The sequence below is a fragment of the Pseudonocardia sp. N23 genome (assembly GCF_002583555.1).
In the GTDB taxonomy this organism is placed as follows: Bacteria; Actinomycetota; Actinomycetes; order Mycobacteriales; family Pseudonocardiaceae; genus Pseudonocardia.
This window is the reverse complement of record NZ_BEGX01000114.1, coordinates 454668-510482: the sequence shown is the minus strand read 5'-3', so window position 1 is coordinate 510482 and position 55815 is coordinate 454668. Positions and strand designations below refer to the sequence as shown.

At 73.8% G+C, this 55815-nt stretch carries 57 protein-coding genes (2 of these 57 running past the window's edge); 33 read left to right on the top strand and 24 right to left on the bottom strand.

Annotated elements, in window-relative coordinates:
* The 3 genes from macS to TOK_RS26750 form a co-directional block, all read left to right on the top strand.
* A protein-coding gene (macS, locus tag TOK_RS26760) for a MacS family sensor histidine kinase (protein ID WP_098960717.1) crosses the window boundary here: on the top strand, positions 1-1071 show its 3' portion. It extends 69 nt beyond the left edge of the window; the window shows 1071 of its 1140 coding nt (coding positions 70-1140); its start codon lies beyond the left edge, outside the window; its stop codon occupies positions 1069-1071.
* Complete coding sequence (locus TOK_RS26755; protein ID WP_253258653.1) at positions 1068-1721, top strand: response regulator transcription factor; 654 nt, start codon at positions 1068-1070, stop codon at positions 1719-1721. The genes macS and TOK_RS26755 overlap by 4 nt, the downstream gene beginning before the upstream one ends.
* Before the next feature lie 144 nt (positions 1722-1865).
* Positions 1866-2495: a response regulator transcription factor gene (locus TOK_RS26750; protein WP_098960715.1), complete on the top strand. Its 630-nt coding sequence runs from the start codon at positions 1866-1868 to the stop codon at positions 2493-2495.
* A 9-nt stretch (positions 2496-2504) separates the two neighbouring features.
* Here TOK_RS26750 and TOK_RS26745 read toward each other — a convergent pair whose 3' ends face one another.
* Entirely contained in the window at positions 2505-2708 is a 204-nt protein-coding gene (locus TOK_RS26745) for a hypothetical protein (protein ID WP_098960714.1), read from the bottom strand.
* Positions 2709-2758: 50 nt separating this feature from the next.
* Here TOK_RS26745 and TOK_RS26740 point away from each other — a divergent pair, with 50 nt between their 5' ends.
* Together TOK_RS26740 and TOK_RS32970 are read left to right on the top strand one after the other, a co-directional pair.
* Entirely contained in the window at positions 2759-3526 is a 768-nt protein-coding gene (locus tag TOK_RS26740; protein WP_098960713.1) for a DapH/DapD/GlmU-related protein, read from the top strand.
* A 79-nt stretch (positions 3527-3605) separates the two neighbouring features.
* Positions 3606-3758 (top strand): hypothetical protein, encoded by a 153-nt coding sequence (locus TOK_RS32970; RefSeq protein ID WP_172457798.1) that lies wholly within the window; start codon positions 3606-3608, stop codon positions 3756-3758.
* Here TOK_RS32970 and TOK_RS26735 read toward each other — a convergent pair.
* Together TOK_RS26735 and TOK_RS26730 are read right to left on the bottom strand one after the other, a co-directional pair.
* On the bottom strand, positions 3745-5019 hold the full coding sequence (locus tag TOK_RS26735) for a glycosyltransferase family 4 protein (protein ID WP_098960712.1): 1275 nt from the start codon (positions 5017-5019) through the stop codon (positions 3745-3747). The two genes, TOK_RS32970 and TOK_RS26735, sit on opposite strands and share 14 nt — an antisense overlap.
* Before the next feature lie 21 nt (positions 5020-5040).
* Positions 5041-5898, bottom strand: a complete 858-nt coding sequence (locus TOK_RS26730) for a LysR family transcriptional regulator (protein WP_098960711.1) — start codon at positions 5896-5898, stop codon at positions 5041-5043.
* A gap of 355 nt (positions 5899-6253) precedes the next feature.
* Here TOK_RS26730 and TOK_RS26725 point away from each other — a divergent pair, with 355 nt between their 5' ends.
* The 9 genes from TOK_RS26725 (at position 6254) to TOK_RS26685 (ending at position 14824) form a co-directional block, all read left to right on the top strand.
* The gene (locus TOK_RS26725) at positions 6254-7603 is read left to right on the top strand and encodes an LLM class flavin-dependent oxidoreductase (protein WP_098960710.1); all 1350 of its coding nucleotides are present in this window, start codon (positions 6254-6256) and stop codon (positions 7601-7603) included.
* Between the two features lie 47 nt (positions 7604-7650).
* Complete coding sequence (locus TOK_RS26720; RefSeq protein ID WP_098960709.1) at positions 7651-9183, top strand: ABC transporter substrate-binding protein; 1533 nt, start codon at positions 7651-7653, stop codon at positions 9181-9183.
* Positions 9180-10217 (top strand): ABC transporter permease, encoded by a 1038-nt coding sequence (locus TOK_RS26715; protein WP_098960865.1) that lies wholly within the window; start codon positions 9180-9182, stop codon positions 10215-10217. Before TOK_RS26720 ends, TOK_RS26715 begins: the two co-directional genes overlap by 4 nt.
* On the top strand, positions 10217-11059 hold the full coding sequence (locus TOK_RS26710) for an ABC transporter permease (protein ID WP_098960708.1): 843 nt from the start codon (positions 10217-10219) through the stop codon (positions 11057-11059). Before TOK_RS26715 ends, TOK_RS26710 begins: the two co-directional genes overlap by 1 nt.
* Entirely contained in the window at positions 11049-11870 is an 822-nt protein-coding gene (locus tag TOK_RS34480; RefSeq protein ID WP_098960707.1) for an ABC transporter ATP-binding protein, read from the top strand. Before TOK_RS26710 ends, TOK_RS34480 begins: the two co-directional genes overlap by 11 nt.
* Positions 11863-12708 (top strand): ABC transporter ATP-binding protein, encoded by an 846-nt coding sequence (locus TOK_RS34475; RefSeq protein WP_098960706.1) that lies wholly within the window; start codon positions 11863-11865, stop codon positions 12706-12708. Before TOK_RS34480 ends, TOK_RS34475 begins: the two co-directional genes overlap by 8 nt.
* Positions 12705-13451 (top strand): alpha/beta hydrolase, encoded by a 747-nt coding sequence (locus TOK_RS26695; protein ID WP_098960705.1) that lies wholly within the window; start codon positions 12705-12707, stop codon positions 13449-13451. The genes TOK_RS34475 and TOK_RS26695 overlap by 4 nt, the downstream gene beginning before the upstream one ends.
* On the top strand, positions 13448-13906 hold the full coding sequence (locus TOK_RS26690; RefSeq protein ID WP_098960704.1) for a cupin domain-containing protein: 459 nt from the start codon (positions 13448-13450) through the stop codon (positions 13904-13906). The genes TOK_RS26695 and TOK_RS26690 overlap by 4 nt, the downstream gene beginning before the upstream one ends.
* A gap of 90 nt (positions 13907-13996) precedes the next feature.
* Positions 13997-14824 (top strand): serine protease, encoded by an 828-nt coding sequence (locus TOK_RS26685; protein WP_141566566.1) that lies wholly within the window; start codon positions 13997-13999, stop codon positions 14822-14824.
* Here TOK_RS26685 and TOK_RS26680 read toward each other — a convergent pair.
* From TOK_RS26680 to TOK_RS26640, 9 genes are all read right to left on the bottom strand, one after another.
* Positions 14811-16325, bottom strand: a complete 1515-nt coding sequence (locus TOK_RS26680) for a 1,4-alpha-glucan branching protein domain-containing protein (RefSeq protein ID WP_098960702.1) — start codon at positions 16323-16325, stop codon at positions 14811-14813. The two genes, TOK_RS26685 and TOK_RS26680, sit on opposite strands and share 14 nt — an antisense overlap.
* Positions 16322-17053 carry a class I SAM-dependent methyltransferase gene (locus tag TOK_RS26675; protein WP_216362110.1) on the bottom strand — a complete coding sequence of 244 codons (732 nt, stop codon included), beginning with the start codon at positions 17051-17053 and terminating at the stop codon, positions 16322-16324. Before TOK_RS26675 ends, TOK_RS26680 begins: the two co-directional genes overlap by 4 nt.
* A gap of 264 nt (positions 17054-17317) precedes the next feature.
* Positions 17318-18250 (bottom strand): allantoicase, encoded by a 933-nt coding sequence (gene alc / locus TOK_RS26670; RefSeq protein ID WP_098960700.1) that lies wholly within the window; start codon positions 18248-18250, stop codon positions 17318-17320.
* Positions 18243-19556, bottom strand: a complete 1314-nt coding sequence (gene allB, locus TOK_RS26665) for an allantoinase AllB (protein ID WP_098960699.1) — start codon at positions 19554-19556, stop codon at positions 18243-18245. The genes alc and allB overlap by 8 nt, the downstream gene beginning before the upstream one ends.
* Positions 19553-19924 carry a gamma-glutamylcyclotransferase gene (locus tag TOK_RS26660; protein WP_253258667.1) on the bottom strand — a complete coding sequence of 124 codons (372 nt, stop codon included), beginning with the start codon at positions 19922-19924 and terminating at the stop codon, positions 19553-19555. The genes allB and TOK_RS26660 overlap by 4 nt, the downstream gene beginning before the upstream one ends.
* Before the next feature lie 35 nt (positions 19925-19959).
* Positions 19960-22230, bottom strand: a complete 2271-nt coding sequence (gene pucD / locus TOK_RS26655) for a xanthine dehydrogenase subunit D (RefSeq protein WP_098960697.1) — start codon at positions 22228-22230, stop codon at positions 19960-19962.
* A complete protein-coding gene (locus TOK_RS26650; RefSeq protein ID WP_098960696.1) occupies positions 22227-23564 on the bottom strand; it encodes an 8-oxoguanine deaminase in 1338 nt (445 codons plus the stop codon). The genes pucD and TOK_RS26650 overlap by 4 nt, the downstream gene beginning before the upstream one ends.
* Positions 23561-24019 carry a (2Fe-2S)-binding protein gene (locus TOK_RS26645; RefSeq protein ID WP_098960695.1) on the bottom strand — a complete coding sequence of 153 codons (459 nt, stop codon included), beginning with the start codon at positions 24017-24019 and terminating at the stop codon, positions 23561-23563. The genes TOK_RS26650 and TOK_RS26645 overlap by 4 nt, the downstream gene beginning before the upstream one ends.
* Positions 24019-24891, bottom strand: coding sequence for a xanthine dehydrogenase family protein subunit M (locus TOK_RS26640; protein WP_098960694.1), 873 nt, complete (start codon positions 24889-24891; stop codon positions 24019-24021). The genes TOK_RS26645 and TOK_RS26640 overlap by 1 nt, the downstream gene beginning before the upstream one ends.
* Before the next feature lie 94 nt (positions 24892-24985).
* On the opposite strand from TOK_RS26640, the gene TOK_RS26635 reads away from it, so the two are divergent.
* The gene (locus TOK_RS26635; protein WP_098960693.1) at positions 24986-26482 is read left to right on the top strand and encodes a PucR family transcriptional regulator ligand-binding domain-containing protein; all 1497 of its coding nucleotides are present in this window, start codon (positions 24986-24988) and stop codon (positions 26480-26482) included.
* Between the two features lie 82 nt (positions 26483-26564).
* On the opposite strand, the gene TOK_RS34980 is transcribed toward TOK_RS26635, so the two are convergent.
* The 8 genes from TOK_RS34980 to TOK_RS26590 form a co-directional block, all read right to left on the bottom strand.
* Positions 26565-27095, bottom strand: a complete 531-nt coding sequence (locus TOK_RS34980; RefSeq protein ID WP_305775570.1) for a UGSC family (seleno)protein — start codon at positions 27093-27095, stop codon at positions 26565-26567.
* Positions 27086-28510 carry a thioredoxin family protein gene (locus TOK_RS26620; RefSeq protein ID WP_216362108.1) on the bottom strand — a complete coding sequence of 475 codons (1425 nt, stop codon included), beginning with the start codon at positions 28508-28510 and terminating at the stop codon, positions 27086-27088. The genes TOK_RS34980 and TOK_RS26620 overlap by 10 nt, the downstream gene beginning before the upstream one ends.
* A 64-nt stretch (positions 28511-28574) precedes the next feature.
* The gene (locus TOK_RS26615) at positions 28575-29453 is read right to left on the bottom strand and encodes an endonuclease domain-containing protein (RefSeq protein WP_098960689.1); all 879 of its coding nucleotides are present in this window, start codon (positions 29451-29453) and stop codon (positions 28575-28577) included.
* A gap of 159 nt (positions 29454-29612) precedes the next feature.
* Positions 29613-30470 carry a factor-independent urate hydroxylase gene (gene pucL / locus TOK_RS26610; protein ID WP_098960688.1) on the bottom strand — a complete coding sequence of 286 codons (858 nt, stop codon included), beginning with the start codon at positions 30468-30470 and terminating at the stop codon, positions 29613-29615.
* 7 nt (positions 30471-30477) lie between these two features.
* Positions 30478-30774 (bottom strand): hydroxyisourate hydrolase, encoded by a 297-nt coding sequence (gene uraH, locus TOK_RS26605; RefSeq protein ID WP_098960687.1) that lies wholly within the window; start codon positions 30772-30774, stop codon positions 30478-30480.
* On the bottom strand, positions 30771-31307 hold the full coding sequence (gene uraD, locus TOK_RS26600) for a 2-oxo-4-hydroxy-4-carboxy-5-ureidoimidazoline decarboxylase (RefSeq protein ID WP_098960864.1): 537 nt from the start codon (positions 31305-31307) through the stop codon (positions 30771-30773). The genes uraH and uraD (TOK_RS26600) overlap by 4 nt, the downstream gene beginning before the upstream one ends.
* A complete protein-coding gene (gene uraD, locus TOK_RS26595) occupies positions 31304-33229 on the bottom strand; it encodes a 2-oxo-4-hydroxy-4-carboxy-5-ureidoimidazoline decarboxylase (RefSeq protein WP_098960863.1) in 1926 nt (641 codons plus the stop codon). The genes uraD (TOK_RS26600) and uraD (TOK_RS26595) overlap by 4 nt, the downstream gene beginning before the upstream one ends.
* Positions 33230-33367: 138 nt before the next feature.
* Positions 33368-33652 (bottom strand): hypothetical protein, encoded by a 285-nt coding sequence (locus TOK_RS26590; protein WP_253258652.1) that lies wholly within the window; start codon positions 33650-33652, stop codon positions 33368-33370.
* A 423-nt stretch (positions 33653-34075) separates the two neighbouring features.
* On the opposite strand from TOK_RS26590, the gene TOK_RS26585 reads away from it, so the two are divergent.
* The 7 genes from TOK_RS26585 (at position 34076) to TOK_RS26555 (ending at position 41152) form a co-directional block, all read left to right on the top strand.
* A complete protein-coding gene (locus TOK_RS26585; protein WP_098960685.1) occupies positions 34076-34864 on the top strand; it encodes an electron transfer flavoprotein subunit beta/FixA family protein in 789 nt (262 codons plus the stop codon).
* 28 nt (positions 34865-34892) lie between these two features.
* Positions 34893-35840, top strand: a complete 948-nt coding sequence (locus TOK_RS26580; RefSeq protein ID WP_098960684.1) for an electron transfer flavoprotein subunit alpha/FixB family protein — start codon at positions 34893-34895, stop codon at positions 35838-35840.
* Positions 35841-36020: 180 nt separating this feature from the next.
* A complete protein-coding gene (locus TOK_RS26575) occupies positions 36021-36794 on the top strand; it encodes a GNAT family N-acetyltransferase (protein ID WP_253258651.1) in 774 nt (257 codons plus the stop codon).
* Positions 36791-37750 carry a 1-acyl-sn-glycerol-3-phosphate acyltransferase gene (locus TOK_RS26570; RefSeq protein ID WP_098960682.1) on the top strand — a complete coding sequence of 320 codons (960 nt, stop codon included), beginning with the start codon at positions 36791-36793 and terminating at the stop codon, positions 37748-37750. The genes TOK_RS26575 and TOK_RS26570 overlap by 4 nt, the downstream gene beginning before the upstream one ends.
* A 163-nt stretch (positions 37751-37913) precedes the next feature.
* Positions 37914-39134, top strand: coding sequence for an aminotransferase class V-fold PLP-dependent enzyme (locus TOK_RS26565; RefSeq protein WP_253258666.1), 1221 nt, complete (start codon positions 37914-37916; stop codon positions 39132-39134).
* On the top strand, positions 39131-40210 hold the full coding sequence (gene mnmA, locus TOK_RS26560) for a tRNA 2-thiouridine(34) synthase MnmA (protein WP_098960680.1): 1080 nt from the start codon (positions 39131-39133) through the stop codon (positions 40208-40210). The genes TOK_RS26565 and mnmA overlap by 4 nt, the downstream gene beginning before the upstream one ends.
* 123 nt (positions 40211-40333) lie before the next feature.
* Entirely contained in the window at positions 40334-41152 is an 819-nt protein-coding gene (locus TOK_RS26555) for a DUF1206 domain-containing protein (RefSeq protein ID WP_098960679.1), read from the top strand.
* 4 nt (positions 41153-41156) lie between these two features.
* Here TOK_RS26555 and TOK_RS26550 read toward each other — a convergent pair whose 3' ends face one another.
* A complete protein-coding gene (locus TOK_RS26550) occupies positions 41157-41486 on the bottom strand; it encodes a DUF1330 domain-containing protein (protein WP_374754930.1) in 330 nt (109 codons plus the stop codon).
* Between the two features lie 108 nt (positions 41487-41594).
* On the opposite strand from TOK_RS26550, the gene TOK_RS26545 reads away from it, so the two are divergent.
* From TOK_RS26545 to TOK_RS26525, 5 genes are read left to right on the top strand one after another with little or no spacing between them, the layout of a single operon-like run.
* Complete coding sequence (locus TOK_RS26545; protein ID WP_098960677.1) at positions 41595-43142, top strand: class I adenylate-forming enzyme family protein; 1548 nt, start codon at positions 41595-41597, stop codon at positions 43140-43142.
* Positions 43139-44278 (top strand): thiolase family protein, encoded by a 1140-nt coding sequence (locus TOK_RS26540; RefSeq protein WP_098960676.1) that lies wholly within the window; start codon positions 43139-43141, stop codon positions 44276-44278. The genes TOK_RS26545 and TOK_RS26540 overlap by 4 nt, the downstream gene beginning before the upstream one ends.
* Complete coding sequence (locus tag TOK_RS26535; protein WP_098960675.1) at positions 44275-45471, top strand: acyl-CoA dehydrogenase family protein; 1197 nt, start codon at positions 44275-44277, stop codon at positions 45469-45471. Before TOK_RS26540 ends, TOK_RS26535 begins: the two co-directional genes overlap by 4 nt.
* Positions 45472-45527: 56 nt before the next feature.
* Positions 45528-46091, top strand: a complete 564-nt coding sequence (locus TOK_RS26530) for a TetR/AcrR family transcriptional regulator (RefSeq protein WP_098960674.1) — start codon at positions 45528-45530, stop codon at positions 46089-46091.
* Between the two features lie 41 nt (positions 46092-46132).
* Complete coding sequence (locus TOK_RS26525; protein WP_253258650.1) at positions 46133-47398, top strand: methionine synthase; 1266 nt, start codon at positions 46133-46135, stop codon at positions 47396-47398.
* Positions 47399-47480: 82 nt separating this feature from the next.
* Here TOK_RS26525 and TOK_RS26520 read toward each other — a convergent pair whose 3' ends face one another.
* Positions 47481-47786, bottom strand: a complete 306-nt coding sequence (locus tag TOK_RS26520; RefSeq protein ID WP_098960673.1) for a hypothetical protein — start codon at positions 47784-47786, stop codon at positions 47481-47483.
* 81 nt (positions 47787-47867) lie between these two features.
* Between TOK_RS26520 and TOK_RS26515 the strand changes: the two genes are divergently transcribed.
* The gene (locus tag TOK_RS26515) at positions 47868-48965 is read left to right on the top strand and encodes an alanine--glyoxylate aminotransferase family protein (protein ID WP_098960672.1); all 1098 of its coding nucleotides are present in this window, start codon (positions 47868-47870) and stop codon (positions 48963-48965) included.
* Positions 48966-48973: 8 nt separating this feature from the next.
* On the opposite strand, the gene TOK_RS26510 is transcribed toward TOK_RS26515, so the two are convergent.
* Complete coding sequence (locus TOK_RS26510; protein ID WP_098960671.1) at positions 48974-49717, bottom strand: Clp protease N-terminal domain-containing protein; 744 nt, start codon at positions 49715-49717, stop codon at positions 48974-48976.
* Positions 49718-49720: 3 nt separating this feature from the next.
* Entirely contained in the window at positions 49721-50221 is a 501-nt protein-coding gene (locus TOK_RS26505) for an SRPBCC family protein (RefSeq protein WP_172457796.1), read from the bottom strand.
* A gap of 195 nt (positions 50222-50416) precedes the next feature.
* Here TOK_RS26505 and TOK_RS26500 point away from each other — a divergent pair, with 195 nt between their 5' ends.
* From TOK_RS26500 to TOK_RS26480, 5 genes are all read left to right on the top strand, one after another.
* Positions 50417-50908, top strand: a complete 492-nt coding sequence (locus TOK_RS26500; protein WP_098960669.1) for a MarR family winged helix-turn-helix transcriptional regulator — start codon at positions 50417-50419, stop codon at positions 50906-50908.
* Positions 50909-51236: 328 nt separating this feature from the next.
* A complete protein-coding gene (locus TOK_RS32965) occupies positions 51237-51575 on the top strand; it encodes a hypothetical protein (RefSeq protein WP_098960668.1) in 339 nt (112 codons plus the stop codon).
* Positions 51572-53980, top strand: a complete 2409-nt coding sequence (gene ligA / locus TOK_RS26490) for an NAD-dependent DNA ligase LigA (protein WP_253258649.1) — start codon at positions 51572-51574, stop codon at positions 53978-53980. The genes TOK_RS32965 and ligA overlap by 4 nt, the downstream gene beginning before the upstream one ends.
* A gap of 521 nt (positions 53981-54501) precedes the next feature.
* Positions 54502-55221, top strand: coding sequence for a 3-keto-5-aminohexanoate cleavage protein (locus TOK_RS26485; RefSeq protein WP_098960666.1), 720 nt, complete (start codon positions 54502-54504; stop codon positions 55219-55221).
* Between the two features lie 164 nt (positions 55222-55385).
* Positions 55386-55815, top strand: partial view of a ferredoxin reductase gene (locus TOK_RS26480; protein ID WP_098960665.1) — the 5' portion only. It continues 635 nt past the right edge of the window; 430 of the gene's 1065 nt are visible here — the first part of the coding sequence; the start codon lies at positions 55386-55388; its stop codon lies beyond the right edge, outside the window.

Here is a 55815-nt window from a genome sequence, read left to right as displayed (position 1 = left end):
TCGATCTTCGTAATGGTGTCGGTGCGCGAGTACGCCCATCCGCTCGGCGCGGGCCTCGTCGTCGCCGTCATGGGGGTGTGGACGGTCGTCACCGGCTTGGCCTACTTCCCGCGTCGCGACGGCCCCGACCGGCGGGGCACGGTCGCGGCGGTCGACCTCGTGGTCACCGCCGCGGTGATGCTGACGACCCCGCTCGTGCAGAGTCAGGCCCAGCTCACCGGCGACACCCCGCTGATGGGCTCGATCTGGACGCCCGGCGCCGCGCTGGCGTTGGCGATCGCGTTCGGGCTGCGCGGCGGGCTGGCCGGTGCGGCCGTCATCGCGGGGGCGCTGGTCGCGGTCACGCTGACGTCCGGTCCGATGACGCTCGTCGACCTCGCCGACGTCCAGCTGCTGATCCTGGCCGGCGCGACCGTCGGGTTCTGCTCCGGCGTGCTGCGCCGCTCCGCGGAACGGGTGCGCGCGGCGGTGGCCGAGCAGGCCGCGGCGGCCGAACGCGAACGGCTCGCCCGCAGCATCCACGACGGTGTCCTGCAGGTCCTTGCGCACGTCCGCCGCCGCGGTGCCGAGCTCGGCGGCGGTGCGGGCGAGCTGGGGACGCTCGCCGGGGAGCAGGAGATCGTGCTGCGCACGCTGCTCACCAGCGGGACCGCGGGGGTCGACGGCGGTGGCCGTCGCGACCTGGCCGCCGCGGTGCGCACGCTGGCGTCGTCCCGGATCAGCGTGTCCGCGCCCGCACACGCCCTGGACCTGCCCGCGCGCGTCGTCGACGCCCTGCTCGGCGCCGTCGGGGCGGCGCTCGCGAACACGGCTCTGCACGTCGGCGCCGACGCGCCTGCCTGGGTGTTCGTGGAAGACCTCGGCGGCGAGGTGGAGATCAGCGTCCGCGACGACGGGCCGGGAATCCCCGACGGCCGCCTCGCCGCCGCGGAGGCCGAGGGCCGGCTCGGGGTGGCCGCGTCGATGCGGGGGCGGGTGCGCGAGCTCGGCGGCACGATCACCTGCGACACCGGCCCGGGCCGCGGGACGGAGTGGACCATCAGGGTGCCGCGGGAGATGGTGCAGACGTGAGCGTGACAGTCATGGTCGTCGACGACCACCCGATCTGGCGTGAGGGCGTGGCCCGTGACCTGGGCGAACGGGGTCTCGACGTCGTCGCCACCGCCCCGGACGCCGACGCCGCCGTGCGCATCGCCCGCGCCGTCCGCCCCCAGGTCGTGCTGATGGACCTCAACCTCGGCGCGACGTCGGGTGCCGACGCCATCCGCGGCATCGTCGAGGCCCTGCCCGACACCCGCATCCTCGTGCTGTCGGCCTCCGGTGAGCACTCCGACGTGCTGGAGGCCGTGAAGGCGGGCGCGACCGGCTACCTCGTGAAGTCGGCGAGCGCGGAGGAGCTGCTCGACGCCGTGCACCGCACCGCGGACGGCTACCCGGTGTTCACGCCGGGCCTCGCGGGGCTGGTGCTGGGGGAGTACCGGCGGCTCGCCGACGACCCGTGCCCGGCCGCGGGCGACGGGCGCGTGCCCGCGCTGACCGAGCGGGAGACCGACGTGCTGCGGCTCGTCGCGAAGGGGCTCACGGCCCGGGTGATCGGCGACCGGCTGGGGGTGTCGCACCGCACGGTGGAGAGCCACGTCCAGAACACCCTGCGGAAGCTGCAGCTGCACAACCGGGCGCAGCTCGTCCGTTACGCCATCGAACAAGGCCTCGACGACTGACGGTGATCGCACTCGCGCCGGGGGTGTGGTCGTTCGTGTCCGGACGGGTGGTGCGGTCGCGAACGCGCAGGACCGTCCCGGCGGGGATGCGACGATGCGCCGGGTGTGCCCGGCCGTGGGCCGGTGGCGCGCGGGAGGAGCGGGATGTCGGCGCGGGTCGTGGTCGTCGCTGAGGCCGGGGTAGGCGAGCGGATCGCGACAGGGCTGCGGGCCGCGGGCTGTGACGTCCGGGGGCGAGCGGGGGACGCGGCCGCGGCGGTGCAGCTCCTGACGTCCGACGACGTCGTGGTGGTCCTCGACCTCGCGGCGGCCGACCCGCTCGACGGGACCGAGGGCCTGCACCTCGTCGGCGTGCTGCTCGACGCCGCCCCGACGGCCCATGTGCTCGCCGTCGGGGAGACCGTCGAGTACCAGCCGGTGCTGGCGGCGTTGCGTGCCGGGGCGTCGGGGTTCCTGCGCCGCGACACCGGCTGGACCGAGCTCGCCGACGCCGTCACCCGCGTCGCCGCCGGTGAGGTCGTGTTCGGGCCCGGTGTCGCCGACCTGGTGCTCGACTCCTACGGCACCGCCGCCGCGGATCCCGTGCCGCTCACCGAACGGGAGCTCGACATCGTGCGGCTCGTCGTCGACGGGCTCACCGCCCGCCAGATCGGGGTGCGCCTCGTACTGTCCCCGCGGACGGTGGAGAACCACGTGCAGCGGATCCTGCGCAAGCTCGACGTCGTGGGCCGCGCGGCGCTGGTGCGGTACGCGATCGAGAACGGTCTGGCGTGAGGGCCGGGGTCATTCGGACCGCGTCGGCTCGCTCTCGTCCTCGCCGGCGACCTCCCGGGCCGCGGTCCGGGAGGTTCCCTCGTCGCCCTCGCCCCCGCTGACGACCGTGGTCACGGAGTCGTCGCCGCCGCTGTGCGAGCCGGGGTCGGCGACCGAGCCGCCGCCCCCCTCGTCGCCGGGGGCGTCGCCGGTGCGGGATCTGTTGTCTGCCATCGCCGGGCCTACCCCCGCCGCCAGGGCCGCACACGTCCTATCGTCGGCGCATGACGAGCATGTGGGGGGCGCCGGTGTGGCGCCGCTGGTCCCGCCGCCGCGACGACGAGCAGGCCCGGTTCGTCACCCTCGCCTCCCTGCGCTGGATCGTCCGGCACCGGGCGTGGACGCCCTGGTACCTGGTCCGCTACGCGCGGCTGCTGCGGTTCCGGGCCGCCAACCCGCATGTCGTGCTGCGCGGCATGGTGTTCCTGGGGCGCCGCGTCGAGCTGCACGCCCGCCCCGGCTACGGGCGGCTGGAGATCGGCCGCTGGGTGCACATCGGCGACGGCAACTCGATCCGTTGCCACGAGGGCTCGCTGCGCATCGGTGACAAGGTCGTCCTCGGCAAGGACAACACCGTCAACTGCTACCTCGACGTCGAGATCGGGGCCGCGACGATCGTCGCCGACTGGGTGTACGTCACCGACTTCGACCATCGTGTCGACGACGTCACCGTCCCGATCAAGGACCAGGGGATCGTCAAGGCCCCGGTGCGGATCGGGCCGGACTGCTGGCTCGGGGTGAAATCGACGGTGTTGCGCGGCACCAGGATCGGCCGCGGCACCGTCCTCGGGGCGCACGCCGTGGCCAAGGGCGACATCCCGGGGTTCTCGATCGCCGTGGGAGCGCCCGCGCGGGTGGTGCGCGACCGCGTCGCCGACTACGAGGCCGCCGCCGCGCACCGCGCCGCGATCGCCGACATCGCCCGCAAGACCGACGCCGCGGTGCAGCGCAGCCTCACCGAAGGGCCAGGTGTCCGCGAGAACCCGGTGTGACCTGCGACGTCATCGCTAACGACGCTCAAGATCACCTCGTTCATGCAGATGACGGACGAACCACCGAGAGGAGCGCACCATGACGCACGAGATGTCCGAGCGACTTCAGGCGCTCGCCGACGACTACACCGCGGCCGTGAACCAGGCCGTCGCCGAGGACCGGTTCGACACGGTTGCCCGGCTGGCCGACGAGTATCCGGACGCGGCGCTCGAGGTTCTCACCGCAGGGTGAGCCCGTCCAGCACGTTCCCGGTCGGGATCTTCGGCCGTCCGGCCTCGATCGCGCCGCCCGCTGGGGCGGCGGCGTAGATCGCCGCGGTTCGCACCGCGATGACCGGCCAGCCGAAGTCGGGGGCGAGCCGGGCCCGCGCCGTGCGGGCCCGCTCGCCCGCCGCGACCGGGTCGTCGAGCACCCGGTGCACGGCGTCCGCGATGCCGCCGACGTCGCCCGGAGCGAACGACAGCCCGCTCACCCCGTCGACGACGACCTCCCCGAGGCCGCCTGCGGTCGACGCCACCAGCGGCGCGCCCGCGGCCGCGGCCTCCAGGGCGACGATGCCGAACGGCTCGTAGCGGCTGGGCAGCACGACCGCCGACGCTGCGGTGAGCAGGGCGGCGAGATCATCGTCGGGAAGGTGACCGGCGAAACGCACCGAGCGGCGTACCCGGTGCCGGCGGGCCTGGTCGACGAGCATGTCGCGCTGGGTACCCGTCCCGGCGACGACGAGCCGCGTCCCCGGGTGCGCGCGCCGGACCCGGGGCAGCGCCGCGACGAGGTCCTGGACACCCTTCTCGTACTCCAGCCGTCCGAAGTAGACGAGCAGCGGCACGTCCCCGGGGGCCCAGCGGTGGCGGGCGGCGTCGCGCGCGGCGGGGGGCACGCTCCACCGGCGTGGTGCGATCCCGTTGTGCACCACCGAGATCGTGTCCGGGTCGAGGTCGAAGAGGGTGGCGACCTCGGTACGCATCGCCCGCGAGCAGGTGACGACGGCGTCGGCCCGGCGGGCCAGCCACCACTCGATCGAGTGCACCTGCCGGCTCAGCGGGGTCGTCAGCCAGCCGGCGTGCCGCCCCGCCTCGGTGGCGTGGATCGTCGCGACCAGCGGAACGCCGAGCGTGTCGGCGAGCGCGATCGCGGGGTGGGCAACGAGCCAGTCGTGGGCGTGCACGACGTCGGGGCGCCAGCCTCCCAGCCGGGTCAGCGCGGCCCGCAGCAGAGCGTGCCCCATGGCGAGCACCCAGGCGACCATGTCGTCGGAGAATCGCAGGTGAGCGGGGTCCTCGGCGACGTGCAGCACGCGGACGCGTGGGTCGTCGGGATCGGGTCCGTCGGTGGTGGGGTGGGTGGCGGCGTCGGTGCCGGTCTCGCGCCGCGCGACGACGACGACCTCGTGCCCCGCCGCGGCCAGCTCCCGCACCAGCGCGTGCACGTGCCGCCCGAGCCCGCCCACGACGACCGGCGGGTACTCCCAGCTCAGCACCAGTACGCGCATCCGGCACATGCTCGCAGGCGGTCAGCCCGCGACGTCGAGGACCTGCCGGATCGACCGGGCGGCCTCGGCGGCGAGATCGCGGCGCAGGCCGCGCCGTGAGCGCACGGCCAGCGGGATCGGGTCGACGAGGGGCAGGTCGTCACGGGCGACGAGGCCCTCGGGGGTGCGCCCGACGGTCGCGAGCAGGGCCACGCCGAGCCCGGCCCGCGCAGCCGCCAGCACCCCGCCGAGGTAGGCGGCGTCGCAGACCACGGCGGCCGGGAGCCGGTGCGCGGCAAGTGTGTCGAGCGCGCGGGAGCGGATCGCGCAGGGCTCGTCGAAGGCGACGAGCGGGATGTCGGTGCCGTCGGTGGGCGGGGCCCAGCCGGGCGCGGAGTACCAGCGCAGCGTCAGCCGCCCCGATCCGGTGGAGCGGTCGTCGTCGGGGGTGCCGAACAGCAGCGCGAGGTCCACGTCGCCCTTGTCGAGGGCGGACCGCAGGACGGCTCCGCGGTCGAGCCGGAACCGGACGCGGCTGACCCCGAGAGAGTCCTGCAGGGCGGAGGCGAGCTCGGGGAGCAGCTGATCGGCGGCGTGCTCGGTGGACCCGACGACGACCTCGTCGACGTCGTGCGCGGCGCCGAGACGGCGCAGGGTCTCGTCGTTGAGCGCGAGCATGCGACGGGCCTCGGCGAGCAGCAGCTCACCCGCCGGGGTGAGCCGCGACGTGCGGCCCTCGCGGACCATGAGCGGCTGTCCGACGACGGTCTCGAGCCTGCGGACGTGATGGCTCACCGTGGGCTGGCTGACGTGCAGGGCGTTGGCGGCGCGATGGAAGCCGCCGCAGTCGGCGACGGCGACGAAGCTGCGCAGCTGCGTCAGGTCCAGGGTTCCGCCCATGCGCAGAGAGAAGCACACACCGATCAATGTTCTCTATCGAATGTGATCGGAACTCCGAGTTGGACCGCGCCGAACCCCGCGTGACACGATCGGGTCATGGCAGACCGCCCGGCTCGTGTGCGCACCTCGTGCGCTGCCGGTGCCGTGCTGCTCACCCGACGCCGTGCCGTGGATCTCGGCCGGACGTCCACCGCGACGTGTCGTCGCCACACCGCCTGACCGGTCCCGCGCGCTGAACGCCCGGGCACTCCTGTGCCCGCCCGACCGGTCTCCGTCCCGCTCGTCACCCTCACACCGCTCCCGTGCGCCTCCGCGTCCCGGGGCGGTGACCCCTGCGCGAGAAAGGTCGCACCGCATGGTCCGGCAGTTGAAGCTCGGCGCCGTCCTGATGGGCGTCGGCGGTCCCGGCCAGCACGACACCTGGACCCACCCCGAGATCCCGGGCGACGCCAGCATCGACATCCGCTGGTACATCGAACGGGCCCGGCAGGCCGAGGCCGCCCTGTTCGACCTGGTGTTCATCGTCGACAGCCAGTTCATCACCCCGGACTCGCCACCCCATTACCTGAACCGGCTCGAACCGCTGACGCTCCTGTCGGCCCTGGCCGTCTCGACCACCCACATCGGGCTGGTCGGCACGTTGACGACGTCGTACAACACGCCGTTCAACCTGGCTCGCCGGCTCGGGTCACTGGACCTGATCTCGGGAGGTCGCGCCGGGTGGAACGTCGTCGCCACCGGTGACGGCGGCACCGCCGCCAACTACAGCCGCGACGAGCACTTCGACTACGCCTCCCGCTACGGCCGGGCGTTTGAGTCGGTGCGCGTCTGCCAGGGACTCTGGGACTCCTACGAGGACGACGCGTTCCCGCGCGACACCACGTCCGGGGTGTTCGTGGACCCGACCCGGCAGCACCGCCTCGACCACGTGGGCGAGCACTTCTCCGTCCGCGGCCCGCTCAACATCTCCCGCTCGCCGCAGGGACAGCCGGTGATCTTCCAGGCCGGCGATTCCGACGAGGGCCGCGACCTGGGCGCGAGCGTCGGCGAGGGCATCTTCACGCACTCACCGACACTGGAGAAGGCGCAGGCCTTCTACCGCGACATCAAGGCGCGCGTCGCGGCGAAGGGGCGCAACCCCGACCACGTCCTCATCATGCCGGGGGTCACCCCGGTGATCGCCGACACCGACGACGAGGCCCGCGAGATCGAGCGGGCCAACCGGCTCGGCAAGGACTTCGCCAAGAACCTCGCCCAGTTCGGCCGGCCCTTCGGCTGGCACGACTTCTCCTCCTACGACCTCGACGCGCCCTTCCCCGACCTCGGCGACCTCGGTGCCGACTCGTTCCGCACCCAGGCCGAACAGATCAAGAAGGTCGCCCGCGAGGAGCGCCTCACACTGCGCCAGACCGTCGAGCGGTTCATGTCGTCGACGCCGCAGCCGTTCGTCGGGTCGGCCACGACCGTGGCCGCCGAGATCGAGCGCTGGTTCACCGGCCGCGGCCTCGACGGCCTCAACGTGCACGTCACTGTGCCCAGCGAGCTCGCCCGCTTCACCGGCGAGGTGCTGCCGATCCTGCGCGAGCGCGGCGTCGTCCGCTCCGAGTACGAGGCCACCACCCTGCGCGGCAACCTCGGGCTGCCGATCCCGCGCAACGTCCACACCGTCGCGCGCGAGGCCGCGCGCGTGCCCGTCCACAGCTGATCCCGACCCCCAGTCCCCGAATCCGAGTCCCCGGAGGACCACCCCCCATGGCCCGCCCCCGCACCCTCCTCAGAGTCGCCGCGCTCGTCGCGGCCGCCGCCGTCACCCTCGCGGCGTGCGGCACCGGTGCCGGCTCGGCGTCCGGCGCCACCCTCAGGTGGGGCTTCGCGCTGCCCACCTCGTGGGACCCCGTCACGTCCAGCACCGGCAACGACATCAACACGATCAGCCTGGTCTACGCCTCGCTCACCCAGCTCGACGAGAAGGCGACGGCCGTCCCCGGTCTCGCGGAGTCCTGGACGTACAACGGCGACGGGACCGCGGTGACGTTCACGCTGCGGCCGAACCTGACCTTCACCGACGGCACCCCGCTCGATGCCGACGCCGTGAAGCAGAGCCTCCTGCGCGGCAAGACGCAGCAGAACTCCCTGCTCAAGGACCAGCTCGCGACGATCAAGGACATCACTGTCGCCGGTGACCGCGACGTGACCCTGCAGCTCGCGGCCCCCGACTACCAGGTGCCGAACCTGTTGGCGGGCAAGACCGGCGCGATCGTCAGCCCGGCCGCGTTCACCAAAGACGCCGCGGCGATCCCGACCGCGCCCGTCGGTGCCGGCCCGTTCAGGTTCGAGAGCTTCGTGCCGGAGTCGAAGGCCGTGCTGGTCAAGAACCCCGGCTACTGGGACGCGGCCGACGTGAAGATCGACCGGCTCGAGCTGACCCCGACCACCGACGCGGCGACCGTCGTCGCCGCCGTCCAGTCCGGCGCGCTCGACGTCTCCTACATCCCGGGCAACCAGATCCCGCAGGCCAAGGCGGCCGGGCTCGAGGTCGACGTCATCGACTCGCTGCAGGTCAACCAGGTCGACGTGCACAGCGGCCTCGCCCCGCTCACCGACCGCCGCGTCGTCGACGCCCTCAAGTACGCGGTCGACCGCAGGCAGATCGTCGACGTCGTCAACGCCGGTGTCGGCGACGTGGCCTACCAGCCGTTCCCGAAGGGCTACGTCGCCTACGACCCCACCCTCGACGGGTTGTTCGCCTACGACCCGGCCAAGGCGCGGCAGCTGCTCACCGACGCCGGCTACGCGCCGGGGCAGCTGGCGCTGACGATCACGGTCAACTCGGTCTCGCAGTCCACCGCGGAGCTCGTCCAGCAGCAGCTGCAGGGCGTGGGCGTCAACGCCACGATCAAGGTCGTGCCGCCGGGGTCGTCGACCTGGCAGCAGGAGGTCTACCTGGGGCGCAAGGCGCAGTTCGCGCTCGACGGCACGGTCGGGCGCGAGTCGCCGGTGCAGAACCTCACCGTCGTCTACGGCGAGCAGGGCCTGATGAACACCAGCAAGGTCTCGACGCCGGAGTTCCTCGCCGCCCTCGACGCCGTGCGCCGCACCCCGCTCGACTCCCCGGACTACCCGACGGTGCTGCAGACCGCGGTGCGCACGGGCGTCCAGATGTCGCCGAGCTTCTCCCTCGGCACCCTGCCGCGGGTCGCGGTGCGCAACAAGAAGGTCTCGCCGCTGCCGCACTTCCTGTCGCAGTACCGGTGGGAGGGCGTGACGGTCGGGAGCACGTCGTGACGGTCTCCGTCGCCGGGACCGGGTGGGGCACGGCCGCCGCAGTCGCCGACCCCGCCCGGCCGCGGCGCAGCGGCCCGCTCGGCGGTGCCGTCCGCTGGCTGCTGCGCACCGTCGCGCTCACCGTGCCCGTCTTCCTGTTCGCGACGTTCCTGACCTTCCTGCTCGGCGCGGTCAGCGGGCTCAGCCCCGCCGGGCTGCTGCTCGGGGACTCCGCCACCCCTGCCGACGTCGCCCGCGTGCGCGCCGACCTCGGCCTCGACCGGCCCGTCCTGGTCCAGTACGTGGACTGGCTCTCCCACGTGCTGCGCGGCGACCTGGGCAGCTCGTGGCTCAACGGCGTGAGCGTGTCGTCGCAGATCGGGGACCGGCTCGCGATCAGCCTGTCCGTCGCCGGGTTCGCGCTGGTCATCGCCTTCGTGGCAGGCACGCTGCTCGGGATCGGCGCCGCGGTGTGGCGGGGCCGGCTGTTCGACCGGGCCGTCACTGCCTTCTGCTCGGTCGTCTCCGCGCTGCCGCCGTTCGTCGTCGCCGTCGCGTTGATCGTGGTGTTCAGCGTGCTGGTCCCGCTCGTGCCGTCGGCGGGCTACGTGCCCTTCTCACAGGACCCCGGCATGTGGCTCGCGCTGATCACGTTGCCCGCCATCGCGCTCAGCCTCGACGCCGTCGCCGACATCGCCCGCCAGCTACGGACCGGCCTGGTCAGCGCCTACCAGGAGAACTACGTCCTCGGGGCGGTCGTCCGCGGGTTCTCCCCGCGGCGGGTCCTGCTGGTCCACGTGCTGCGCAACGGCGCCGGACCCGCCCTGAGCGTGCTCGGCCTGCGCATCCCGATCCTCGTCGGCGGGGCCGTCGTCACCGAGTCGATCTTCGGGATGTCCGGGTTCGGCCGCTTCGCCGCCGACGGCGCGCTGCGCGGGGACGTGCCGGTGGTGCAGGGCGCGCTCGTCGTCGCGATCGTGCTGGTGCTGGTCGCGAACCTCGTCGTCGACACACTGCTGCTGCGGCTGCGCCCCGCCGCCCGCCGGAGGACCTGATGCTGCGCCCGTTGTTCGCGAGCCGGTCGGGGACGATCTCGGCCGTCGTGCTCGTCGTCGTCGCGGTGCTGGCCGCCGTCGGCCCGTGGCTCGCCCCGCACGACCCGCTGCTGCAGGACCCGCGGGCGATCCTCGCCGGGCCGTCCGCCGGGCACTGGCTCGGCACCGACAACGTCGGCCGCGACGTGCTCAGCAGGCTGCTCGCCGGGTCGACGCTGTCGCTGGTCGCCGCGCTGGAGGCCGTGGCCGTCGGGCTGGTGCTCGGCGTCGTCCCGGCCCTGCTGTCGGTGCGCTTGGGCCGGGTGTTCGAGTGGTTCTCGCTGCGCCTCATGGAGGCGTTCGTGACGTTGCCGTTCCTGGTGTTCGCCGTGGCCATGACCGCGTTGCTGGGCAACGGGTTGCAGCAGGCGATGCTCGCCGTCGGGATCCTGATCTCGCCCGGCTTCTACCGGGTCACCCGGGCCGCCGCGCTGCCCGTCGCCACCGCGCAGTACGTGGAGGCCGCGGTGCTGGCGGGGGCGTCGCCGTGGACGGTGCTGCACCGCCACGTGTGGCCCAAGGTCGTGCCCGCCGTCGCCGTCGCCACAGCGAGCCTGCTCGGCGCGAGCCTGGTCATCGTGTCGTCGCTGACGTTCCTCGGCATCGGCATCACCCCACCCACGCCGACGTGGGGCGGGATGCTCGCCACCGACCTGCAGTACCTGTTCCAGCGACCGTTCGGCCCGTTCGTTCCCGCGGCGCTGATCGTCGCCACCGTGTGGGCGTGCAACGGGATCGCCGACGCGCTGCGCGACGCCCCCGGCCGTCCCGCCCCCCGGAAGGTGACCGCCCATGTCGGCTGAGGTCCTGCTCACCGTCCGCGACCTGTCCGTCCACACCGGGGACACGCCGCTCGTCACCGGCGTCGACCTGACCGTCGCCCGCGGCGCGACGCTCGGCGTCGTCGGCGAGTCCGGCAGCGGCAAGTCGCTCACCTGCCGGTCGCTGCTGGGGATCCTGCCGCCCGGGCTGCGTAACGGCGACGACACCACGATCACCTTCGACGGCACCGACCTGCGCGCCCTCGACGCCCGCGGCTGGCTCGGCATCCGCGGCACCCGGATCGGCGCGGTCTTCCAGGACCCCGCCTCCTACCTCAACCCGTCGATCACCGTCGGGCGTCAGCTCGCCGAGGTGCTGCGGGTGCGGGTCGGGCTGGGCCGGCGCGCCGCCCGCGACCGCGCCGTCGAGCTGCTGGCCGACATGGGCCTGCACGAACCGGCCCGGGTGTACCGGCAGTACCCGTTCGAGCTGTCCGGCGGGATGCTGCAGCGCGTCCTGATCGCCGTCGCCATCTGCGCCGAGCCGGACCTGCTGATCGCCGACGAGGCGACCACCGCGCTCGACGTCACCGTGCAGGCCGAGGTCCTGGACCTGCTCTCCGACCTGCAGGAGCGCACCGGGCTCGCGCTGATCCTCGTCTCCCACGACCTCGCCGTCGTCGCGCAGGTGTGCGAGGAGGTCGTCGTCATGCGCGACGGCGTCGTCGTCGAACGCGGCACCGCCGGCGACGTCCTCACCGCGCCGGCGCACGCGTACACACGCTCGCTCGTCGACGCCCACGCCCGCTACGGGATCGAGCGGTTCCGGCCGGCGGTGACCGTCCATGGCTGACCCGCTCCTCGCGGTCTCCGGCCTCGTCGTCCGCCTCGGCCGCGGGGGCGAACGGCGCACGATCCTGCACGGCGTCGACCTCACCGTCGCCCCTGGCGAGAGCGTCGGCCTGATCGGCGAGACCGGCTCCGGCAAGACGACGCTCGCCCGCACCGTCCTCGGCCTGCACCGCGTCGAGCAGGGCGGGATCGACGTCGCGGGCACCGACGTCACCGCCCTGCGCGGCGCCCGGCTGCGCGCGTTCCGCCGCTCCGGGGCCGTGCAGTACGTCTTCCAGGACCCGCTGCGCAGCCTCGACCCAGACCTCACCCTGGGCGAGTCGGTCGGGGAGGCGCTGCACGTGCGCGGCACCCCGGACCTCGACGACCGCGTCGCCGGGGCGTTCGCGCTGGTCGGGCTCGACCCGGCGCTCGCGACCCGGCTGCCCGCCGAGGTGTCCGGCGGACAGCGCCAGCGCGCCGCGATCGCCCGCGCCATGATCGCCCGCCCACGGCTGCTGATCTGCGACGAACCCGTCAGCGCCCTCGACGCCGCCACCCGCGTGCAGGTCCTCGACCTCCTCGCGTCCCTGTGCGCCGACCGCGGCATCGGGCTGCTCTACATCTCCCACGACCTCGGCTCCGTCGCAGGCATCACCGACCGGCTCGCCGTCCTCCACCACGGCGACGTCGTCGAGACCGGGACGACCGAGCAGGTCGTCACCGCGCCGAGCCACCCCTACACACGGTTGCTCATCGGCTCCGCGCCGACGATCGGCGGCGGCGGGATGGGCCGCGCCGAGCGCGCCGAGCTGCGCGCACAGCTCGCACACTCCCCGAACGGAAAGGTGCTCACGTGAGCCTGACCAGCGCTGTCCCTGTCGTCGCCTGCTGGCGTGAACCCGCAGCGGTCGCCGTGCGCGGCACCGTCGTCGTCGTCCCGGGACGCGGCGAGCACGCCGGTGTCTACGAGCGCTTCGGCCGCCGCATCAGCGCCGACGGGTACCGGGTGTGGGCCGTGGCCGACCCCGCCGTCGACACCGACCGCGCCGAGGGCCAGATCCGCTCACTGCTGCCCGCCGAGCCGGGGCCGGTCGTCCTCGTGGGGTCCGACACCGGGGCCCTGTTCGCCGCCGGGCTCGTCGCGGGCGGGCTCGGAGGTGTCGACGCACTCGTCCTCGCCGGGCTGCCCGTCGACACCGGCCGGGGGCCTGCCGGCTGGGACGACGAGCTCGTCGCCCGCACCGCGTGCCCCACCCACCGGGCCCGGCTGGACGACGACTCCGGGGTGCGCCGCGGTGCCCTCGCCGACCGCGTCCCCACCGGTTGGCTCGCCTCCGCCGACCCCGCCCGCATCGCGGTCCCCGTACTGGGCCTGCACGGCGCGGCCGACACCGTCAGCCCGCTCACCGGCGCCCGCGCCTGGTACACCGGGCTGGCACGCGGCGAGCTCGTCACCGTCGTCGACGGCCACCACGACGCGCTCAACGACGCCACCCACCGCACCGCCGCCGCGTCGGTCGTGCAGTTCCTGGAACGGCTCCGGCTCGGGGCCGACGTCCCGGTGATCGCCCACGTCGAGACGCTCGGGCCGCACCGATGACCTTCCACCCCGACCTCGCGGCCACCGCGGCGCCGTCGCGCGCGCACATCCACCACGTCCGGGCCGGCGAGCTCGTCGGCGACACCGCCCAGACCTCCGGCATGACCCGGCTCGAGGCCGTCAGCGGCAGGACCGTCGGCTCCGAGCGGATCTGGACGGGCGAGACCCACGTCGCGCCCGCCACGAACTCCGGCAACCACCACCACGGCGAGGCCGAGACGTCGATCTACGTCGTCAGCGGGCGACCCGAGTTCGTGTTCCACGACGGCCACGGCGAGGTCCGCATCCGCACCGGCCCGGGCGACTACATCTTCGTGCCGCCGTACGTCCCGCACCGCGAGGAGAACCCCGACCCCGCGCAACCCGCCGTCGTCGTGATCTCGCGCAGCACGCAGGAGGGCATCGTGGTGAACGTTCCGGCGTTGACCCCGCTGACGGAGCCGCCACCGGGCTGACCACACGTGTGGGCGTGCTGTGAATCGCCGCCCCGCTGATGTGCGCCGGGCCTGCTCGCGGGATCCTGTGCGCGGATGCGGGGAGGTGCGGTGCAGGGACGGGTGGCGCGACCGGTCACGGTCGTCGCGGGTGTGGTGGCGGTGATCGCCGTGGTGGCGGCCGTCGTCGCGTGGCCGCGCGCGAGTGCGGCGACCGGATCACCTGCCGCGCCCGGCGCGCCGACCGCCGCGGCGGGCACCGCGCCGACGACCACAGCGGCCGCGGCCGGGCCGCAGGTGGCCTGGCCCGCGATCGGTGCGATCTTCGACGCCGCCGACGTCGGACCCGACGGCCCGACGGGCGACCACTTCTGCAGCGGCGCGGTCGTCGACACCCCGACGGGCGACACCGTCGTGACCGCGGCGCACTGCGTGGCCGAGGGCGACGGCAGTGCTCCCGACACCGACCTCGTGTTCGTCCCGGGTTACCACGACGGCGTCGCGCCCTTCGGGACGTGGACGGTCAGCGACGCGGCCGTCGACCAGCGCTGGATCGACGACGCCGATCCCGACCTCGACATCGCGTTCCTCGTCGTCGGCCGCGGCGGCGCCGGCCCGCTGCAGGACATCACCGGGGCCTACCGGCTCACCGTCGACCCCGGCGACGGTGGACCCGTCCAGGTCGTCGGCTACCCCGAGGGCGCGGACGCCCCCGTCGCACCGTCGGGCGTCGCGACGCGCTTCAGCCCCACCCAGCTGCGTCTCGCCGACGCCGACCTGCCCGGTGGCACCAGCGGCGGGCCCTGGCTGCGCGACGGCACCGAGGTCATCGGCGTGACCGGCGGCTACCAGCAGGGCGGGGAGAGCGAGGACGTCTCCTACGCCAGCTACCTCGACGCCGACGCCGCCGCGCTGCTGCGGTCGATCACCGGGGCCTGAGCCCGGCCGTGGGCCGGGGCCTCCCGAGCCGGCGGGCGTCGACATGGCCGAACGGACCCGGTTCCCAGCTCGCGACGGCCGTCGCCGCGGCGGCGCGGTCACCCGCGGCGAGCAGCCGGGACAGCTGCGCGACCCGGTCGGCGTGGCTGCGCGCCCGGCCGCGGGCGTAGTCGGCGGCGGAGTCGTGGCTGACCATGAACGCCCAGTCGCTCGACAACGCCAGCAGCGCCTGCTCGGCCAGGGCGTCGCGCAGCGGGTCGCGTGCTCGGGAGGACGTGCCGGCAGCGCTCGTGACCAGGTCGCGCTGCACGGTCCCCCCGAGTGCGACGAGGTCGGCGACGGCGTCACCCGCCCAAACGTTCCAGTCCTTGCCCAGCCCCCACGACGACTCCGGCAGCGTGACCGGCCCGCCCACCAGCCCGGCGTCCATGGCGCCGCGCAGCGTCGTGACCCGCACGCCCGCGGCGGGCAGCGCGCGCAGGACCGCCTCCAGCCAGGCGGGCCCCTCGTGCCACCAGTGCCCGAACAGCTCGGTGTCGAACGCGGCGACGACGAGCCCCGGACGGCCCAGGCGTCCGCGGATGCAGGCGAGCCGCTCCCGCACGACCCGGACGAAGTCCGCCGCGTCCCGCGCCACCGCCGCGGCGGCCCGGACGGGGTCGTAGGGCTGCTTGTCGTGCGGAGCGACATGGCGACCGGTGACCCGTGAGGGCTTGAGCCCCGACGGATGGTCGAAGGTGTGGAAGTCGCGGTAGTCGGGACCGCCGGGGTAGCCGGCGCGGGGTGACCACACCCGGTAGGTGACGTCGAGGTCGCGGCCGGCGGCCAGCACGCCCGAGTCGCCGACGGGTCGCAGGAGCGCGGTGTCGCCGTGCAGGGCCGGGCCGTCGACGAGGAACCGTTCGACGCCCGCCGCGGCGTACCCCGTCTCCATGCCGGGCGCGTAGCCGCACTCGGGCGCCCAGATCCCGGCTGGCCGGTGCCCGAACCGGCGGGTGTGGTCGGTGAGCCCGGCGTCGAGGGCGAAGGCGCGCACGGTGTCGTCGAGCAGCGGTGCGAACGGGTGCGTCGCGGGACCGCCGAGCAGCTCGACCGCGTGTGAGCCGGCGAGGTCGCGCAGGACGGGGGAGCCACCATGGCGCCACCGCTCCTCGAACACCGCCAGCGCGGCGGTGGCGGCACGGTGCTCGCGGACGGCGAGCCCGGGCAGCCGCGGCGCGGCGCCGTGGGCGCGCAGGAGCCAGCCGCCGAGCCAGTCGTGCATGCCGCGCAGGCAGTGCGGGTCGTCGAGCTGCGCCGCGAGCACCGGGGTGACGCCGAGCGTCAGCAGGTCGCGACGGCCCTCGGCGGCGAGGCGTCCCAGCACGTCCACGACGGGCAGGTAGGCGTGCGCCCACGACTGGTACAACCACTCCTCGCCGACGGGCCAGCGCCCGTGACGGGCCAGCCACGGCAGGTGGGAGTGCAGGACGAGGCAGAACGTCCCGACCGGGTCGGTCATCCGGCGAGCGCCACGATGTCGAGACACCCGTCGAGATCTCCGGGACCCAGTACGAAGTCCTCGACCGTCACCGAGGCGACGTCCGCGGCGAGCGCGGGGGACATCGGCGTGCCTGCGACCGCGGCCCTGACCTGCGCGTCGACGAGCGAGCCGCCGTGGGCGGCGTCGAGGCCGCGCAACCGGGGCCCGTGGTGCAGACCGAGGAGCTCGACCTCGCGGAATCCGTTGCCGCGCAGGAGGCCCGACAGCTCGGCGGGGGCGAACTCGCGGCTGTGGAACGGGTTGAGCGGGGTGTCGCGGCCGGGGGAGAAGGTGAGCCGGTTGGGCGTCGACACCAGGAACGCGCCGCCCGGGCGCAGCACGCGTGCGCACTCCGCGACGAAGACCTCCTGCTCCCACAGGTGCTCGATCACCTGCAGCGAGACCACGACGTCGGCAACGCCCGTGGCGACGGGCAGCGCGACGAGGTTGACGCGGGCCGGGGCGACCCGGGGGTACCGGGCGGCGACGTGGCGCAGCGCAGGCTCGTCGTAGTCGAGGGCGAGCACCCGGTCGGCGGTGGCCGCGACCAGGTCGGCGCCGTAGCCCTCGCCGCAGCCCGCGTCGACGACGACGCCCCGGCACCGCGATGCCAGCGCCAGGTAGACGGCCTCGTGCCGGCGGAACCAGTAGTTCTCGTCGGGGACGTCCGGCACGGTGCGCTCGCCGGTGAGCGGCAGGCCGGTCACCGGCCGACCGTATCCCGACGCTCCCGGCCCACCGCGCGGGTGGGCCGGGAGCACGGCTCGGGAGCCGGGGTCAGGAGGTGGACCTCCACACGGCGGCGAACCACAGCTCGCTCGACAGGTAGCGCTCCACGCCTTTGACGCCCGCCCGCGCGATCGCCCGGGCGCCGGCGCCGGCAACGGATGCTGCTGCGCGGCCTGGAACGCATCGCGGAGGGGGCGACGGTCGCGGCGGCGTCGGAGGTCGCGGGCGCACACGGGACGCCCTCATGAGTTCGAGGCGAACGTGCCGTGCAGGCGCAGCCGCGCCATCCCACCGTCGGGGAACACGTCCATCCGGACGGCGCGGACCGGGCCGGTCGTCGCGGGCAGGACGAACCGGTGCCGGGTGTCGGGCTCCAGCGGCGTCCGCGGCAACAGCTCCCGCCACTCCTCGTCGTCGGTCAGCCGCCCGCGCAGCGACGCCGAGCCGGGGGCGTTGTGCAGGAACCAGCTCGTGTCCAGCTCCGCCACGCGCACCACGGCAGGAGCGGCCAGCGCCAGCTCGACCCAGTCGTTGCCCTCGTCGCGGCGCCGCGCGGTCTCCCAACCCTCGCCCATGCTCCGCGCCGGGCCGGGGAGCAGCAGGTTCTGCGGCGAGCTGTAGAAGAGGTTGGAGCATGCGGTGACGTGGCCGCCGTTCTCGATCGCGGCGAGGTCGACCGTGCCCAGCGCGTCCAGCAGCGTGGGGTCCGGGACCGCGTGACCGTGCACCCGCAGCCGCGCCACCCCGCCGTCGGGGAAGATCCGCAGCCGCACGTGGGTGATGCGCTCGCCGGAGCCGACGTCGAAGACGTTCTCGGTGTCGCCCTTGAGCGGCGAGCGCGGTACGAGCGGTACCCACGTCTCGCCGGCGAGGCCGTCGACGGACGCCTCGGGCGGATAGTTGCCGGTGAACCACGCGGTGTCGACGACGATCCCGCGCACCACGCCGGGCGCCCCGAGCCGGACGATCGCCTCGTCGTGGCCGGGCTCGCGGCGCCGCCTGGTCTCCCAGCCGTCGTAGACCTTGCCCTTGGGTCCGAACGTCGACGGGTCGAACACGGCGGGGCCGGGGTTGATGAGGTTCTCGCGCGTCGCGAAGGCCTCGTCGTTGGCCGAGACGACGGCGCCGCCGACATCGCGCCGGGCCAGGTCGGGCAGGAGCCGGAAGTCAGACACGGGCGTCCTCTCTGCTGAGCAGCCGGCCGCGCGGGGCGTCACCGTCGGTGATCACGTTGCCGCGCAGCCAGGTCGCGCGGACGACGCCGTGCAGCGTCCTTTCCGCGTAGGGGGTGATCGGGTTGCGGTGGTGCAGGGGTCCGACGTCGAAGGTGGCGTCGGGGGCGAAGACGGTGAGGTCGGCGTCGGCGCCGGGTTCGATGCGGCCCTTGTTCGTCAGACCGACGAGATCGGCAGGGCGGCGCGACATCCAGGTCACGACATCGGCAAGATCGATCCCGCGCGCCCGCGCCTCGGTCCACACGACGGGCAGGCCGATCTGCAACGAGGCGATGCCGCCCCACGCGGCGCCGAAGTCGCCGGTCTCCAGCTGCTTGAGGTCCGGTGTGCAGGGGGAGTGGTCGGACACGACCATGTCGATCGTGCCGTCGAGGAGCCCCTGCCACAGAGCGTCACGGTTGCCGGCCTCGCGCACCGGCGGGCAGCACTTGAAGCGGGTGTCGCCGTCGGGCACCTCCTCGGCGGTGAGCGCGAGGTAGTGCGGGCAGGTCTCGACGGTGACGCGCACCCCGTCGGCCCGTGCCTGCGCCAGCAGCGGCAGGGCGTCGGCCGACGAGAGATGGACGATGTGCACCCGCGCCCCGGTCTCCCGCGCCGCGGCCAGCAGGCCGGCGATCGCGGAGTCCTCCGAGGCGCGGGGCCGGGAGGCGACGAAGTCGGCGTAGCGCCGGCCCGTCGTGGGTGTGATGAGCGCGCCGTCCTCGGCGTGGGCGATGAGGAGCCCGTCGAACTCGGCGAGGGTGCGCAGGGCGGGCCGCGGGTCGAGCAGCGGCGGGAACTCGGGCACCCCGGAGTCGACGAGGAAGGCCTTCACCCCGACGACCCCTGCGTCGTGCAGCGGGCGCAGGTCGTCGTGGTTGCCGGGCACCGCCCCGCCCCAGAACGCGACGTCGACCGCACACTGCCCATACGCGGCGGCCCGCTTGACCTCCAGAGCGGCCACGGACACCGTGGGCGGCAACGAGTTCAGCGGCATGTCGACGATCGTCGTCACCCCACCGGCCGCGGCCGCCCGGGTCGCCGACGCGAAGCCCTCCCACTCGGTGCGGCCGGGCTCGTTGACGTGCACGTGGCTGTCGACGAGCCCGGGCAGCAGAACCTCGTCGTCGGCCAGGACGACCTCCCGTGCGCCCGGGACGACGACGTCGCGCGGTCCGACGGCCGCGATCCGGGGACCGTCGACGAGCACGGCGGCGGGCCGCAGCACCCCGTCGAGCAGCGCACGCCGCGCCCGCAGGACGATCACGACCGCTCCCGGTACGCGCGCCAGCTCGCGAGGTCGGAGATGTCGGTCAGCTCCGGCCGGTCGGGATGCGGCCGGCGCAGGATCATCGCGAGCGACCCGGTCCCGTCGGCCAGTTCGATCACGCCCAGCTCCAGTCCGGCAGGCTCGCCGGGCAGGAGTACATCGCGCAGCTGCTCGTAGGACAGCTCGTACACCTCGCCCTGCACGGCAGCGCCCTGGTCCGCGCCGACGTCCTCCAGCGCCGGGTAGGCCCCGCCGACGGCGTGGAACCGGTAGCGCTTCGCCGTGGTCGTCGACGCGAGGCAAGGGGCGCCGCCGGCCAGGTGGTGGTCGGCGCCGCCTGCCATCGCGGTGCCGTTCAGGAACATGCGGGGCACACGAGCCTCCAACGAGAAGGGGTCACTCACAGGGTGATGTGTTCGGGGCGGACGGGGACGCGGCGCAGGGCCTTGCCCGTTGCCGCGCGGATCGCGGCTGCCACCGCCGGGCCGGACGAGATCGTGGGGGGCTCGCCGACGCCCCGGACGCCGTAGGGCGCGTGCGGGTCGGCGTACTCCAGGACCTTCACCTGCATCGGCGGCATGTCGAGGATCGTCGGGATCAGGTAGTCGGTGAAGGACGGGTTGCGGACCTTCCCGTCGGTCACGACGATCTCCTCCATCAGCGCGAGTCCCATGCCCTGGGCGCTGCCCCCGTGGATCTGGCCGACGACGGCGTCGGGGTTGATCGCCCTGCCCACGTCCTGCGCGGTGTCGAGCGCGACCACCTTGACCAGCCCCAGCTCGACGTCCACGTCGACGACTGCCCGGTGCGCGGAGAAGGCGTACTGCACATGGGCGTTGCCCTGGCCGGTCTCCGGGTCGATCTCCTCGGTGGGCCGGTGGTGCCACTCGACGGTCTCGTCGACGGCGTCGTCGCCCAGGACGTCGGCCAGCGAGGCGAGGACCTCACCGTTCTCCGCGATGATCTTGTCGCCGTCCAGACGCAGGTTGCGCGCCCCCAGCTGAGCCGCCGCGCGAGCGAGGACCGACGCCCGGACCGCCTCGCACGCCGCCTTCACCGCGCCGCCGGTCACGTAGGTCTGCCGGGACGCGGATGTCGAACCGCCGGAGCCGACGCTGGTGTCCTTGGGGGACACCACGACCCGGTCGACCCCGAGCTCGGTGCGGCAGATCTGCTGCTCGACGGTGATCAGGCCCTGCCCGACCTCGGCGGCCGCGGTCTGCACGGTCGCGACGGGCTCGCCGGCAGTCATCTCCAGCCGGACCCGGGCCGTCGAGTAGTCGTCGAAGCCCTCGGAGAAGCCGACGTTCTTGTAGGTGACGGCGTAGCCGATCCCACGGACGACGCCCTCGCCGTGCGTGGAGTTCGCCGCGCCGCCGGGCAGGTCGCGGATGTCGCGCTCGCCCACGGGATCGGCGGGCAGGGGCAGGTCGCGCACGATCTCGATCAGCTCCGCGACGGGTGCGGCGGAGTCGATCAGCTGGCCGGTGATGTTGCGGTCGCCCTCGCGCATGCCGTTGCGCGCCCGGATCTCCACCCGGTCCACACCGACCCGGTCGGCGAGTTCGTCCATCAGCGCCTCGTGGGCGAACGCGGCCTGTACGCAGCCGAAGCCACGCATGGCCCCGCAGGGCGGGTTGTTCGTGTAGACGCCGCGCGCGTCCACGGAGACGGACGGGATGTTGTACGGCCCCAGGCCCAGCGTGCCGCCGTTGCCGACGACCGCCGTCGTCGACGAGGCGTAGGCGCCGCCGTCGAAGAGGATGTCGGCCTTGGCGTAGATCAGCTCGCCGGTGTCCGAGGCGCCGAACTCGTACCGCAGCCACGCCGGGTGCCGGTGCACGTGCCCGAAGAACGACTCGTCGCGCGAGTAGCTCATCTTCACGGGCTTGCCGGTGTGCATGGCGAGCAGGCAGGCGTGGACGTGGATCGACAGGTCCTCGCGGCCGCCGAACGCGCCTCCCACGCCGGCCAGGTGCAGCCGCGCCCGGTCGGGCGTCAGGTCGAGCACCCGGCACACCTGCTGCTGGTCGACGTGGAGCCACTGCGTCGCGACGTAGAGATCGAGCCCGCCCTCGCCGTCCGGGACGGCGAGGCCGGACTCCGGCCCGAGGAAGGCCTGGTCCTGCATGCCCACCTCGAAGTCGAGCGCGACGACCACGGGTGCGGTCGGCTCGGGGTCGCCGCGGCGGATCTTCATGGCGCGCACCAGGTTGCCGTCGGGGTGGACGTGGGGTGCGTCGTCGTCGAGGGCGTGGCGGGGGTCGGTGAGCGCGGGCAGCACCTCGTAGTCGACGACGATGCGCTTCGCGGCGCGCCGCGCCGTCTCGGGGTGGTCGGCGGCGACGAGCGCGACCGCTTCGCCCTGGTAGCGCACGACGTCCTCGGCGAGCGCGGGCTGGTCGAGGTGCTCGAGCCCGACCCGGTTCAGTCCAGGTACATCCTCGTGCGTGAGGACGGCGTAGACCCCGGGGAGGGCGAGCGCGGCGGAGATGTCGATGCCGTGGATGCGGGCATGCGGGTGCGGGCTGCGCAGCGTGACACCCCAGCACATGTCGTCGTGCCAGAGGTCGGAGGAGTAGGCGAACTCGCCGGTGACCTTGAGAGTGCCGTCGGGACGCAGCGGGCTGTCGCCGATCCGGCCGGCGGTTGGGGTCTCCGTGCTGGTCATGATGCCTTCCTCAGCAGGGTCTGGTGGACCGCAGCGCACTCACGGGCCACGGCGGCGGTGTCGACGGTCCTCACGCGGCCGCGCTCCACGACCGGACGGCCGTCGACGAGCAGCAGGTCCAGCGGCGGCGGGGTGCCGAGCACCAGGGCCGCAACGGGATCGGCGACGTCGGCGTGGCCGAGACCGTCGATGCGCCAGAGGGCGAGGTCGGCGAGCTTGCCGGGTTCGATGGAGCCGATCTCGGTCGACCGGCCCAATACGGAGGCGCCGCCCAGTGTGGCGAGGGACAGGGCGTCCCGGACCGTCAGAGCGGTCGGACCGCCGACCGCGCGAGCGAACAGCAGCGCGTGCCGGGCCTCTTCGAGGAGGCTCCCGGCCTCGTTGGACGCGGCGCCGTCGACGCCGAGTCCGACGCGGGCGCCGGCGTCGCGCAGGTCGCGGGTGCGGCAGATGCCGGCGCCGAGGCGGGCGTTGGACGACGGGCAGTGCGCCACCCCGGTCCCGGTGGAGCCGACCTTCTTGACCTCGGCGTCGTCGAAGTGGATGCCGTGGGCGAACCAGACGTCCTCGCCGGTCCAGCCGAGGCTCTCGACGTACTCCAGCGGCGAGCAGCCGAACCGCTCGCGGCAGAAGTCCTCCTCGTCGACGGTCTCGGCGAGGTGGGTGTGCATGAGTACGCCCAGCTCGCGGGCCAACGAGGCGGACTCGCGCATGAGCGAGCCGGTCACCGAGAACGGCGAGCACGGCGCGAGGGCGATCCGCAGCATCGCGTCGGGCGACGGGTCGTGCCAGCGGGCGACCGCCTCCGCCGACGCGGTGAGGATGGCGTCGCGGTCCTCGACGACGTGGTCGGGCGGCAGGCCACCGTCGCGGCGGCCCAGGTCCATCGAGCCGCGGGTGGCGTGGAAGCGCAGCCCGACGTCGGCGGCCGCGCGGATCTCGGCGCCCAGGACGTCCCCGCCCTCGCGGGGGAAGACGTAGTGGTGGTCGGCGGCGGTGGTGCAGCCGGTCAGCGCCAGCTGGGCCAGCGCGCCGGTGGCGCCGGTGTGGACGGCGTGCTCGTCGATGCCCGCCCAGATCGGGTAGAGCGTGGTCAGCCACTCGAACAGCGTCGCGTCGACGGCGAGGCCGCGGGTGACCCACTGGTAGAGGTGGTTGTGGGTGTTGACGAACCCTGGCGTGAGCAGGCAGCCGCGCCCGTCGACCCGCGGCCCGTCGGCAAGGGGTGCGGGGCCTGGGCCGACGGAGACGATGCGGTTACCGGAGACGACGACGTGGCCGTTCTCGAACTCCGCGCCCGTCACCGTGACGACGTGTGCACCTTCGATGATCACGACTGCGCCGCCATCCGGACCGCGTCGAGGATCTTCTCGTAGCCGGTGCAGCGGCACAGGTTCCCCGCGAGCGCCTCCCGGATCTCGGGGTCGCTCGGCGAGGGGTTGCGCGCCAACAGGTCGTGCGTCGACACCAGGAAGCCCGGGGTGCAGAAGCCGCACTGCACGGCCCCGCACTCGACGAACGCCCGCTGCACCGGGTCGAGCCCGTCGTCATCGGCGAGCCCCTCGACCGTCGTGACCTCGCGTCCCTGCGCCTGGCCCGCCGCGACCAGGCACGAGCAGACCGGTACCCCGTCGAGATAGACGGTGCAGGAGCCGCATTCGCCCTGCTCACAGGCGTTCTTGGAGCCGGGGAGGCCGAGCCGCTCGCGCAGCGCGTAGAGCAGGCTCTCGCCCTCCCAGACGTCGTCGGCCTCGTGGCGTGCGCCGTTGACCGTCAGTTCGATCCGCATCAGGCGGCCCTCCGGTGCTCGTCCCAGGCCCAGGTGGCGGCGCGGCGCGCCATCACCGAGAGCGTGTGCAGGCGGTACGCGGCGGTGCCGCGCACGTCGTCGATCGGGGCGGCGGCGTCGCGGACCTTGCGGCCGAACTCGACGGCGAGGCCCTCGGGCAGTGCGCCGCGCGACTCCCACAGCCCGCCGGCCTCCAGCTCACCGGCGAGGAACGCGGCGGCGTCGGTGGCCCGGCGCGGGGTGGGGGCGGCCGACCCGATGCCCGTCCCCACCGATCGGCGGTCGGTGTGCAGCGCGAACCCGAAGGCCGACACCGCGATCACCATCGCGTTGCGGGTCCCGATCTTGCAGAACTGCTGCGGCCCCGCGGGCGGCGCGATCAGGATCGCCGCGATCAGCTCGTCGGGTTCGAGGGCGTTGCGCTTGACGCCGGTGTAGAAGTCGGCGACGGGGACCAGCCGGGTGCCGCGTGCCGCCGAGGAGATCTCGACGACGGCGTCCGCGGCCAGCAGCGCCGGGTGCGAGTCACCGGCGGGGGAGGCCGCACCCAGGTTGCCGCCGACGGTGCCGCGGTTGCGGATCTGAGGTGACCCGACGGTGCGCGCGGCCATCGCCAGGCCGGGCAGCGTCGCTCCCAGCTCGTCGATGATCCGCGCGTAGGTGACGCCGGCGCCGAGCCGGACGCGTCCGTCGACGAGCGCCCATTCCCGCAGGTCGGATACGCGTGTCAGGTCAAGCAGCGCCCCCGGACGGCGATGGTCGAAGTTCATCTCGACCATCACGTCGGTGCCACCGGCGACCGGCAGCGCATCGGGCCGCTCCGCCTTCGCCGCGAGCGCCTCGGCCCACGTGCTCGGTGCCAGGAAGTCCATGCCGTCGAGTACAGCCCGGCGCCGACCTGCGGATAAGTCGCCGTCGCCACGAATCGGTGGCCCGGGTCACGCCCCGGTCTTGTACGTTCCTCCAATGCTGCTGCGTGACCTGCTCGCGCACCCCGCCCTGCACCTGCGGCTCCTGCACGGGTCCGACGCCGCGCTCGACCGCGGTGTCCGGTGGGTCTACACGACCGACCTCATCGACCCCGGCCGCTACCTCTCCGGCGGTGAGCTCGTCATCAGCGGGCTGGTGTGGCGCAACGACGCGGGCGACAGCGAGCGGTTCGTCGCGACCCTCGCCGCGTCAGGGGTCGCCGCGCTGGCCGCTGGCGAGGCCGTCTTCCACACCGTTCCCGACGACCTCGTCCAGGCCTGCCGGCGCCACGACGTCGCGCTGCTCGCGGTGCCGGAGGAGACGTCGTTCGGGACGGTGACCGAGGTCGTCGTCGGCGCCGTCACCGCGGCCCGGGGCGACCGGCTCGCCCACACCCTCGGCCGCCAGCGCGAACTGCTGACGGCCGTCGCCGGCGGGGCGGGCCTCGACGAGCTCGTCGCCCAGGTCTCCGCGGCCGCCGGGGTGGGGTGCCGCGTCCTGTCGGCGAGCGGCCGCCTCCTCGCCGGACCACCCGCCCCCGCCGCCGACGACCTGGTGTCGACGTTCCTCACCGCGTCCCGGCTCCCCGCCGCCGCGACGGGGTGCTCGGTGTTCCCCGTGGGGTCCGGGGCGCGGGTGACGTCGTGGTTCGTCGCGGCCGACGGCCGGTTCGACGCCTGGGAGTCCGAGGTCGCCGACGCCGTCGGCGAGCTCGTCGCGATCGCCGCGCTCGACCGGGCCCGCCGCGGGGAGGGGCAGCGTGTGGCGTCCGGGATCGCCGACGACGCCGTCGCCCTGGTCGCCGGCGGTGCAGGCGACCGACCGGAGACGGCCGTGCGGCTGCGACAGGCGGGCCTGCGCGCGGCGGGCCCGGTGACGGTCGTCGTCGCGGGGTTCCCGGGACGCCCTGACCTCGCGGAGACCGCGCGCTCGATCCTGCTCGACGTCGGCGGCTGCGACGCCGGCGACCCGGTCGTCGGGGTGCTCGACGGGACGGCCGTCGCCCTGCTGCCCGGACCCGCGGAGACGCTCGACCCCGGACTGCGCCGGCTCGAACCGGGGCTGCCCGGCCCCCTCGTGGTCGGGACCAGCCGGCCCGCCGAGCCCGGTGCGCTCGCCGGGGCGCTGCGCGAGGCCCAGCACGCCCGCGACCTCGCGCACGGACGCCCCGGGAACCTGCACGTCGTCGCCGCGGCCGATGTCACCTCGCACGTCGCCCTGCTCGCCGCCGTCCCCGACGAGGTCCGCCGCGCCTTCGCGGCGAGCGTCCTCGACCCGGTCCTCGCCTACGACGAGCGGACCGGGGCCGGGCTCGTCGAGACGCTGGAGGCGTTCCTGGAGTGCTCGGGATCGTGGAGCCGCACCGCCGAACGCCTGCACCTGCACGTCAACACCGTGCGCTACCGGATCGGGCGGGTCGAGGAGCTCACCGGCCGCGACCTGTCGACACTCACCGACCGCGTCGACGTCTACCTGGCGCTGCGGGCGCGCTGACGCCTCTTCCGCCCGCACGCGCCGAGACCGACAGGAGTGCTGTTCGGGCCGCTCGGGACAGCACTCACGTCGGTCTCGGCGGTCAGCCGGTCACCGCGGCCAGGATCGCCGGCAGGGCGCCGTCGGCGAGGGCGTGCAGCTCGGCGTCGGTGCGGTCCTGGATCGGGTGCGGGACGAACACCGACGGCACCGTCGCGTAACCGAGGGCGTTGCTCTGCGTCCGGGCGGCCACGACGAACTCCACCGAGGCCACGAAGGCGGCCACCACACCCGCGGACTCGAGCGTCACGAAGTCGTGCACACTGCACGACGTGCACGAGCCTCAATCGGCGAGTGCCTCGATCACGACGTCGCAGTGCGCGGTGATCTCCCGGCGCAGGTCGGGCGGCATGGGCCGGGTGAACGTCGGTTTGGCGTAGCGCGCCACCGCCAGCCCCTGCCCGGTGAGCAGCTGCTCGACGCGGTCCAGGAAGACGTTGCCGCGGGCCTTGTTGATGTCGAGCAGCCCGATCCGCAGGCCGTCGAGCGATGCGGGCCGGTCGATCGCGGTGCGGGCCGCGGGCCGGGACTCGTCGGTCGGGTCCAGGAACACCAGCGGGGCGTTCAGCGCCATGGGTCCACCTCCAGTGTCGTGGGGGAGCTGCCGGCGGGTCCACCGACCCAGCCGCCGAGGATCGTCGAGATCTGGCCGGCGTCGGCGCCGGCATGGGCGACCAGCAGGCCGCCCGGCCGGAACTTCGGGAGCCTCCGCTCGGGGCCGGGCAGCATGCCGTCCTCGATGCCGCGCGCGCCGCGTTCGACGTCGGCGCGGTCGAGCAGCAGCGCCTCGTCGAGTGCCGCGGTGAGCCGGGCGCGGTCCCAGCCGGCGTCGGCGTAGATGCGGGCGTGCTCGGGGCCGATGAGCAGGGTGGCGTCGAAGAACAGCGCGGTCTTGGGGTGCCCGACGACCCGCAACGTCGACGCCAGCGAGCGGGTGATCGACTCCGGCGTCCGCGAGATCTGCTCCAGGATGCCGACGGGCCCCTCCGCGGCGAACACCGTCACCGTCGAGGAGCCCGGCGCGAACCCGCGGCTCACCGACAGCGGCTCCCACGGTGAGCCGGCCTCGTCCTCGGCGAAGCAGAGCCCGACCTTGCCGGGGTTGCCGAAGGTCGCGCGGTCGACGCCGCCGGGCCGGCCGCCCCCGACGTTGCGGATCACCAGCTGCAGCGCGCGCCCGATCGTCGAGTTGGCGCGGTTGCCCTGGCCCAGCACGTTGCCCTTGGCGTTCATCCCGATCTCGGCGGCGACGGGACCGTTGACGAGGATCGCGGGGCCGGCGTTCCACATCGTCGCGAGCACGCCGTGGGCGTTGAACGTCTCGCTGCACGCGGCCGCGACGGCGGCGAGGACGACGGGCAGGTACTCCGGCCGGCACCCGGCCATCACAGCGTTGACAGCAACCTTCTCGACGGTCACCTCGACGAGGTTGGGCGGTACGACGGCGACGACCTCGTCGGCGGGGTGCGACGTCCCGGCGAGCATCCGCAGCACCCGCACCGGAGTCGGTGTGACGACGGGCAGCCCGTCGGTGAGGCCGCGGTCGAACATCGCCTCGGCCTCGTCCTCCAGCGCGGAGACCTCGATCCGCCGTGCCGCGAGGGTGTGCCCGGCGCGACGGACGAGCAGCTCGTCGGCGACGTCGGGGTCGAGCGTGCGGGAACCGCAGCCGGGCCGGTGTTCGGGGAGGTCGGCGCCCAGGTCGTCGATGCCGGTGAGCTCGCGCCACGCCGCCCGCGACCAGCCGACGGTCCGCTCGGCCTCCCGGCCGCCGGCGAACCTGATCAGCGTCGGCACGGTCTCGATGTCGAGCCCGACGCTGACGTCGAGCGCGCGGTCGTCGCCGACGGCCCCGACACCGGCCGGGAACCCAGGATCGTCCTGCGACCACACCGTCAGCCCTGGCAACGCCGCCAGCACGGGCTCGACGAGCCGGCACGTCGGACAGTCCTGCTTGACCACGACGACGAGCCCGTCCTCGGGAGGCACTCCCAGAGACTAGGTCGTACGTCGAGACCGACGCCAGTGTCGTTCGCGGCCCCGGAAAGTGCACTCACGTCGGTCTCGGCGTCGCGGCAAGGTGTGCGCGGACGGCTGCCACGGTGTCCGCGCGGCGCGTGGTCAGGTCCGCGGCCGTCAGGCGGATCGTCCGCCAACCGAGGGCGCCGGTGCGCAGGTCCCGGCGGCGGTCGTCGTAGCCGAGGCCGCGCTGTCCGAAGACGTCGTGGCCGGCACCGTCGTACTCGATCGCGAGCCCGGCCCGCGGGTAGGCGAGGTCGAACCGGGCGACGACCCGCCCGCCGGCGTCACGCAGCACGTACTGCACCTCGGGCGCCGGGAGTCCGGACAGCACCAGCATCAGCCGGGTCCGGGTCTCCATCGGCGACTCCGCGCGCGGGTCGGCCAGCTCGGCGACGCGGTCGAGACGTCGACAGCCTCGTGCGCCGGGCTCCCTGCGCTGCAACAGGTCGGACGGTACGAACCCGGCCGCGGGCACCCGGGCCAGGGCGTCCACGGCGACGACGGCCTCGACGAGTGGCAGCCGACGCGCGAGGTCGTAGGCCGTGCGCAGGGGCGAGGTGACCGGGCAGCCGTGGGCGCTCCAGGTCTCCGCGGCCTCGACGACGCCGCGACGGACCAGGAGACCTGGATGGGCCCGCTGTTCCCGCGTGACGACGACCTCCGCCGGGGCGTTCCGTGGTGCGGCGTCCGCACCCAGCAGTCGCGCCGCGGACCAGCCGCCGAGCATCCCGCGGCCGGCGACGAGTTCCGCCGCGCCGATCGATCGCACCAGGAGGTCGGGAGGGGTCTCGCCGACCCGGACGTACACATCGGGGAACAGCCGTACGAACCGCGGCCCCCGCAGCCGGCCCCGCGTCACGACCCCGGCAGCGATCGCCGCGCTCGCACGGAAGGGCTCGTCGAGCAGCACCCGCGCACCCTGTCGCGCAGGAGCCCGTGCCCGCGCCGAATTCGCGCCCGCCCTTTGCGGGTGCGATCGCCGAGACCGACAGGAGTGCTGTCCACGCGGTCCGGAGCAGCACCCGCGTCGGTCTCGGCGAGGTGAGGTGAGGCGAGGCGAGGCGAGCCATCAGGAGCGGATGACGGTTGCCTCGATCAGGCCGTAGGGGCGGTCCGCCGCGTGGAAGACCTCACCCGGGTTGTCCAGGCCGAACGGGGCCAGGTCCACCAGGAAGTGGTGCTTGTTCGGCGCGGAGAGCGAGATCTCGGCGATCTCGGGGTGGGCCTCCAGCGCGGCGCGGCCCATCTCCCACAGCGTCTGCTGCAGCGCCTTCGAGTGCACGAGCGCGAACTGCTCCAGCAGGATCCGCCGAACGTCGCCCCACGTCTTGTCCCAGTCGACGTCGGTGCCGCGGAAAGAGTCGCCGGCGTAGGTCCAGCTCGCGACGAGCGAGGTCGACATGATCCGGTCGTGGGTCTCGGCCAGCGTCGTGTACCCGTCGATGAGGAACCCCGCGAACTCCGAGCCGGTCGACTTGAGCAGCACCAGGTCCCGCAGGCCGGACACGACCCGTTCGCCGGTCTCGTCGACGGTGACGACGGTGGTGCGCACCTCCGGTCCGCGGCGTACCCAGGTGTGGTCGTGGCTCTGCCCGCCGACCTCGACGCGGTCCCAGGCGAGCTCGTCGACGGCGACGCGGGCACCGGTGACGGGCTCGACGTCGGCGACGAAGTGCCGGGCCAGGTCGAGGCCGTAGGTCTCGATCTCGCGCAGGCCCTTCTCCTTGGCGTAGGCGTAGCAGGTGTTCTTCTGGGTGTCGGTCGGCAGTACGCGGGCCTGGTCGCCCTGCAGGTGCGCGGCGGTGAAGTCGCCACGCAGCGACGTCGATACGGTGACGTCGCGGATCTCGTGGCGGGCGGTGTCGCGGTGGATGCGCACGACCCGGTTCTCGGCCTTGCCGTACTGGTTGGTACCCAGCGTGATCATGAGGGTGTCAGCTCCCGCGGTAGGTGGAGTAGGCGAAGGGGGACAACAGGAGCGGCACGTGCAGGTGTGCCGCGGGATCGGTGACGGTGAACGTCACGACGACCTCGGGATGGAAATGAGGCCGGTCGCCGAACCAGCCGCCGGTGTCGAACACCAGCCGCCAGGTCCCGGCGCCGGGGGACTCGGCGAACCGGGCGCGCCCGTCGGAGTCGGTGACGACCGTGCTGCCGCCCTCCAGGCGGACCATCAGGCCGGCGGCGGGAGCGCCCGTCGCGGCGTCGAGGACGTGCGTCGACAGGCTCACGTCGCCCCCTCGACCGGCGGGTCGTCGAGCAGGGCGCCGTCGATCGGTGTTTCCTGGAGCGGCGCCCCGACCATCCGCGCCAGCCGCAGCCCGTTGATCCCGGTCAGCTCGCCGAGCGCGACCTTGCGTTCGGTCGCGGGGTCGTTGGTCAGCCGGGCCTGCAACGTCGCGAGCAGGTCCTCGGCGCTGCGCCCGCTGGCGCACACCAGGTAGACGTGCCCGAACCGGGCCTCGTAGGCGCGGTTCCCGAGCGCGAGAGCATCGCGGACCTCGGCGGATGCGGCTGCGACGCCCGACTGCTCTCGCGCCGACGCTCCTCCCGCGACGCGGTCGCCGATGCGGGGATGGCCGCGCAGGGCGTCGTCGAGATCGCTGTCGCGCAACGCGTCTGCGGCAGCGGCCTGCAACTCCTCCACGGAGGCGAAGGGACGCCTGGCGGCGACGACCCGGGCCCACCGGGGGGCCGAGCAGCACGCCGTCAGCGCGCGCTCGGCCTCCGCGGCGGGCAGTTCGTTGAACAGCCGCAGGCTCATCGCGAGTGCGTCCATGACGTGCGGGCGCTGTGGATGGGGTTGGCGTCGGCGACGAGGTCGGCGAACCGGTGGTTGGCCACCTTCGCGATCTCGATCAGCGCCGCCGCGTGCTCCTGGGCCGGCGAGTTGGTGAGGCGCAGCGCGCCGTCGCGAAGGATGTGGTCGCGGTTGTGGGCGTCGCGGACGCAGACGATGAGCGGGATGCCGAACCGTTCGCGATAGGTCGCGGCGAGCGACCCGAACTCCTCCTGGTCCTCGTCGGCGAGGCGGGTGAGCCCGGCGCTGGACTGGTCGCGTTCGGAGTCCTCGCCGATCTCGACGCCGCCCAGGTCCGGGTACTCGGCCATCAGCGCACGCTGCTCCTCGCGGGGTGCCGCGAACAGCGCCTCCTGGAAGGCGGTGCGCAGGGCGTCGGTGTCGGTGAAGGGCCTGCGGTCGAACGCGTGCCCGACGACGGCGGTCTCGCCCTGGAACAGCCGCCCGAACGTCGCGACGAACTCTTCGCGGCTCATCCGGTTGACCTGTTCGAGCCGGATCGTGCCCGCGCCCGGCGAGCCGGCGACGGCAGGTCCGCGGCCGCGGCCGATGTGGTGGAACACGATGTTCAGCACGATCGCGGTGATGGAGCCCAGAGTGATGCCGGAACCGAACACGATCTGCGCCCAGCCGGGAAGTGCCTTCGCGACGTCGGGCTGGGCCGTCACGAACATGGCCAGACCGACGCTGGAGGCGACGATGACGACGTTGCGGTGGTCGTGGAAGTCGACGCGCGACAGCGTCTGGAAGCCGACGACGGCGACGGTGGCGAACATGGCGAGCGCGGCGCCGCCCAGCACGGGGTGCGGGATGCCGGCGACGACGGCGCCCGCCTTGGGCACCAGCCCGATCAGGATCATGATCACGCCCGCCGCGGCGACGACGTAGCGGCTCTTGACCCGGGTCAGCCGGACGAGGCCGACGTTCTCGGCGAAGCAGGTGTAGGGGAAGGAGTTGAGGACGCCGCCGAGGGTGGTGGCGAGGCCGTCGGCGCGCAGGGCACGGGTGACGTCGTTCTTGCCGACGCGCTTGTCGACGATCTCACCGGTGGCGAACACGTCGCCGGTCGTCTCGACGGCGGTGATCAGCATGACGACGATCATCGACACGATCGCGGCGGCGCCGAACTTCGGAATGCCGAAGAAGAACGGTGTGGTCACGCCGAACCAGGCCGACTCGCCGACGGCGGAGAACGTCGCGAACCCGGTGGCCCAGGCGATGAGGGTGCCCGCGACCAGCCCGATCAGCACGGCGACGGTGGCCATGAACCCGCGGAACACCCGCTGGATGACGACGATCAGCGCCAGCGTGCCGAGCGCGAACGCGAGGTTGTGCCAGTCCTCGGGGTGCGGGTCGGCGGCCCCGCCGACGGCGTCGGCCGCGGCGACGGGCAGGAGCGCGAGCCCGATGATCGTGATGACGGTCCCGGTGACGACCGGCGGGAAGAACCGGATCAGCTTGCCGAACACCGGCGCGATCAGGAACGTGAACAGACCCGCGACGATGACCGAGCCGTAGATCACGAGCAGCCCGTCGGTGCCACCGCCCGCGGCCATGCCGATCGCGATCATCGGCGACACGGCGGTGAACGTCACGCCCTGCAGCAGCGGGAGCCGGACCCCGACCTTCCAGAACCCGACGGACTGGATGATCGACGCGATGCCGCACGTGAAGAGGTCGGCGTTGATGAGGTGGATGAGCTCGCGCTCGTTCAGGCCGATGGCCCCGGCCAACAGGATCGGGACGATGACCGCGCCGGCGTAGAAGGCGAGGACGTGCTGGAAGCCGTAGACGGCGAGCTTCGCCGGGGGCAGTACCTCGTCGACGGGATGGCGCCGCTCGGGCGGCGCTGTCGACGACGGGCCTGGGGCGGATCGGGCGCGCACGGGCACCTCGCAGTGGGATCGGTCGGCTGTGACGCGACCCACCATGACGCCCGCGCCACAGCGGCGGACACCCGTCGAAACGACGAAGCGCACAGGTCCGGGCGACCCCGCTTCGGAGGATCCTCCAGATGCGCGGCCTCAGGCCGTGGGCGCGCCCTCCACGGTGACGACGCCGCCGACGGTGTGGGTCAGCCAGCCCAGCAGCACGTCGTCGGCCAGGGTCAACGGCACCTCGGGGCCCGACCAGCCGAGCAGGGCGACCGGGTGGTGTGCGAGTGCGTCCCGCAACGTCACGGCGAGTTCCGGGGTGGCGAGCACCGTCACGCCTGCGTCGACGACCGGGGTGCTGTCCCCGTCGTCGGCGGTGTGCGGGCCGGTCCGCAACACGTACCCACAGCCCGTGCGGTCGTCGAAGCCGGTCACCAGCACCTGGCACCCCCGCCTGGGTAGTCCGCCGGAACGGCACCGGCGAGGTGTCCGTTGTACCGCTGACGGCGGTGCCACGCCCGGAACGGGCGCGGATCGTGACAGTCGTCTAACCGATGTGAAAGCACAAATGTCTTACTGATTCGTGAGGACTCTCACCCCGTGACCGTTTGCCCGACCTGAACCCGCCGGTAACAATGGTTCCGGAGAGTTCACACACCGCGGCGGACCGCCAGGTACCGGCGCGGGACAGTCGTCCGTGACCCTCGATCCGCGGCCACGCGCGCCGCGCCCCACGAGTCACTCGGCGGGGGCGGGCGCCCCGCGGTGTCGGCGGTCACCGGCGGAGGAGAGTCCGACGTACGGGCCGCGCACCACACGGGCACGGCTCTCGCACCGGCAGGAGGTCGAAGAGGTCCGATGAACATCGTCGTGCTGATCAAGCAGGTGCCCGACACCTACTCCGAACGCAAGCTCGACGGCTCGGACGGCACTCTGGACCGTGAGGCCACCGACGCCGTGCTCGACGAGATCAACGAGCGAGCCGTCGAAGCCGCGCTCCAGCTCAAGGAGGCCAACGACGGGTCCGAGGTGACCGTCGTCGCCATGGGCCCCGACCGGGCGACCGACGCCATCCGCAAGGCGCTGTCGATGGGCGCCGACAAGGCCGTCCACCTCTCCGACGAGGCACTCCACGGCTCGTGTGCGGTGCAGACGTCCAAGGCGCTGGCCAAGCTGATCGAGACCGTCGAGGGCGGCTACGACATCGTGCTCGCCGGCAACGAGGCCTCCGACGGCCGCTCCGGCGCGGTCCCCGCGATGGTCGCCGACCTGCTCGGCCTGCCCGCGCTGACCCACGCCCGTGAGGTCACCGTCGAGGGCGGCACCGTGTCCGTCACCCGCGAGACCGACGACGGGGTCACCAAGCTGACCGCCGAGCTGCCCGCGCTGGTGTCGGTCAACGAGAAGATCAACGAGCCGCGCTACCCCTCGTTCAAGGGGATCATGGCGGCCAAGAAGAAGCCGGTCTCGACGCTGTCGCTGGCCGACGCGGGGATCGACGCCTCGCAGGTCGGGCTCGCGAACGCACTGAGCACCGTCACGAGCTCGCAGCCCAAGCCGCCGAAGAGCGCGGGCGAGAAGGTCGAGGACGAGGGTGACGGCGGATCGAAGATCGCCGCGTACCTGGTCTCCCAGAAGCTGGTCTGACGCGCAGCGACGAGAAGGAGAAGACACCATGGCAGAGGTCCTGGTCCTCGTCGACCACGTCGAGGGTGAGAACAAGAAGAGCACGTACGAGCTGCTGACGGCCGCGCGCGGCATCGGCGAGCCGGCCGCGGTCGTCGTCGGCCCGGCGGGCACCGCGGGCAAGCTCGCCGACGGCCTCAAGGCCCACGGCGCGGCGAAGATCTACGTCGCCGAGACCGACTCCACCGACTTCCTGACCCCGCAGGTCTCCGTGCTCGCCGCGCTGGTCGAGTCCGCGAACCCGGTGGCGGTGCTGATCTCGGTGTCGGCCGACGGCAAGGAGATCGCCGGACGCCTCGCCGTCCGCACCGACTCCGCGCTGCTGGGCGACGCGGTCGGCGTCTCGCCCGACGGCGTGACCCACTCCGTCTTCGGTGGTGCCTACATCGCCGAGGCCAAGGCCAACACCGACCACCCGGTCATCACACTGCGTCCCGGTTCGATCGAGATCGAGGCTGCCGACGGGGCCGGTGCCGAGGAGTCGGTCGAGGTCCCGGCGGCGTCCGGCCGCTCGGCCACGGTCACTGCGCGCGAGCCGCTCGCAGGCGGGGACCGCCCGGAGCTGACCGAGGCCAGCGTCGTCGTGTCCGGTGGCCGCGGCGTCGGCTCGGCCGAGAACTTCGAGCTGGTCGAGAAGCTGGCCGACTCGCTGGGGGCTGCCGTCGGTGCGTCGCGTGCAGCGGTCGACTCCGGCTACTACCCGCACCAGTTCCAGGTCGGGCAGACCGGCAAGACCGTGTCGCCGCAGCTCTACATCGCGCTCGGCATCTCCGGTGCGATCCAGCACCGCGCCGGCATGCAGACGTCGAAGACGATCATCGCCGTCAACAAGGACGGCGAGGCGCCGATCTTCGAGATCGCCGACTACGGCGTCGTGGGCGACCTGTTCAAGGTCGCGCCGCAGCTGCAGGAGGAGATCGTCAAGCGCAAGTCCTGACGCACAGCTCCCGACGCCCCCGGCCCCTGCGGTCCGGGGGCGTCGTGCGTTCGGCCCGGTCCGCGTCCTGCACATCGGGCGGGCGGCGGACGGACGGACGGGCTGTGTTCACCCGATCGCCACGCCGCGGACGACGCAGCACGGATCGTCCGTTCGCTCACGAGCCGTACCAATACCGCCGTGACCTCCTCGACCACTTCGCGGGTGCTGGGCACGACTCCGCAGAGCCCGGCGGGCCGCTACTCGCTGCTGCTGACCACCGACGCCGCCGATGTGCGGGCGGCCCAGAAACTGCGTCACGACATCTTCGCGGGCGAGCTCGGCGCCGAGCTGCACTCGCCGGTCCCGGGGATCGACGTCGACCGCTTCGACGAGTTCTGCGACCACCTCGTGGTCCGCGAGGACGCGACGGGCCGGATCGTCGGCACCTACCGGATGCTGCCGCCGGATCGGGCTCGCGAGGCCGGCGCCCTCTACGCCGACGGCGAGTTCGACCTCACCCCGCTCGACCCGCTGCGTCCGGCGCTGGTCGAGACGGGCCGCTCCTGCGTGCACCCCGACCATCGCGACGGCGCCGTCGTCAGCCTGGTGTGGGCGGGCCTGGCGCGCTACATGCTGCTGTCGGGCAACCGCTGGCTCGCCGGGTGTGCCAGCGTCCCGCTGGACGACGGCGGGGCGACGGCCGCGGGCGTCTGGGAGCGGGTCCGCTCGCGCCACCTCGCGCCCGACCCGTACCGGGTGAGCCCGCGCAACCCGTGGCGAGCGGGGCCGGTGCTGCGCTCGGGGAAGCTCTCGATGCCGCCCCTGCTGCGCGGCTACCTGCGGCTGGGCACCTGGGTCGGTGGCCCGCCCGCGCACGACCCCGACTTCGGCTGCGCCGACTTCTTCGTGCTCCTCGACATGCAGCGCCTCGACCAGCGCTACCTGCGTTACTTCCTGGGCGACGTCGCGTGAGTGCGCCGGTCGAGGACCGCCGTCCGCGGGACGTGGGCGCGCTCGGCCGGGGGCACCGCGCGGCTCACGTCGTCGAGCACCCGACCCACCCCGGGGTACCGCGGGCCACCGAGCGCGACGGCAGCCCCTGGCCCCCCTACTCGCCGTGCGGGCCGGACTGCCTCCCGCCCGGGGCCCGGCCCGCGCGGCTGCGTGCGGCCCGCCGCACGGTCGCCCTGCTCGCCGTGATCGCCGCCGCGGTGGCCACCCTGCCGCTGGTCGCGTTGTTCGGGCGGCGGGCCACCGACCGGGCAATGCGCCGGACCTCCCGCGCGGCGCTCCGCGCGGCGGGGGTGGAGCTGCGGGTCACCGGCGGCGAGCGGTTCGCCGACGACGGCGGCGTGCTCGTCGTCGCCAACCACCTGTCGTGGATCGACGTGCTCGCGCTCGGCGCGGTCCAGCCGGTCCGGATGATCGCCAAGCGCGAGGTCGGCGACTGGCCGGTCGTCGGCCGGATCGCCGCCCGCAGCGGTGCCCTGTTCGTCGACCGGGCCGGGCTGCGGTCGCTGCCCGCCGTCGTCGACGACACCGCCGACGCCCTGCGCGCGGGCTCCGCCGTCGGCGTCTTCCCCGAGGGCACCACGTGGTGCGGCTCCGCTGCGGGCCCGTTCCGCCGCGCCCCGTTCCAGGCGGCCGTCGACGCCGGTGTCCCGGTCCGGCCCGTCACCCTCGAGCTGCGCCTGGCCGACGGCCGGCCCACCACCGCGGCCTCGTTCGTCGGCGACGAGACGCTCGCCGACTCGCTGCGCCGCGTCCTGGCCCTCGACGGGCTGGTGTGCGAGCTGACCCTGCACCCTCTGCTGCGCCCGGGCCCGGGGGAGGACCGGAGGGTGCTGGCCGCCCGCGCCCGGCGCGTCGTCACCGGTGCCGCGCTGCGCCGGGCCGCCTCCGTGGAGACGGAGCCGGCCGCCGCCTGACCCGCCCCGCGGGAGGACGCGAGCGATGGCGATTACCCTGGACGGTCTGACGACCGACAGGGACGGACAGGACCTCGTGAGCACCGTGACCGACGGGAACGGGACCGGCACCAGCGGCCCCCACGCCGCTGCGGCGTACCTGGACCACGCGGCGACGACGCCGATGCTCCCCGACGCCGTCGCCGCCATGGCCGAGGCGATGGCCTCCACCGGCAACGCCTCGGCCCTGCACTCCTCCGGCCGCCGCGCCCGGCGTCGCGTCGAGGAGGCCCGCGAGGTCATCGCGGCCGCGGTCGGAGCCCGGCCGTCGGAGGTCGTGTTCACCACGGGCGGGACCGAGAGCGACAACCTCGCCGTCAAGGGCCTGTACTGGTCCCGCCAGGGCGCCGACGCCCGCCGCATCCGCGTGCTCGTCTCGGCGGTGGAGCACCACGCCGTCGTCGACTCCGCGGAGTGGCTGGCCGCCCACGAGGGCGCCGAGGTCGAGCTGCTGGAGGTCGACCGGTACGGCCGGGTCCGGCCCGAGACGCTGCGCGCCGCACTGGAGCGCGATCCGGGCTCGGCGGCGCTGGTGTCGGTGATGTGGGCCAACAACGAGGTCGGGACGGTCAACCCGATACGCGAGCTGGCCGCGGTCGCCCACGAGTTCGACGTCCCGTTCCACACCGACGCCGTGCAGGCCGTCGGCATCCTGCCCGTCGACTTCGCCGCGTCCGGCGTCGACGCGCTCACCCTCACCGGCCACAAGCTGGGCGGCCCCTACGGCGCCGGCGTGCTGCTGCTGGGCCGCGAGGTGGCGGTGACACCGCTGCTGCACGGCGGGGGCCAGGAGCGCGACGTCCGCTCCGGCACCCTCGACACCCCGTCGGTCATCGGGCTGGCCACGGCCGTCGAGCTCGCGGTGGCCGACGCCCCGCGCCGGGCCGGGACGATCGGCGCCCTGCGCGACGAGCTGGTCGCCCGCGTCGTCGCCGCCGTCCCCGACGCGGTGCTCAACGGCGACCCCGGTACGTCGGCGATCGACGGTGGACCGTCGCGGCTGCCCGGCAACGCGCACCTGTCGTTCCCCGGCTGCGAGGGCGACAGCCTGATCATGCTGCTCGACGCGCACGGCATCGAGTGCGCCACCGGCTCGGCCTGTACGGCAGGCGTCCCGCAGCCCAGCCATGTGCTGCTCGCGATGGGCGCCGACGAGGCCACCGCCCGCGGCTCGTTGCGGTTCTCGCTGGGCCACACCTCCACCCAGCGCGACGTGGACTCGCTCGCCGGCACGATCGGGCCCGTCGTGGACCGGGCCCGCCGCGCCGGGCAGAACGCCGCCGCCCACCGTCGCCCCGAGGCCCGGGGCGGACGAACGGCCCAGCCGCGCGCGGTCGCCCGATGAGGGTCCTGGCCGCGATGAGCGGCGGGGTCGACTCCGCGGTCGCCGCGGCCCGGGCCGTCGACGCCGGCCACGACGTCGTCGGGGTGCACCTCGCGCTGTCGGAGACGCCGGACGCGCTCCGGTCGGGCTCGCGGGGCTGCTGCTCGCGCGAGGACGCCGACGACGCCCGCCGCGCCGCCGACATCATGGACATCCCGTTCTACGTGTGGGATTTCGCGGCGCCGTTCTCCGCCGACGTGGTCGACGACTTCGTCGCCGCCTACGCCGCGGGCCGCACCCCCAACCCGTGCGTGCGCTGCAACGAGCGGATCAAGTTCGCCGCGCTGCTCGACAAGGCCCTCGCGCTGGGCTTCGACGCCGTCTGCACCGGCCACTACGCCCGCCTGCACGGCGGCGTGCTCCGGCGCGCTGTCGACGACGGCAAGGACCAGTCCTACGTGCTCGCGGTGCTGACGCCGTTCCAGCTGGCGCACGCGATGTTCCCGATCGGCGACACCCCGAAGGCGCAGGTGCGGGCGGAGGCCGCCGAGCGGCGGCTGAGGGTGGCCGACAAGCCCGACAGCCACGACATCTGCTTCATCCCGTCCGGCGACACCCGCGGGTTCCTCACCGACCGGCTCGGCGCGCGTCCGGGCCCGATCGTCGACGCCGCGAGCGGCGAGGTCCTCGGCGGCCACGACGGCGTGCACGGCTTCACCGTCGGGCAGCGCAAGGGCATCGGCGTCGACCGCCCCGCCGCCGACGGCCGCCCCCGCTACGTCCTGGGCATCGAGCCGGTCACGGCGACGGTCACGGTCGGCCCGGCGGAGGCGCTCGACGTCCACGAGATCGACACCGAGACCCCGGTCTGGGGCTGCGGCCCCGCCCCCGACGGGCCGGTGAGCTGCGTCGTCCAGGTCCGCGCGCACGGCGGTCTCGCCCCCGCGACGGCGTGGCCCACCTCCGAGGGTGCGCTGCGTGTCGAGCTGGGGGAGGCGCTGCGCGGGGTCGCCCCCGGCCAGTCGGTGGCGTTCTACCGGCCCGACCCGGACGGCGACGTCGTCCTCGGCAGCGCGACGATCTCCGCCGCCCGCTGACGGTCGGCGTCGACCCGTCGAGTTCGACACCGCACTGGGCCGGCGCGAGGGCGTGTCACCCGGTCGAGTGGCGCATACCGTCTGAAAGGGACATGCTGCGCTTCGGTCGGAGGAGGTGGCGCGGTGTCGGAGTCCCGGTCGGCGACGGTGGAGTCCGCCGCGGACACTGCCGAGGACCTCGCGGAGTCGCAGCCCGTCCGCGTCCTCGGCAGGCTCGGGCTGGTCGCCTACGGGGCGGTCAACCTGGTCATCGCGTCGCTGGCCGCGCAGGTCGCGTTCGGCGACGCCGAGCGGGCCGACAAGACCGGGGCACTCGCGACGGTCGCGGAGACCGCGGCGGGCCGGGTCGCGCTGTGGGTGGCGGTCGTGGGGCTCGCCGCGCTGACCCTGTGGACGCTCGCCGAGGTGGTGTTCGGCCACCGCGGGCTGCCCACCGGGCGCCGGGTGCTGCGCAGCGCGATCGACCTGGCCGAGGCCGGGCTCTTCGCCGCGCTCGCCGTGTCGGCGGCCAAGATCGCTGCGGGCGGGTCGTCGCAGGGCTCGGTGCTCACCACGGTCCTGGGGTGGCCGGGCGGGCAGTGGCTCGTCGGCGCGGCGGGTGTCGGGGTCGCCGTGCTGGCCGGGTTCGCGGTGTGGCGCGGGGTGCGGGGCGGGTTCCGTCGCGATCTGGACCTGTCGCGCTGCGGGCCGCGGCTGGGCCGGCTCGGGGTGCTCGCCGGGCATGTCGGCTGGGTGGCGCTGGGGCTGGCGTACCTGACCGCGGGTGTCCTCACGGTGCGCACGGCGGTCCGCTACGACCCGGCGCAGCCCGTCGGGCTCGACGCCGGCGTGAAGACGCTCGGCGCCCAGCCCTACGGTCCGGCGCTGCTGCTCGTGCTGGCGGCGGGGCTGGCGGTATTCGGCCTCTACTGCCTGTTCGACGCCCGCTGCCGCAAGCGGTGAGCGCTCAGTCCGCACCCTCGACGATCCGGAAGTCGCGCTCGGCGACGCCGTCGAGGATGCGCACGGCCGCCTGGTACTCCTCGTCGGTGTAGGTCGCGACAGCCACGTCGTAGTCGGCGAACTCGACGACCACGGTGCGTTCGGCCACGCCGTGCTCCCGCGCGGTGACCCTCCCGCCGCGGGCCACGAACCGGCCGCCCGCCGCGAGCACCACGGGCGCCGCCTTCGCACCGTACTGCGCGAGCGCCTCCGGGTCCGTGACCCACTTGTAGGTGACGACCCAGTACCCCTTCGCCACGTGCTCGTCCCTCCGTCGGTGTGCTGTCGCGGGCATCGTATGCGGGCAAGGCATCGACAGAAGTTCTGCTCATGACTTGAACTTTTCCGTGACCGGCGCCATGCTCGGACGATCCGACACCGGCGTCGGCGAGGAGGTCCGCCCGTGTACGTGGCCGACATGATGCGGCAGTCCGTCGCGTTCCACCGCGACCGCACCGCACTGATCGACGAGTACCGCACGCTCACCTACGGCGAGGCCTGGGACCGTGGCGTCCGGCTCGCCAACGCCCTGATCGCGCTCGGTGTGCAGCCGGGCGACCGGGTCGCGGGCCTGGAGGACAACAACCTCGGCGCGGCCGATCTCTTCATCGGCGCCGCGATCGCCGGGGCCGTGCGGGTGCCGCTCTACGCGCGCAACTCGTCCGACGCGCACGCGCACATGATCGGCCAGACCGGCGCCGTCGTGCTGCTCACCGACGCCGCCTACGCCGACAGCGTCAAGGGGCTCGAGGCCCAGGTGGACTGCCTGCGCCACGTCGTCGTGCGGGACGCGGGGTACGAGGACTGGCTGGCCGGGCAGTCCGGCGAGGATCCGCACGTCGTCGTGGGCGACGACGACTGGTACGTCATCCGGCACTCCGCGGGGACGACCGGGCGTCCGAAGGGCGTCGGCTACACCCAGCACGACTGGCTGGTGAACTGCCGCAACTGGTACTGCCGGCTGCCGCTGCTGCAGCTCGACAGCGTCGTCGGGCACGCCGGGCCCATCTCGCACGCCTCGGGCTACCTGTTCCTGCCCGCCTGGCTGCACGGCAGCGCCAACCTGCTCTTCGGCGGGTTCGACGCGGTCAAGGTGCTCGACATGACCGAGCGCCACGCGGTGACACACATGTTCGCGCCGCCGTCGATGATCCAGATGCTCACGGCGGAACCCTCTGCGACGCAGCGGGACTGGTCGAGGCTGCAGTGTGTGCTGGTCGGCGGCGCCCCGATCACCGACTCCACCGCGCAGGCCGGTCGTCGCGTGTTCGGCGAGGTCATGCACCAGGTGTTCGGCCAGACCGAGGCCGTGCCGCTGACCGAGATGACCCCCGCCGAGTGGTTCTCCGACGTCCCCGGCTCCACCCCGCTGCGCGCCGCCGGGCGGGTGCTGCCGTTCGTGCGCATCGAGATCCGCGACGCCGACGGCGAGACCGTGCTGCCGCTCGGGTCCGAGGGCGAGATCTACGCCCAGTGCGAGGGCCAGATGCGCGAGTTCTGGGACGACCCCGGCCACGTGCACACCCGCACCCGGTTGATCGACGGCTGGATCCGCACCGGCGACATCGGCCGCGTCGACACCAACGGCTACCTCTACGTCCTCGACCGGGCCGACGACATGATCGTCTCGGGCGGGTTCAACATCTGGCCCGCGGAGCTGGAGAGCGCGATCAACGACCATCCCGATGTCGTCGAGGTCGCGGTCTTCGGGGTGCCGCACGAGAAGTGGGGCGAGACGCCGATGGCGGTGTGCGTCGTCGCGGCGGGCGCGTCGCTGGAGGCCGAGGAGGTCGTCGCCCTGGTGCGCGACCGGCTGGGCTCCTACAAGAAGCCCGGCCGCGTCGAGATCACGACGGAACCGCTGCCCAAGAGCCCCGTCGGCAAGGTGCAGCGCAAGGTGCTGCGCGAGCCGCACTGGGCGGGCCACGACCGACGGGTGCACGGCGCATGACGGCCGTCTCGGTCCAGGGGTCGGGCATGACGCGGTTCGGGCGCCATCCCGACCGCAGCCCGCGCGACCTCGTCGAGGAGGCGGTCGCCGCTGCGCTCGCCGACGCCGGCCTCGAACCGGGTGACGTCGACGCGGTCGTCGTCGGCAACGCCGTCGACGGGCTGATGACGGGGCAGGAGTCGGTGCGCGGCCAGGTCGTGCTGCGCGGCACGGGGATCCGCGGGGTGCCCGTCGTCAACACCGAGAACGCCTGCGCGTCCGGAGCCGTGGCCGCGCACCTCGGCTGGCAGGCGATCGTCGCGGGGCTGTACGAGCGGGTGCTCGTCGTCGGCTACGAGAAGCTCGTGCACCCGGACCGGGAGAAGGCCTTCCGCGCCTTCGACGCCTCGATGGACCTCGCCGAGATGCGCGCCCTGCATCCCGAGCCGCCGACCGACCGCACGATCTTCATGGACCACTACGCCGGGCGCGACGACCTCGACGAGAACCTGCTCGCGGAGATCGCGGCGAAGAACCACACCCACGGCGCGCTGAACCCGTTGGCGCAGTACCGGACCCCGCTCGACGCGGCCGAGGTGCTGGCGTCCCGGCCGATCGTCGGGACGCTGCGGCTGCGGATGTGCGCGCCGATGGGCGACGGGGCTGCCGCCGTCGTGCTGGGGACCGGGGGTCCGGTTCGTGTGCTGGCCTCGGCGATGACGAGTGGCCGCGGCGACGACCCGACCATGCCGACGGCTGTCGAACGCGCCGCTTCTCAGGCCTACGACCGGGCCGGGCTCGGACCCGACGACCTCGATCTCGTCGAGCTCCACGACGCCACCGCCGTCGGGGAGCTGGAGCTGTACGCGCAGCTGGGGCTCTGCCCTGATGGTGGCGAAGAGGCGCTCGTCGCGGGTGGGGCCACGCGGCTGGGCGGGAAACGGCCCGTCAACACCAGCGGTGGGCTGCTCGCGCGCGGGCACCCGATCGGCGCGACCGGCGTCGCGCAGCTGGTCGAGCTGCACACCCAGCTGACCCGCCGCGGTGGCGCCCGGCAGGTCGACGGCGCCCGGATCGCGATGGCGCAGAACCTCGGCGGGATCGTCGGGACGGACGTGGCATGTGCCGTCGTCCATGTACTGGAAGGACAGCAATGACCGACGAGTTGCGGACCGGCGCGATCTACGACGTGCCCTGGGCGTTCGACGACGAGCACCGCGAGTGGCAGCAGACCGTCCGCCGGTTCTGCACCGACGTCGTCGAGCCCGGAGCTGCGTCACGGCACGTGGAGGCCCGTTTCGACCCGTCGCTGGTCGAGGCCGCGGGGGAGCTGGGCGCGTTCGGGCTGCTCGCCCCCGAGGAGTACGGCGGCGCGGGCGCCGACCTGCGCTCCGCGTGCCTGGCGGCCGAGGAGATCGCGACCGTCGACTCCTCGCTCGCAGTCACCGTCCACGTGCAGGCGATCAGCGTCGCGCTGCTGGTGCACCTGGCCGCGGACCGCACCGACCTGCTCAAGGAGATCGTCCCGGGCGCCGCCGCGGGCACGACGTTCGTGTCGTTCGGGCTCACCGAGCCCTCCGGTGGCTCCGACGCGGGCCGCATCGGCACCCGGGCCCGGCGCGTCGGCGATGACTGGGTGATCAACGGCGCCAAGCAGTTCATCACCAACTCCGGCACGCAGTTCTCCCGCTACGTGATCCTCTTCGCCGCCACCGGGGACGACCCCGGCACCGGCCGACCGCCCGTCTCGGCGTTCCTCGTCCCGCTCGACGCGCCGGGCGTCACCGTCGGCCCGGCGTACGCGAAGCAGGGATGGCGCTCGTCGGACACACACCCGCTCTACTTCGACGACGTGCGGCTGCCCGCCGACGCCCTGCTCGGCGAACAGGGCCGCGCCTACCGCGAGGCGCTGCGCTTCCTGACGTGGGCGCGGCTGCCGATCGCGGCGATGAGCATCGGCGTGGCGCGGGGCTGCCTCGTCGACAGCATGCGGTTCGTGGGGGAGCGCACCTCGATGGGCAAGCCGCTGGGCGGGCACCAGGGCGTCGCGTTCCAGGTCGCCGACCTGGCCGCGGCCGTCGCCACCGCGACCGTCATGACCTACGACGGCGCCTGGAAGTACGACAAGGGGCTGCCGATCGAGCGGGAGGCCGCGATCGCGAAGCTCGTCGCGTCGGAGCTGGCCAACTCGTCGGGCTACACCGCGACGCAGCTCGCGGGCGGGTACGGCTTCATGGAGGACACCGCGTCGACGCGGCACCACCAGGACGCGAGAATCCTCACCGTGGGCGAGGGGACCTCGGAGGTGCAGCGGATGCTGATCGCACGTGGCCTGGGGCTACCGGTGTGACGGCGGCTGCGTCGACCGGGCGGGTCGCCCGGAAACGGGCCGAACGCCGACAGCTCATGGAACGCGTCGCCGCGGAGGTGTTCGCCGAGCGCGGCTACGAGCGGACGAGCCTGGAGGAGATCGCCGCGCGCCTCGACATGCGCGGCGCGAGCCTCTACCACTACTACCCGTCGAAGGAGGACCTGTTCCTCGCGGCGGTGCAGAACGCGACGGCCGAGGTCGTCGCCCGGCTCCGGGAGGTGGCCGACTCCGGCGGGCCGGCGGTCGACCGGCTGCGGCGGCTGTTCGCCTCGCAGGCCCTGGTGGAGCTGCGTGACTACCCGTCGTTCGCCCCGCTGTTCCTCATGCACCTGCCCGACCCCGTGCTCGAGGCCCGCGTCCGCGAGCTGTCGCGCGAGCACGCCGCGATCGTGCGCGACCTGGCCGCGGAGGTCGCCGCCGAGAACGGCCTCCCCGCGGGCGACGGCCGGATCGCGACGTACCTGGCCATGGGCTCGCTGGCCTACCTGCGCCGCTGGTACGACCCGTCCGGCTCCCTGTCGGTGGAGGAGCTGGCCGACCACGTCGCCGACCAGCTCGTGCGGCTCCTGACCCCCTGTGAGTGGCGATCGTCGCCATAGCGACGATCGCCACTCAGGACCCCTCTGGTAGACCGACCGGCATGACTTCCGCGAGCGACCCCGCCGCCGACGCGCTCGCCGAGGCGCTGGCCCGGGCCGGGCTGGGTGGCGTCGCGCCGCCCGCCCCCGTTGACCCGCTCTCCGCCGCGCTCGCCGCCGCCGGACTGGCCGACACCGTCCCCGGCGCCCCCGCCCCGCCCCAGCTCGGGGGCGGGATGACCGTCACCACCCGCGAGGAGGACGACGAGCCCGAGGACCTGCCGCGCTGGCCGTCCGGCATCGCCACCGGCGTCGGCTCCATGCCGGGCACCGACGTCCGCGAGGCCGCCGCGATCGTCGCCGGTGAGATCGGGGCCATGCCGTTCCTGCCCGAGCTGCCGGCCCGCGGTGTCGGCGCCGACATGATCGGGCGCACCGCCGGGCTGCTCGTCGACATCGCCGTCGAGGTCGTCCCGAGCGGCTACCGCGTCACCCAGCGACCCGGCCGCGACCACCGCCGCGCCGTCGACCTCCTGCGCGGCGACCTCGACGCGTTCGACGAGGCCTGCGACCCCGTCCGCCCCGGCTGGGTGAAGGTGCAGGCCGCCGGCCCCTGGACGCTCGCCGCCTCCGTCGAGACCCACGCCGGGCACCGGGTGCTCACCGACCGCGGCGCCGTCCGCGAGTTCGCCGCGAGCCTGCTCGAAGGGCTGCGCACCCACGTCGCCGAGGTGGCCGCCCGGTCCGGGGCCCGCGTCGTGGTCCAGCTCGACGAACCGTCCCTTCCCGCCGTGCTGCGCGGCACACTGCCGACGGCGTCGGGCTACGGGACCGTCCGCTCCGTCGACAGGATCGACGCCGCCGACGTGCTGCGCGAGTTCGTCGACGCCCTCGCCGGGATCGGGTCGCCGGTCGTGCTGCACTGTTGCGCGGACGAGCCGCCCATGAAGCTCCTGTCCGGTGTCGGCGCCGCGGCCATCGGGATCGACGGCACCCGCCGCTCGGTCACCGGTGACACCGCGCTCCCGGCCGCCCTCGACGCGATCGGGGAGGTGTGGGACGCGGGGACGCCGATCATGCTCGGGCTCGTCGCCACCACGGCGCCTCCCCGGCCGCCGGAGGTCACGGCGCTCGCCAAGCGGGCCTTCGACCTCGCCGACCGCCTCGGCTTCGCCCGGCACCGTCTCGCCGAGCTGGCGGTCCCGACGCCCACCTGCGGCCTCGCCGGGACTGACCCGGACTGGGCCCGCACAGCGCTGGGCCTGTGCCGGGAGCTGGGCGCGGCCTTCCTCGACCCGACGGGCGACAAGGACGTCGACGACCGCTGACGCCGCTCGCGAGGGGTGGGCGTCCTGCGTCGGGTGCCTGCCGCGATCTTCCTGCAGCGGGTTCGCTGAGCCGCGGCCCGGGTCAGGTCGCCAGGATCTCGACGGCCCCGCCGCGGCGACGCAGCCAGGCGAGCAGGGTGCGGTCGTCCAGGGTGAGGTCGACGTCGGCGCCGTCCGGACCCATGGGCACGCGTTCGTAGAGGCGGATCGCGGTGCGCAGGTCGAACGCGAGCTCCCGGCTCGCGGAAACGGCCGTACCGAGATGGATGACGGTGCGGCAGCCGGCCAGATCGCCCTCGATGCCGGGAACGTCCAGGGGCTGCGCATCGAGAAGTTTCTCGTGGTGCTCACCGGTCAGGACGATCCCGTCGTCGCAGGTCACCAGCATCGTCCACCCCCGCCACGTACCCCGCCACATCCCGCGCTCCGGGGGTGAGACCTCCGGGGGTGCCAGGGTACCGTCGCAGGCATGCACGAAGATCGGTTGCTGCTCGGTCCGGGGCCGTCCGAGCCGTATCCGGAGGCCATGGAGGCGCTCACGCGTCCCGTCCTGGGCCACCTCGACCCCGAATACCTCGCCGTGATCCGCGCGATCCGCGACCAGCTCCGTCAGGTGTTCCGCACCGACAACGAGCTCACGTTGCCGGTCAGCGGGACCGGATCGTCCGGCATGGAAGCGTGCCTGGCGTCGCTGCTGGAGGTCGGTGACACGATCATCGTCGGTGTCAACGGCTACTTCGGTGAGCGGCTGTGCGAGGTCGCGCGCCGCGGTGGCGCCGAGGTCGTCCGGGTGGAGGCCCCGTGGGGCACCCCGATCGACCCGGCCGACCTGATCGCCGCCCAGCAGGCCAACCCGCACGCCGCGGTGCTCGCGGTCGTCGCGGCTGAGACGTCGACGGGCGTGCGCAACGACATCGCCCCGATCGGCGCTGCCCTGGCGCTGACCGACACGCTGCTGCTCGTCGACGCGGTGACCGCACTCGGCGGCACGCAGCTCGAGGTCGACGCCTGGCAGATCGACGCGTCGTACTCCGCGTCCCAGAAGTGCCTCGGCGCCCCTCCCGGGCTCGCGCCGGTCACGCTGGGCTCCCGCGCGGTCGCCCGGATGAAGGCCAGGAAGACGCCGATCCGGTCGTTCTACCTCGACCTCGGCCTGCTGCACGAGTACTTCCTCGCGAGCCCGCCCACGTACCACCACACCGCGTCCTCGACGCTGGCCTACTCGCTGAACGCGGGCCTGGGCCGGCTGCTGGAGGAGGGCGTCGAGCAGGTGTGGGCGCGCCACGAGCGGATCGGCCGGCAGCTGCAGTCGGCGTTGCCGGAGCTGGGTTTCGGCCTGATCGCGCCCGAGTCGAACCGGCTGCCACAGCTCACGGCGACGACGCTGCCCAGTGGACTCGACGAGGGGTCGCTGCGCAAGCGGCTGCTGGCCGAGTACGGCATCGAGGTCGGCGGCGGGCTGGGTACCTTCGCCGGTCGCGCGTGGCGGATCGGGATGATGGGCCACGCCGCCACGGAGCGGTCCGTCGTCACGCTGACCGGTGCCATCCGGGAGCTGCTGGCCTGACCTCGTTCTCACGAAGGCTTCCTGGCGGCGATCACAGCCGCCAGGGCCTCGTGGACGAACGTCTCGACGGCGGCGTGGTCGACGCCGAGCCGGGCGAGCGCCGTGGCAGCGGGATCGGCAGGGTCGGACAGGATTCCGAGCAGCAGGTGCTCGGTGCCGATGTAGTTGTGCCCGAGGCGCAGCGCCTCGCGCCGGGTCAGGTCGAGCGCCTTGCGGGCGGACCCGCTGAAGGGCGGGTTCGTCGGCGGCTCCTCGACGGCCGGCCCGGCGGCGCCCTCCATGGCGTCGCCGACCCGGTCGAGGTCACTGCCGAGCCGGGCGAGCGCGACGCCGGCGATCGACTCCGGTTCGGTGAGCAGGCCGAGCACGAGGTGCTGCGTCGTGACCTCGGGTTCCTGCAGTCGCAGCGCCGCCTCGTGCGCGGCCAGCACGGTCGCCTGGGCGCGCGGGGTGAACCGGGCGTAAGGGCCGCCCTCGAAGTCCTCCTCCCTCGCGCGCGGGACGAAGCGCTTCTGCGCGGCCTGCTTGGTGACGCCCATGGCGCGCCCGATCTCCGTCCACGACGCGCCCGCCCGGCGGGCCTGGTCGACGAAGTGGCCGACGAGATGGTCGGCCACCTCGCCGAGGTCGTCGGCGACGAGGACGGCGTTGCCCAGCCGGTCGAGAGGGTCGGGCGTCGTGCTGCGGTGGAGGACGGTGTCGATGAGGTCGTCGAGGCGGACCGCGGGGCGGTCGCCGGGCGCGGATGCCATGCGTCAACTGTGGGTTGACGATCCAGAAATGTCAACTCCGGGTTGACGCTCCCGTCCCTCGACGAGCCGTGCCAGCCGGACGGCGTCGGCCCGCAGCCCGCGGCGCAGCATCGGGCCCAGGGCGGGCGCGGCGAGCACCGAGAGCCCTCGTGGCGTCACCCGCAGGACGAGGGTGACCCGGCAGCGCCCCGCGCCGAGCGCGACGACCGTCCGCGATCCCTCGGCCTCGGCTCCCGCGGTCGTGCGCCACTCGAACGACGCGCCGGGGTCGACGAGCCGGACGACGCCGTCGTTGCGCATCGTGCGCCCGGCGAGCCGCATCCGTTCGACGGTCGTCGTCCCCGGCCGCACGACGCCGTCGGGGGAGGGGGTCATCTCCAGCACTCCGTTGCGCCACAGGGGGTCGAGCCGGTAGTTCGCCACGACGACCCACGCCGCGGCCGCCTCCACGCCGATCTCGACGGACGCCCGCGCCTCGATCATCGCGCTGCCCCGCTCGTGCACCCGTGGGTGTCGTCGAGACCGACGTGAGTGTTCTCCGGCGTCGCCGCGGCGACACTCCTGTCGGTCTCGGCGACGAAGGATGGCCGGTCGATGGGTCGATTGGTCATGCCTCGAAAAGTACGACATCGAAATGTTCGAGACAATAGTTCGGGGTGAGATTCTTCGAGATCGAACGGTCGCGGGTAGGATGTGCCGATGAGCGACGCCGTCGACCGCATCGTCGAGCAGTGGCGCGCCGAGCGGGCGGACCTGCCGCTCGACGCGATGGCGACCCTCGGGCGGCTGGGCAGGCTGGCCGCGCTGGCCGGGCCGCGGATCGACGAGGTCTTCGCCCGCTTCGACCTCACCCACGGCGAGTTCGACGTCCTCGCCGCGCTGCGCCGCAGCGGATCCCCGTTCACGCTCACCCCGACCCTGCTCGCCCGCACGGTGATGCTCTCGCCCGCCGCGATGACCAACCGGCTCGACCGGCTGGAGAACGCCGGCCTCGTCGTCCGCGAGATCGACCCCGGCAACCGCCGCAGCATCCGCGTCAGCCTCACCGAAGCCGGGCGCACGCGGGTCGACGAGGCAGTCACCGAGCACGTCGCCAACGAGGAACGCCTGCTCTCGACGTTGTCGGCCGCCGATCGTCGTCGCCTCGACGACATCCTGCGCCGGCTGCTCGCGGGCCTCGAAACCCTGTGACGCGGCGCGGTGGCGTCGTCGACTACTCCGGCAGGTGGTCCCGGGAGAACGATGCGGCAGAGGGACGCCGGCGTGATCCTCGCCAGGAGCGGGCGGTTCGGTTCCCGCGTGCCCTGAAGGAGTGCCCCGTGAAGATCGGAATCGGCCTGCCCGTCGAGCCCGGAGGCCCTGCTCGGCTGGGCTGCCCGCGCCGACGCCGGGCCGTTCACCATCCTCGGCCTGCTCGACCGCCGCGCTGCCCCGAGATACTGTCCGGCGCGTTCCGGCCCGGGTCACCCGGTCCGGCGACGGGTTGCTCTGCGCCGCGCCGCCGTCGTCGGCGGGTCCGGTGTTCGAGACGGTCGCCCGCTACTGGGAGGCAGCGGGCCGCTGCGGGGCACCGCGCAACGTCGCCCAGGTCAACGTGGCCCTCGGTCCGACCGCCGCCGCGGCCAGGGCCTCCATACGGGCGTACTACGGCTTCACCGGCGACACCGACCGGATGGTCGCCGGGCTGGTGACCGAGCCGGCGGCCCTGCGCGCGACGGTCCGGGCCTTCGCGGACCGGGGCGTCGACGAGGTCGTCTGCTACCACTGGCCGGGCAACCCGATCAGGTGGAGCGGCTCGCGGACCTGGGGCTCTCCTGACAGACACTGTCGGTGCGCGCCACTAACCTCTTGCGCGTGAGCACCGACAGTCCCGCCGGCACCGCTCCCCGTCCCGCGCCCGACGCGGACCGGGAGCGGCACGCCGCGCTCGCCACCGAGATCGCCGACCACCAGTTCCGGTACTACGTGCTGGACGCGCCGGTCCTGTCCGACGGCCAGTTCGACGAGCTGTGGCGCGAGCTGGTCGGGCTGGAGGAGCGCTACCCGGACCTGATCACGGCGGACTCCCCGACGCAGAAGGTCGGCAGCCGGTTCGCCACCGAGTTCGTGGCGCACGACCACCTCGAGCGGATGCTCAGCCTCGACAACGCGTTCAGCGCCGACGAGCTGCGTGGCTGGGCAGAGCGCGTCGGCCGCGAGGTGGGCGCCGACGCGCACTACCTGTGCGAGCTGAAGATCGACGGACTCGCCGTGAACCTGTTGTACGAGAATGGGAAGCTGGTCCGCGCGCTCACCCGGGGCGACGGGCGCACCGGCGAGGACGTCACGCTCAACATGCGCACGCTCGCCGAGGTCCCCGAGATGCTCACCGGTACCGCCGAGTTCCCCGTGCCGGAGCTCGTCGAGGTGCGCGGCGAGGTCTACTTCCGGCTGGAGGACTTCCAGGCGCTCAACGCCTCGCTCGTCGAGGCCGGCAAGCCGCCGTTCGCCAACCCGCGCAACACCGCGGCGGGCTCGTTGCGGCAGAAGGACCCGCGGGTCACCGGATCGCGCAACCTCCGCCTCATCTGCCACGGCCTCGGCAAGCGCGAGGGTTTCAACCCCGAACGGCTGTCCCAGGCCTACGACGCGTTGCGCACCTGGGGACTGCCGGTCTCCGAGCGGACGAAGATCGTGCAGGGCATCGACGACGTCGTCGCCCACGTCGAGTACTGGGGCGAGCACCGCCACGACATCGAGCACGAGATCGACGGCGTCGTCGTCAAGGTCGACGAGGTGGCCCTGCAGCGTCGGCTCGGTGCCACGTCGCGGGCGCCGCGCTGGGCGATCGCGTTCAAGTACCCGCCCGAGGAGGTCACGACGAAGCTCCTCGACATCCAGGTCAACGTCGGGCGGACCGGGCGGGTCACCCCGTTCGCGTTCATGGAGCCGGTCGTCGTGGCCGGGTCGACCGTCTCGCTCGCGACGCTGCACAACGCCGACGAGGTCCGCCGCAAGGGCGTGCTCATCGGCGACCGGGTCGTCATCCGCAAGGCGGGCGACGTCATCCCCGAGGTGCTCGGCCCGATCATCGACGTCCGCGACGGCACCGAGCGCGCGTTCGTGATGCCGACGCACTGCCCCGAGTGCGGCACCGAGCTGGCACAGCAGAAGGCCGGCGACGTCGACATCCGCTGCCCCAACGCCCGGTCCTGCCCCGCGCAGCTGCGGGAGCGGCTGTTCCACATCGCCGGTCGTGGCGCGTTCGACATCGAAGCTCTCGGCTACAAGGCGGCGACCGCCCTGCTCGAGGCAGGCGTGGTCACCGACGAGGGCGACGTCTTCTCGCTCACGGAGGAGGACCTGCTGCAGGTCGACCTCTTCCGCACCAAGGCCGGCGTGCTCAGCGCCAACGGCCGCAAGCTGCTCGACAACCTCGAGAAGGCCAAGGACCGGCCGCTCTGGCGGGTGCTCGTCGGCTTGTCGATCCGGCACGTCGGGCCCACCGCGGCGCAGGCGCTCGCGCGGGAGTTCGGGTCGCTGGAGGCCATCGAGGAGGCCGCCGCGCGGGCCGCCGAGGAGACCGCGAAGGCCGGTGTGGAGATCACCTCCGACGGCTCGTCGGACGAGCCCGACGCCGACTTCGTCCCCGACGTGGACTCAGTCCCCGACGCGGTCGAGGAGCCCGACGCGGTCGAGGAGCCCGACGCGGTCGAGGAGCCCGCCGCGGCCGGCGACTCCGGGGCCGGTGACTCCGGGGCCGACGCCGGGGCGGACGCCGCCGAGGCCGCAGCAGTGGCCGCGGCCAAGGCCGAGCGGGACGCGACCCGCGCCCGTGCCAAGGCCGTCGCGGCAGCGCTGGCCCCGATCGCGGGCGGCGAGGGGGTCGGCCCGACGATCGCCGCCGCGCTGCGCGACTGGTTCACCGTCGACTGGCACCGCGACGTCGTGGCCAAGTGGCGTGCGGCGGGGGTGCGCACGGTCGACGAGGTCGACGCGTCGATCCCGCGCACGCTCGACGGGCTCTCGATCGTGATCACCGGGTCGATGGCGGGTTGGTCGCGCGACGAGGCCAAGGAGGCCATCGCCGCGCGCGGGGGCAGGGCCGCGGGCTCGGTGTCGAAGAAGACGGCGTTCCTCGTCGCCGGTGACGCACCGGGCTCCAAGTACGACAAGGCCCTCGAGCTGGGCGTCCCGATCCTCGACGAGGCGGGCCTCGGCGTGCTCCTCGCCTCGGGGCCGGAGGAGGCCGAGAAGGTCGCGACCCTCGCCCCCACCGACTGACGCAGCCCGCCGGGTTCGAGTGGGACCGGTGTCCGGCGGTCGCGACCAGTCCCACGTCGAGGTCGACGTCCGTCGGTCGCCAGCCCGGCGCGCTCGGGTCCGCGCCGGGCAACAGGGAAGCAGCGCTGAGGCCGCGTCGGTCTCGCGCGCAACCTGACGGCTGTGCATCGGTCCGGGGGAGCAGTGAGGCGGAGGGCCGGCAGCGGTCCCGGGGCTCTGCAGGGCCACGAGGCGACCTCGCGGGGCGCCGGAGGGCGGCGTGAGCCGTCCGTGCGGACAGGCGTCGTCGGGGGTGTCCGATGCGGCGTCGGCGGGTGCGCGGGCGGACTGCGCCGGACCGATGACGACGCCCGGAGCCGAACGGGCGCAGCGACTGAACCGGTTCGGTCACGTCCGGGTTCGACCCGGCGCGGCCGGGCGACGGCGGGGCCGGGATGTGATCGACTGTCGGGGCGCGGCTCGATCACGTCGCGGGCGGCCCGGCACTCGCTAGGCTCGCGCTGACGAGGGAGGGTCCGAGGGTGTTGCAGGCGGTTCTCAACGGCTCGCGTCCGGCCGACGCGCACCCCGCGCTGCCCATCCAGGCCCGGCATCTCGCGCGCGACGCCCGCGCAGTCGCCCGCCTCGGTCTCACCGCGGTGCACGTGCACCCCCGTGACGCCGACGGCGAGGAGACCCTGGACCCCGTGCACGTCGGGGACGCGGTGGCGCTGATCCGCCACGAGGTCCCGAACATGGAGATCGGCGTGACCACGGGCCGCTGGATCCAGCCGGACCCGCGCAAGCGGATCGACGCGGTCCTGGCCTGGGGGCGGCTCGACCACGGCCGGCCCGACGTGTGCTCGGTGAACGTCCACGAGAAGGGCTGGGTCGACGTCTGCAAGGCGGCGGCGTCGGTCGGGATCGGTGTGGAGCTCGGCGTCTGGACGATGGGCGACGCCGTGACGCTGCGGCAGAACGGAGTGCCACCGTCGACGGTGCGGGTGCTGGCGGAGTCGACGGTCTCCGACCCGGCGACGGCGGTGGCGGAGGCGGTGCGGATCCTGCGGGCGCTGGGGTCGCTGCCGGTGCCGGTGATGCTGCACGGCGAGGAGGACGGCGCGTGGCCGGTCCTGGAGTACGCGCTGCGGATGGGCAAGGACACCCGGATCGGTTTCGAGGACGTCCTGGTACGCCCCGACGGGTGGCTGGCGACCGGGAACGACGATCTCGTGAGGTCTGCGCTGAGCTTCCGCCCCTGACCCGTGTGGACGGTGTTCATGCAGGTCAGAGCGTTGTGTCGGGTGGCACGCGATGACCCCGGTCACGGCGTTGTGGTGGCTTGTGGCTCCTGCAACAGTTTCCGTTATCTCGCCGTTGCCTACGGCGTGGACCCCGTAGGAGGGGTCTCCCTACCGTCGAAGGCATGGCTCCCCTCGCACGTCGCGTCCTGGCCGCGGCCCGCGCGTTGACGACGCCGCTGTTGCCGGAGGACTTCGTGTCCGTCTGGCGGCCGCTGCGCTCGAAGCGCGCGCCGGGGGCCCGGGTCGTCGACGTCCGCCACGAGACCGGGGACGCGACGACGCTGCTGCTGCGCCCCGGCGCGCCCCTGCCGGCCCACCGGCCCGGCCAGTTCGTAGGCCTGGGAGTGCAGGTCGACGGTGTGTGGACGTGGCGCAGCTACTCGATCACGTCACGCCCCGGTGACCCGCTGCTGGCCGTCACCGTCACCGCGGTGCCGGGCGGCCTGGTGTCGACACGGCTCGCGCACGGCACGCGGCCGGGGACGCTCGTACGCATCTCCGAGCCGGCGGGCGACTTCACGCTGCCGGCCGCCACCCCCGAGAAGCTGCTGT

Excerpts from the sequence above, each read along its gene's own strand:
- TOK_RS26750 (WP_098960715.1), top strand. The coding sequence starts at position 1,866 with ATGTCGGCGCGGGTCGTGGTCGTCGCTGAGGCCGGGGTAGGCGAGCGG.
- TOK_RS26745 (WP_098960714.1), bottom strand. The coding sequence starts at position 2,708 with ATGGCAGACAACAGATCCCGCACCGGCGACGCCCCCGGCGACGAGGGG.
- TOK_RS26740 (WP_098960713.1), top strand. The coding sequence starts at position 2,759 with ATGACGAGCATGTGGGGGGCGCCGGTGTGGCGCCGCTGGTCCCGCCGC.
- TOK_RS32970 (WP_172457798.1), top strand. The coding sequence starts at position 3,606 with ATGACGCACGAGATGTCCGAGCGACTTCAGGCGCTCGCCGACGACTAC.
- TOK_RS26735 (WP_098960712.1), bottom strand. The coding sequence starts at position 5,019 with ATGCGCGTACTGGTGCTGAGCTGGGAGTACCCGCCGGTCGTCGTGGGC.
- TOK_RS26730 (WP_098960711.1), bottom strand. The coding sequence starts at position 5,898 with ATGGGCGGAACCCTGGACCTGACGCAGCTGCGCAGCTTCGTCGCCGTC.
- TOK_RS26725 (WP_098960710.1), top strand. The coding sequence starts at position 6,254 with ATGGTCCGGCAGTTGAAGCTCGGCGCCGTCCTGATGGGCGTCGGCGGT.
- TOK_RS26720 (WP_098960709.1), top strand. The coding sequence starts at position 7,651 with ATGGCCCGCCCCCGCACCCTCCTCAGAGTCGCCGCGCTCGTCGCGGCC.
- TOK_RS26710 (WP_098960708.1), top strand. The coding sequence starts at position 10,217 with ATGCTGCGCCCGTTGTTCGCGAGCCGGTCGGGGACGATCTCGGCCGTC.
- TOK_RS34480 (WP_098960707.1), top strand. The coding sequence starts at position 11,049 with ATGTCGGCTGAGGTCCTGCTCACCGTCCGCGACCTGTCCGTCCACACC.
- TOK_RS34475 (WP_098960706.1), top strand. The coding sequence starts at position 11,863 with ATGGCTGACCCGCTCCTCGCGGTCTCCGGCCTCGTCGTCCGCCTCGGC.
- TOK_RS26690 (WP_098960704.1), top strand. The coding sequence starts at position 13,448 with ATGACCTTCCACCCCGACCTCGCGGCCACCGCGGCGCCGTCGCGCGCG.
- TOK_RS26680 (WP_098960702.1), bottom strand. The coding sequence starts at position 16,325 with ATGACCGACCCGGTCGGGACGTTCTGCCTCGTCCTGCACTCCCACCTG.
- TOK_RS26660 (WP_253258667.1), bottom strand. The coding sequence starts at position 19,924 with ATGTTCCTGAACGGCACCGCGATGGCAGGCGGCGCCGACCACCACCTG.
- pucD (WP_098960697.1), bottom strand. The coding sequence starts at position 22,230 with ATGACCAGCACGGAGACCCCAACCGCCGGCCGGATCGGCGACAGCCCG.
- TOK_RS26645 (WP_098960695.1), bottom strand. The coding sequence starts at position 24,019 with ATGCGGATCGAACTGACGGTCAACGGCGCACGCCACGAGGCCGACGAC.
- TOK_RS26640 (WP_098960694.1), bottom strand. The coding sequence starts at position 24,891 with ATGGACTTCCTGGCACCGAGCACGTGGGCCGAGGCGCTCGCGGCGAAG.
- TOK_RS26635 (WP_098960693.1), top strand. The coding sequence starts at position 24,986 with ATGCTGCTGCGTGACCTGCTCGCGCACCCCGCCCTGCACCTGCGGCTC.
- pucL (WP_098960688.1), bottom strand. The coding sequence starts at position 30,470 with ATGATCACGCTGGGTACCAACCAGTACGGCAAGGCCGAGAACCGGGTC.
- uraD (WP_098960864.1), bottom strand. The coding sequence starts at position 31,307 with ATGAGCCTGCGGCTGTTCAACGAACTGCCCGCCGCGGAGGCCGAGCGC.
- TOK_RS26585 (WP_098960685.1), top strand. The coding sequence starts at position 34,076 with ATGAACATCGTCGTGCTGATCAAGCAGGTGCCCGACACCTACTCCGAA.
- TOK_RS26580 (WP_098960684.1), top strand. The coding sequence starts at position 34,893 with ATGGCAGAGGTCCTGGTCCTCGTCGACCACGTCGAGGGTGAGAACAAG.
- TOK_RS26565 (WP_253258666.1), top strand. The coding sequence starts at position 37,914 with ATGCTCCCCGACGCCGTCGCCGCCATGGCCGAGGCGATGGCCTCCACC.
- mnmA (WP_098960680.1), top strand. The coding sequence starts at position 39,131 with ATGAGGGTCCTGGCCGCGATGAGCGGCGGGGTCGACTCCGCGGTCGCC.
- TOK_RS26550 (WP_374754930.1), bottom strand. The coding sequence starts at position 41,486 with ATGCCCGCGACAGCACACCGACGGAGGGACGAGCACGTGGCGAAGGGG.
- TOK_RS26540 (WP_098960676.1), top strand. The coding sequence starts at position 43,139 with ATGACGGCCGTCTCGGTCCAGGGGTCGGGCATGACGCGGTTCGGGCGC.
- TOK_RS26535 (WP_098960675.1), top strand. The coding sequence starts at position 44,275 with ATGACCGACGAGTTGCGGACCGGCGCGATCTACGACGTGCCCTGGGCG.
- TOK_RS26530 (WP_098960674.1), top strand. The coding sequence starts at position 45,528 with ATGGAACGCGTCGCCGCGGAGGTGTTCGCCGAGCGCGGCTACGAGCGG.
- TOK_RS26525 (WP_253258650.1), top strand. The coding sequence starts at position 46,133 with ATGACTTCCGCGAGCGACCCCGCCGCCGACGCGCTCGCCGAGGCGCTG.
- TOK_RS26520 (WP_098960673.1), bottom strand. The coding sequence starts at position 47,786 with ATGCTGGTGACCTGCGACGACGGGATCGTCCTGACCGGTGAGCACCAC.
- TOK_RS26515 (WP_098960672.1), top strand. The coding sequence starts at position 47,868 with ATGCACGAAGATCGGTTGCTGCTCGGTCCGGGGCCGTCCGAGCCGTAT.
- TOK_RS26510 (WP_098960671.1), bottom strand. The coding sequence starts at position 49,717 with ATGGCATCCGCGCCCGGCGACCGCCCCGCGGTCCGCCTCGACGACCTC.
- TOK_RS26500 (WP_098960669.1), top strand. The coding sequence starts at position 50,417 with ATGAGCGACGCCGTCGACCGCATCGTCGAGCAGTGGCGCGCCGAGCGG.